At 66.1% G+C, this 56,023-nt stretch carries 48 protein-coding genes, 2 tRNA genes and 1 pseudogene (1 of these 51 cut by a window edge); 28 read left to right on the top strand and 23 right to left on the bottom strand.

Going from position 1 to position 56,023, the window contains the following annotated elements; genetic code table 11:
- Nucleotides 1-850: the final stretch of a FimV family protein gene (locus ACE3RQ_RS08315; protein WP_374521500.1), read on the top strand. The gene continues 1,193 nt to the left of window position 1, outside the view; 850 of the gene's 2,043 nt are visible here — the last part of the coding sequence; its start codon lies beyond the left edge, outside the window; its stop codon occupies nt 848-850.
- A gap of 87 nt (nt 851-937) precedes the next feature.
- Here the strand turns inward: ACE3RQ_RS08315 and ACE3RQ_RS08310 are convergent, their stop codons facing one another.
- From ACE3RQ_RS08310 to lexA, 3 genes are all read right to left on the bottom strand, one after another.
- A complete protein-coding gene (locus tag ACE3RQ_RS08310) occupies nt 938-1,945 on the bottom strand; it encodes a D-2-hydroxyacid dehydrogenase family protein (RefSeq protein ID WP_374521499.1) in 1,008 nt (335 codons plus the stop codon).
- A 52-nt stretch (nt 1,946-1,997) separates the two neighbouring features.
- The gene (locus ACE3RQ_RS08305) at nt 1,998-2,360 is read right to left on the bottom strand and encodes a hypothetical protein (protein WP_374521498.1); all 363 of its coding nucleotides are present in this window, start codon (nt 2,358-2,360) and stop codon (nt 1,998-2,000) included.
- Nucleotides 2,361-2,485: 125 nt separating this feature from the next.
- A complete protein-coding gene (lexA, locus tag ACE3RQ_RS08300) occupies nt 2,486-3,169 on the bottom strand; it encodes a transcriptional repressor LexA (RefSeq protein WP_374521497.1) in 684 nt (227 codons plus the stop codon).
- Here lexA and ACE3RQ_RS08295 point away from each other — a divergent pair.
- Nucleotides 3,156-4,235, top strand: a complete 1,080-nt coding sequence (locus tag ACE3RQ_RS08295; RefSeq protein WP_374521496.1) for an asparaginase — start codon at nt 3,156-3,158, stop codon at nt 4,233-4,235. The genes lexA and ACE3RQ_RS08295 overlap by 14 nt on opposite strands.
- Nucleotides 4,236-4,310: 75 nt before the next feature.
- Here ACE3RQ_RS08295 and adk read toward each other — a convergent pair whose 3' ends face one another.
- From adk to ACE3RQ_RS08265, 6 genes are all read right to left on the bottom strand, one after another.
- Nucleotides 4,311-4,967 carry an adenylate kinase gene (gene adk, locus ACE3RQ_RS08290; RefSeq protein WP_374521495.1) on the bottom strand — a complete coding sequence of 219 codons (657 nt, stop codon included), beginning with the start codon at nt 4,965-4,967 and terminating at the stop codon, nt 4,311-4,313.
- A gap of 131 nt (nt 4,968-5,098) precedes the next feature.
- On the bottom strand, nt 5,099-5,863 hold the full coding sequence (kdsB, locus tag ACE3RQ_RS08285; RefSeq protein ID WP_374521494.1) for a 3-deoxy-manno-octulosonate cytidylyltransferase: 765 nt from the start codon (nt 5,861-5,863) through the stop codon (nt 5,099-5,101).
- Nucleotides 5,860-6,066 (bottom strand): Trm112 family protein, encoded by a 207-nt coding sequence (locus tag ACE3RQ_RS08280; RefSeq protein ID WP_374521493.1) that lies wholly within the window; start codon nt 6,064-6,066, stop codon nt 5,860-5,862. The genes kdsB and ACE3RQ_RS08280 overlap by 4 nt, the downstream gene beginning before the upstream one ends.
- A 17-nt stretch (nt 6,067-6,083) precedes the next feature.
- Nucleotides 6,084-7,094: a tetraacyldisaccharide 4'-kinase gene (gene lpxK, locus ACE3RQ_RS08275; protein WP_374521656.1), complete on the bottom strand. Its 1,011-nt coding sequence runs from the start codon at nt 7,092-7,094 to the stop codon at nt 6,084-6,086.
- Nucleotides 7,095-7,157: 63 nt separating this feature from the next.
- Nucleotides 7,158-7,592 carry an ExbD/TolR family protein gene (locus tag ACE3RQ_RS08270; protein ID WP_374521492.1) on the bottom strand — a complete coding sequence of 145 codons (435 nt, stop codon included), beginning with the start codon at nt 7,590-7,592 and terminating at the stop codon, nt 7,158-7,160.
- Nucleotides 7,593-7,613: 21 nt separating this feature from the next.
- Nucleotides 7,614-8,249, bottom strand: a complete 636-nt coding sequence (locus ACE3RQ_RS08265) for a MotA/TolQ/ExbB proton channel family protein (protein ID WP_374521491.1) — start codon at nt 8,247-8,249, stop codon at nt 7,614-7,616.
- Nucleotides 8,250-8,606: 357 nt separating this feature from the next.
- On the opposite strand from ACE3RQ_RS08265, the gene xseA reads away from it, so the two are divergent.
- The 3 genes from xseA (at nt 8,607) to ACE3RQ_RS08250 (ending at nt 13,078) form a co-directional block, all read left to right on the top strand.
- Nucleotides 8,607-9,905, top strand: coding sequence for an exodeoxyribonuclease VII large subunit (xseA, locus tag ACE3RQ_RS08260; RefSeq protein ID WP_374521490.1), 1,299 nt, complete (start codon nt 8,607-8,609; stop codon nt 9,903-9,905).
- 63 nt (nt 9,906-9,968) lie between these two features.
- The gene (locus ACE3RQ_RS08255; protein WP_374521489.1) at nt 9,969-10,550 is read left to right on the top strand and encodes a superoxide dismutase; all 582 of its coding nucleotides are present in this window, start codon (nt 9,969-9,971) and stop codon (nt 10,548-10,550) included.
- A 293-nt stretch (nt 10,551-10,843) separates the two neighbouring features.
- Nucleotides 10,844-13,078 carry an NADP-dependent isocitrate dehydrogenase gene (locus ACE3RQ_RS08250; protein WP_374521488.1) on the top strand — a complete coding sequence of 745 codons (2,235 nt, stop codon included), beginning with the start codon at nt 10,844-10,846 and terminating at the stop codon, nt 13,076-13,078.
- Between the two features lie 82 nt (nt 13,079-13,160).
- Here the strand turns inward: ACE3RQ_RS08250 and ACE3RQ_RS08245 are convergent, their stop codons facing one another.
- Nucleotides 13,161-13,631 carry a DUF192 domain-containing protein gene (locus ACE3RQ_RS08245; RefSeq protein ID WP_374521487.1) on the bottom strand — a complete coding sequence of 157 codons (471 nt, stop codon included), beginning with the start codon at nt 13,629-13,631 and terminating at the stop codon, nt 13,161-13,163.
- A gap of 186 nt (nt 13,632-13,817) precedes the next feature.
- Here ACE3RQ_RS08245 and icd point away from each other — a divergent pair, with 186 nt between their 5' ends.
- The 3 genes from icd (at nt 13,818) to clpA (ending at nt 17,984) form a co-directional block, all read left to right on the top strand.
- Nucleotides 13,818-15,071, top strand: a complete 1,254-nt coding sequence (icd, locus tag ACE3RQ_RS08240) for an NADP-dependent isocitrate dehydrogenase (protein WP_374521486.1) — start codon at nt 13,818-13,820, stop codon at nt 15,069-15,071.
- A 120-nt stretch (nt 15,072-15,191) separates the two neighbouring features.
- A complete protein-coding gene (gene clpS / locus ACE3RQ_RS08235; protein ID WP_374521485.1) occupies nt 15,192-15,557 on the top strand; it encodes an ATP-dependent Clp protease adapter ClpS in 366 nt (121 codons plus the stop codon).
- 90 nt (nt 15,558-15,647) lie between these two features.
- Nucleotides 15,648-17,984: an ATP-dependent Clp protease ATP-binding subunit ClpA gene (clpA, locus tag ACE3RQ_RS08230; protein ID WP_374521484.1), complete on the top strand. Its 2,337-nt coding sequence runs from the start codon at nt 15,648-15,650 to the stop codon at nt 17,982-17,984.
- Nucleotides 17,985-18,065: 81 nt separating this feature from the next.
- Here clpA and ACE3RQ_RS08225 read toward each other — a convergent pair whose 3' ends face one another.
- Nucleotides 18,066-19,607, bottom strand: a complete 1,542-nt coding sequence (locus ACE3RQ_RS08225) for a helicase HerA-like domain-containing protein (protein WP_374521483.1) — start codon at nt 19,605-19,607, stop codon at nt 18,066-18,068.
- A gap of 81 nt (nt 19,608-19,688) precedes the next feature.
- On the opposite strand from ACE3RQ_RS08225, the gene ACE3RQ_RS08220 reads away from it, so the two are divergent.
- From ACE3RQ_RS08220 to rng, 8 genes are all read left to right on the top strand, one after another.
- On the top strand, nt 19,689-20,414 hold the full coding sequence (locus ACE3RQ_RS08220) for a YebC/PmpR family DNA-binding transcriptional regulator (protein WP_374521482.1): 726 nt from the start codon (nt 19,689-19,691) through the stop codon (nt 20,412-20,414).
- Complete coding sequence (purD, locus tag ACE3RQ_RS08215; protein ID WP_374521481.1) at nt 20,411-21,685, top strand: phosphoribosylamine--glycine ligase; 1,275 nt, start codon at nt 20,411-20,413, stop codon at nt 21,683-21,685. The genes ACE3RQ_RS08220 and purD overlap by 4 nt, the downstream gene beginning before the upstream one ends.
- A 118-nt stretch (nt 21,686-21,803) precedes the next feature.
- Nucleotides 21,804-22,721 carry an oxygen-dependent coproporphyrinogen oxidase gene (hemF, locus tag ACE3RQ_RS08210; RefSeq protein WP_374521480.1) on the top strand — a complete coding sequence of 306 codons (918 nt, stop codon included), beginning with the start codon at nt 21,804-21,806 and terminating at the stop codon, nt 22,719-22,721.
- The gene (gene nadD / locus ACE3RQ_RS08205) at nt 22,721-23,371 is read left to right on the top strand and encodes a nicotinate (nicotinamide) nucleotide adenylyltransferase (protein WP_374521479.1); all 651 of its coding nucleotides are present in this window, start codon (nt 22,721-22,723) and stop codon (nt 23,369-23,371) included. Before hemF ends, nadD begins: the two co-directional genes overlap by 1 nt.
- The gene (gene rsfS, locus ACE3RQ_RS08200; protein WP_374521478.1) at nt 23,368-24,126 is read left to right on the top strand and encodes a ribosome silencing factor; all 759 of its coding nucleotides are present in this window, start codon (nt 23,368-23,370) and stop codon (nt 24,124-24,126) included. The genes nadD and rsfS overlap by 4 nt, the downstream gene beginning before the upstream one ends.
- Entirely contained in the window at nt 24,123-24,590 is a 468-nt protein-coding gene (rlmH, locus tag ACE3RQ_RS08195) for a 23S rRNA (pseudouridine(1915)-N(3))-methyltransferase RlmH (protein ID WP_374521477.1), read from the top strand. The genes rsfS and rlmH overlap by 4 nt, the downstream gene beginning before the upstream one ends.
- Nucleotides 24,587-25,210 (top strand): nucleoside triphosphate pyrophosphatase, encoded by a 624-nt coding sequence (locus tag ACE3RQ_RS08190; RefSeq protein ID WP_374521476.1) that lies wholly within the window; start codon nt 24,587-24,589, stop codon nt 25,208-25,210. The genes rlmH and ACE3RQ_RS08190 overlap by 4 nt, the downstream gene beginning before the upstream one ends.
- A 12-nt stretch (nt 25,211-25,222) precedes the next feature.
- On the top strand, nt 25,223-26,737 hold the full coding sequence (gene rng / locus ACE3RQ_RS08185; RefSeq protein WP_374521475.1) for a ribonuclease G: 1,515 nt from the start codon (nt 25,223-25,225) through the stop codon (nt 26,735-26,737).
- A gap of 10 nt (nt 26,738-26,747) precedes the next feature.
- On the opposite strand, the gene msbA is transcribed toward rng, so the two are convergent.
- Nucleotides 26,748-28,547, bottom strand: a complete 1,800-nt coding sequence (gene msbA / locus ACE3RQ_RS08180) for a lipid A export permease/ATP-binding protein MsbA (RefSeq protein WP_374521474.1) — start codon at nt 28,545-28,547, stop codon at nt 26,748-26,750.
- A 223-nt stretch (nt 28,548-28,770) separates the two neighbouring features.
- Between msbA and tolB the strand changes: the two genes are divergently transcribed.
- The 7 genes from tolB (at nt 28,771) to ACE3RQ_RS08145 (ending at nt 33,671) form a co-directional block, all read left to right on the top strand.
- A complete protein-coding gene (tolB, locus tag ACE3RQ_RS08175; RefSeq protein WP_374521655.1) occupies nt 28,771-30,051 on the top strand; it encodes a Tol-Pal system beta propeller repeat protein TolB in 1,281 nt (426 codons plus the stop codon).
- 58 nt (nt 30,052-30,109) lie between these two features.
- The gene (pal, locus tag ACE3RQ_RS08170) at nt 30,110-30,682 is read left to right on the top strand and encodes a peptidoglycan-associated lipoprotein Pal (protein WP_374521473.1); all 573 of its coding nucleotides are present in this window, start codon (nt 30,110-30,112) and stop codon (nt 30,680-30,682) included.
- 5 nt (nt 30,683-30,687) lie between these two features.
- Nucleotides 30,688-31,470: a tol-pal system protein YbgF gene (gene ybgF / locus ACE3RQ_RS08165; protein ID WP_374521472.1), complete on the top strand. Its 783-nt coding sequence runs from the start codon at nt 30,688-30,690 to the stop codon at nt 31,468-31,470.
- Between the two features lie 54 nt (nt 31,471-31,524).
- Nucleotides 31,525-32,637: a YeeE/YedE family protein gene (locus tag ACE3RQ_RS08160; protein ID WP_374521471.1), complete on the top strand. Its 1,113-nt coding sequence runs from the start codon at nt 31,525-31,527 to the stop codon at nt 32,635-32,637.
- Nucleotides 32,634-33,440 carry a ThiF family adenylyltransferase gene (locus tag ACE3RQ_RS08155; protein WP_374521470.1) on the top strand — a complete coding sequence of 269 codons (807 nt, stop codon included), beginning with the start codon at nt 32,634-32,636 and terminating at the stop codon, nt 33,438-33,440. The genes ACE3RQ_RS08160 and ACE3RQ_RS08155 overlap by 4 nt, the downstream gene beginning before the upstream one ends.
- 47 nt (nt 33,441-33,487) lie before the next feature.
- Nucleotides 33,488-33,563 (top strand) — tRNA-Lys (locus ACE3RQ_RS08150).
- A gap of 32 nt (nt 33,564-33,595) precedes the next feature.
- Nucleotides 33,596-33,671, top strand: a tRNA-Lys gene (locus tag ACE3RQ_RS08145).
- Between the two features lie 150 nt (nt 33,672-33,821).
- On the opposite strand, the gene ACE3RQ_RS08140 is transcribed toward ACE3RQ_RS08145, so the two are convergent.
- The 7 genes from ACE3RQ_RS08140 to ACE3RQ_RS08110 all read right to left on the bottom strand — a co-directional run bounded on the left by ACE3RQ_RS08140 (nt 33,822) and on the right by ACE3RQ_RS08110 (nt 42,016).
- On the bottom strand, nt 33,822-35,798 hold the full coding sequence (locus ACE3RQ_RS08140; RefSeq protein ID WP_374521469.1) for an ATP-binding cassette domain-containing protein: 1,977 nt from the start codon (nt 35,796-35,798) through the stop codon (nt 33,822-33,824).
- A complete protein-coding gene (prmB, locus tag ACE3RQ_RS08135) occupies nt 35,795-36,664 on the bottom strand; it encodes a 50S ribosomal protein L3 N(5)-glutamine methyltransferase (protein WP_374521468.1) in 870 nt (289 codons plus the stop codon). Before prmB ends, ACE3RQ_RS08140 begins: the two co-directional genes overlap by 4 nt.
- Nucleotides 36,665-36,669: 5 nt before the next feature.
- Entirely contained in the window at nt 36,670-37,842 is a 1,173-nt protein-coding gene (dapE, locus tag ACE3RQ_RS08130) for a succinyl-diaminopimelate desuccinylase (protein WP_374521467.1), read from the bottom strand.
- Nucleotides 37,842-39,005: a PilT/PilU family type 4a pilus ATPase gene (locus tag ACE3RQ_RS08125; RefSeq protein WP_374521466.1), complete on the bottom strand. Its 1,164-nt coding sequence runs from the start codon at nt 39,003-39,005 to the stop codon at nt 37,842-37,844. The genes dapE and ACE3RQ_RS08125 overlap by 1 nt, the downstream gene beginning before the upstream one ends.
- Nucleotides 39,006-39,078: 73 nt before the next feature.
- The gene (gene dapD / locus ACE3RQ_RS08120; protein ID WP_374521465.1) at nt 39,079-39,903 is read right to left on the bottom strand and encodes a 2,3,4,5-tetrahydropyridine-2,6-dicarboxylate N-succinyltransferase; all 825 of its coding nucleotides are present in this window, start codon (nt 39,901-39,903) and stop codon (nt 39,079-39,081) included.
- A 55-nt stretch (nt 39,904-39,958) separates the two neighbouring features.
- Nucleotides 39,959-41,182 carry a succinyldiaminopimelate transaminase gene (gene dapC / locus ACE3RQ_RS08115; protein ID WP_374521464.1) on the bottom strand — a complete coding sequence of 408 codons (1,224 nt, stop codon included), beginning with the start codon at nt 41,180-41,182 and terminating at the stop codon, nt 39,959-39,961.
- 36 nt (nt 41,183-41,218) lie between these two features.
- Nucleotides 41,219-42,016 carry an MHYT domain-containing protein gene (locus ACE3RQ_RS08110; protein WP_374521463.1) on the bottom strand — a complete coding sequence of 266 codons (798 nt, stop codon included), beginning with the start codon at nt 42,014-42,016 and terminating at the stop codon, nt 41,219-41,221.
- Nucleotides 42,017-42,261: 245 nt separating this feature from the next.
- On the opposite strand from ACE3RQ_RS08110, the gene smc reads away from it, so the two are divergent.
- Genes smc through ligA form a run of 3 tightly spaced genes read left to right on the top strand, consistent with a single transcriptional unit; the run spans nt 42,262 to nt 48,985 of the window.
- Nucleotides 42,262-45,783 (top strand): chromosome segregation protein SMC, encoded by a 3,522-nt coding sequence (smc, locus tag ACE3RQ_RS08105; protein ID WP_374521462.1) that lies wholly within the window; start codon nt 42,262-42,264, stop codon nt 45,781-45,783.
- A gap of 14 nt (nt 45,784-45,797) precedes the next feature.
- Nucleotides 45,798-46,877 carry a cell division protein ZipA C-terminal FtsZ-binding domain-containing protein gene (locus tag ACE3RQ_RS08100; RefSeq protein WP_374521461.1) on the top strand — a complete coding sequence of 360 codons (1,080 nt, stop codon included), beginning with the start codon at nt 45,798-45,800 and terminating at the stop codon, nt 46,875-46,877.
- A complete protein-coding gene (gene ligA, locus ACE3RQ_RS08095) occupies nt 46,874-48,985 on the top strand; it encodes an NAD-dependent DNA ligase LigA (RefSeq protein WP_374521460.1) in 2,112 nt (703 codons plus the stop codon). Before ACE3RQ_RS08100 ends, ligA begins: the two co-directional genes overlap by 4 nt.
- Here the strand turns inward: ligA and ACE3RQ_RS08090 are convergent.
- Nucleotides 48,978-49,292, bottom strand: a complete 315-nt coding sequence (locus ACE3RQ_RS08090) for a cytochrome c (protein ID WP_374521459.1) — start codon at nt 49,290-49,292, stop codon at nt 48,978-48,980. The genes ligA and ACE3RQ_RS08090 overlap by 8 nt on opposite strands.
- 62 nt (nt 49,293-49,354) lie before the next feature.
- On the opposite strand from ACE3RQ_RS08090, the gene def reads away from it, so the two are divergent.
- On the top strand, nt 49,355-49,894 hold the full coding sequence (gene def / locus ACE3RQ_RS08085) for a peptide deformylase (protein ID WP_374521458.1): 540 nt from the start codon (nt 49,355-49,357) through the stop codon (nt 49,892-49,894).
- A gap of 21 nt (nt 49,895-49,915) precedes the next feature.
- Here the strand turns inward: def and ACE3RQ_RS08080 are convergent, their stop codons facing one another.
- From ACE3RQ_RS08080 to map, 3 genes are all read right to left on the bottom strand, one after another.
- Nucleotides 49,916-51,097, bottom strand: coding sequence for a multidrug effflux MFS transporter (locus ACE3RQ_RS08080; protein WP_374521457.1), 1,182 nt, complete (start codon nt 51,095-51,097; stop codon nt 49,916-49,918).
- 157 nt (nt 51,098-51,254) lie between these two features.
- A complete protein-coding gene (locus ACE3RQ_RS08075; RefSeq protein WP_374521456.1) occupies nt 51,255-53,888 on the bottom strand; it encodes a [protein-PII] uridylyltransferase in 2,634 nt (877 codons plus the stop codon).
- A 3-nt stretch (nt 53,889-53,891) separates the two neighbouring features.
- On the bottom strand, nt 53,892-54,719 hold the full coding sequence (gene map, locus ACE3RQ_RS08070) for a type I methionyl aminopeptidase (protein ID WP_374521455.1): 828 nt from the start codon (nt 54,717-54,719) through the stop codon (nt 53,892-53,894).
- Nucleotides 54,720-54,840: 121 nt separating this feature from the next.
- Between map and ACE3RQ_RS08065 the strand changes: the two are divergent.
- Nucleotides 54,841-56,023 (top strand): annotated as a pseudogene (locus tag ACE3RQ_RS08065) (phosphoribosylformylglycinamidine synthase); the annotation flags it as partial.

Genomic DNA, 56,023 nt, shown 5'->3' with positions numbered 1-56,023 from the left:
CGATTTCGCCCCCAGCGCCCTGGGCACGAGCCGTTCGGTGGCCACCGAAGAGTTGTTCGACATTCAGCAGCAGGCTGACTTCTTCGTCTCTCTCGGCGAGGACGAGCAGGCCATTCGGGTGCTTCGCAATCACCTGCAGGAAAGCTATGAGCCCAGCGCCATGGCCTACCTTGACCTGTTCAAGCTCTACCACAAGCTCAACCGGCGCGACGACTACGAATCGCTACGAGACGAATTCAATCGGGTGTTCAATGCGGGTGCGCCACCATTCGAGCGCTATGCCGATCAAGGCCGTGGTCTGGAGGCCTACGAAACGGCCTTCAGTCGCATCCAGGCGCTCTGGCCGCAACCCAGGGTGCTGGACCTGATTGAGCGCTCCATCTTCCGTGACGACCAGGACGAGCGAACCGAGGTGTTTGACCTGGAGGCCTACCGCGAACTGCTGTTACTGCACGCAATGGCCAAAGACATCATTCACCGTGGCACCGCGCCGGGTAAGCCTGAGATTCAAGAAGGCTTTCAGCACACGGCGATGCAGCCCTTGAAGTTGGGCTCCACTCCCCAGCTTGCCGGGGCCGGCGATCTCGACCCGAAGGTGCCCCCTGCGTCGACCAGCCTTGGACTGGACATTGACCTTGATGCGCTCGATCAAGTGCCGGATTTCCAGCCGTCGATGCCTGTGATTTCTCCCCCGGAGCAAGTGGTGAAGTCGGCCCCGGTGGCGGGCGTTCACGCGGTTGAGCCGCCTGCCAGCATGTCCAACTGGATCGATTTCGAGGTGGTCGACTTTGAGTTGCCGGACAGCAAGACGCCGGACGGCAAGCCAAACACGATCGACCCGAAAGGGTGAAGCCCAGGGTAAGGGCTGCCCTGCCGGCGCTCAAGCGGATAGAAACGACCAAGCACCGCCGCTATCGCGCATGATACGTCCCTCGAATCAGCGGCGCACTTGGAGTGCGCCTGGGTTCACCACGTTGCTGGGCGTGCCCTTGATGAAGTTGATGACGTTGTCAAATGCCGCGCTGAACAGCGTTTCGTAATTGTCCTGCTCCACAAAGCCGATGTGGGGGGTGCAGATGCAGTTCTCCAGCCGCAAGAGAGCGTGGCCCTGAAGAATGGGCTCGGACTCGAACACATCAACGGCGGCCATGCCGGGGCGCCCGCGGTTCAGGGCGCTGAGCAAGGCCTCTGGTGCAATCAGTTCGGCTCGTGAGGTGTTCACCAGCAAGGACGAAGGCTTCATGCGCGCCAGGTCGTCGTGTGTGACGCAACCGGCGTTCGTTTCGCCAAGCTTCAGGTGCAGTGAGAGCACGTCCACGTTTTCAAAGAAAGCGTCTTTGGAGGACGCCACCTCGTAGCCGTCCGCCGCGGCGCGGGCCTGAGCTTCAGCGCTGCCCCAGATGACCACTTGCATCCCGAAGGCTCGCCCGTAGCCTGCCACGATCTCACCAATGCGGCCGTAGCTCCAGATGCCCAGTGTCTTGCCACGCAGCACCATGCCCAGACCGAAATTGGCAGGCATGCCAGATGACTTCAGCCCAGACTGCTGCCACGCACCGTGTTTCAGGTTGGCCACGTACTGGGGGATGCGGCGCATTGAGGCCATTATCAGCGCCCAAGTGAGTTCGGCCGCCGCCACGGGTGAGCTGACGCCTTCCGCCACGGCGATGCCGCGCTCGGTGCAGGCATTCACGTCGATGTGCGCCCCCACACGGCCAGTCTGGGCAATGAGCTTTAGGCGTGGCAGCTTTTCAATCAGTTGGCGCGTGACCTGCGTTCGTTCCCGGATCAGCACCAGGATATCGGCGTCGCGCAGGCGAACAGACAATTGACCAACCCCTTTGACGGTATTGGTGAATACCTTCGCGGGGTAGGGTTCTAGCTTCTCGGCACAACGCAGCTTGCGCACGGCGTCCTGATAGTCATCAAGGATCACAATGTTCATGCCGCTATTGTGCCTTCGCACCGAGCGGGACCTTGGCCCCGCGACCGTATGTTCAGGCGGCCTTGGCTTGCCGGCGCTCTAACTCGGCCAATCGATCCAGTTCGGCGCACACGTCATTGATGCGTCCGGCCACCACCACGCGTGCGCTGGTGCGGGTGTGCTTGTCCCGCGTCCAGACAACTCGCACTCGGGGGGTGTTGGCGAGCTTGGGTGAGGTGGCCGATACATGGGCAGTTGGGGCGAGGCAAGGGGCGTTGGCTGCGTGGCTCTTGAGCCAGCCAGCGCGCGAGAACTTGTCCACCAACGTGCTCGTGAGCGTGGCTGGCTGGCTGGGCCGCAAGCCTGGCTCGGGCAGCCAGCATTCGATCAGCCGCAATGGCGCACGCCAGGTGTTGGTTTGGAAGAGCTTTCCCATGTGAAACTCCAGTTGAGGGGTTGAACACAGGCAGGATTGGTGAGGGGCAGCATTCGCAGGGTTGTGCCCGGTTTGTCGCCAGGCCTAACGCCCGCCACCTGCGAAGGCTGCGTGACCGATAGGGGTCAGAGTTGAAAGCTGTTGCGGATCAATCCGACGGCCAAGCCTTCGATTTCAAAAGGTTCACCGGGCTCGACGACGATGGTGGGGTAGTCTGGGTTCTCGGCCCGCAATTCGATGTGCCGCGACTGTCGCATGAAGCGCTTGACGGTGACGTCGTCACCGAGTCGGGCCACCACGATCTGTCCGTTCTTGGCATCGCGGGTGGCTTGCACCGCCAGCAGGTCGCCATCAAGGATGCCGACATCGCGCATGGACATGCCGCGCACCCGGAGAAGGTAGTCCGGGGTTCGCTGAAAGAGGCTGGGCTCCACGTGGTAGACCTGGTCCACGTGCTCCTGGGCAAGGATGGGGGAACCCGCTGCCACGCGACCCACCAGAGGCAAGGCCAGCTGCGCTAGGCTCGCCAGCGGAAGGGCCATCTGGCGGCCTCGCGACTGGTTGATACTGTGCAGATCGGCGCTGCGCAAGCGGATGCCGCGTGAGGTGCCGCTGACCAGCTCGATGACGCCTTTGCGTGCCAGGGCTTGCAAATGCTCCTCGGCGGCATTGGCCGACTTGAAGCCCAGCTCTTGAGCGATTTCGGCCCGGGTTGGCGGGGCGCCGGTGAGCGCAATGGTGCGCTGGATGAGCTCCAAAATCTGTTGCTGGCGCGCGGTCAGCTTCGGGGAGGGCGTGCTGTGGTCCATGTGCAGATCTGTTGTTTTGTACAGTGCATGTATTTTTAACCAGTATTCAAGGGAATGGCAAGTGGAAGTTCAAGGGCCGCTGTCGCGTGTGGTGTTGTTGGGCACTGGGGGGACGATTGCCGGTCAGGCCGAAGCCGAGTCTGACAACGTGGGCTACCGGGCTGGTGCGCTGACAGTTGCCCAACTGTTGGGCACTGTCCCAGCGCTTAAGGGCGTGGAAGCCGAGGTGCTGGAAGTGGCACAGGTCGATAGCAAGGACATGGGCTTGCCCGTCTGGCAGCGCCTCGTGCAGCAGGTGCAGCAATGCCTGGTGCGCGATGAAGTGCAGGGCGTGGTGATCACGCACGGCACGGACACCATCGAAGAAACGGCCTTTCTGTTGCAGTGGGTGCTGCGTCCGCGCAAGCCGGTGGTGCTGGTTTGCGCCATGCGCCCAGCCACTGCGGTGTCTCCCGATGGGCCGCAGAACCTGTTGGATGCCATGGCCGTGGTGAGCGCTCCGGGTATGGCGGGCGTGGTGGTGGTGTGTGGTGGGCGGGTGCATGGGGCAATGGACGTACGCAAGGTGCATCCCTACCGGCTTGACCCTTTCTCGTCTGGCGATGCGGGTGTGTTGGGACAGGTGGAGGAGGGGCGGCTGCGCTGGTTTCGCCAACCACCTGTCATCGACACCCCAGCAGACAGCAATCTGCTGACGCGCTTCCTCTCGGCGGATGCATTGCCTCGGGTGCATGTTGTGCCAAGCCACGCCGATGCGGACCCGCAATTGCTGGACCTGCTGTTGGCGCCCCAGGCTTGGCCGAAAGATCGGCCATTGAGGGGATTGGTGGTCGAGGCCACGGGCAATGGCACTGTGCACGAGCGCCTGTTGCCCGCCCTCCGCGATGCCGGCTCTCGGGGCATTGCGGTGGCGTTGGCGTCGCGTTGCGCGGACGGCGCCATCGCTTCGCACCCGGGTATTGAGTTCGAGGTCTTCGATGGCTTGTCGGTCTTGAAGACACGCCTGGCGCTGGCCCTGAGGTTGTTGGGCCAACGTGGCTCTGAGCCCAAGGTGCAGAGCAACTGATGGCACCAGCCGAGCGACAGTTGGCCAGAAAAAAGCCCGGCGCGCAGGCCGGGCTTATTGGGATGCGATTGCCGCTCAGGCGGTGAGGGCGGCGAGTGCGCGGGCCGTGATTTCGTCGACGCTGCCCAGGCCGCTGATGGCGCGGTATTTCGGGGCGGAAGCCGGGTCTTTCTCAGCCCAGGAGCGGTAGTAGTCCACCAGAGGGCGGGTCTGGGCGCTGTAGACGTCCAGGCGCTTTTTCACGGTGTCTTCCTTGTCGTCGTCGCGCTGGATCAGCGGTTCGCCGGTCACATCGTCTTTGCCTTCAACCTTGGGCGGGTTGAACTTCACGTGGTAGGTGCGGCCCGAAGCGGGGTGCGAGCGACGACCGCTCATGCGCTCGATGATGGCGTCGAAGGGGACGTCGATCTCCAGCACGTAATCCAGTTTCACCCCGGCGGCCTTCATGGCGTCAGCCTGGGGGATGGTCCGCGGGAAGCCATCGAACAAGAAACCGTTGGCGCAATCGGATTGTGCGATGCGTTCCTTGACGAGATTGATGATGAGGTCGTCGCTGACCAGACCGCCAGCGTCCATCACCGACTTGGCCTGCAGGCCCAGCGGCGTGCCAGCCTTCACTGCGGCGCGAAGCATGTCACCGGTGGAGATTTGGGGAATACCGTATTTTTGGCAGATGAAGGTGGCTTGCGTTCCTTTGCCGGCACCGGGCGCGCCCAACAGAATCAGTCTCATCACTTTCCTTTTGCAGAGTTTGAATGGCGTGGCCGCATGTCTCGGTGCGGCGGCGCCCGGGCGTGGGCGCCGGGGCAAGGCGGCGAGGATAGCATGGGCCTCCCCGACGCAGCCTTACAGAGGCGACCCGATCAGGCCTGGGTCAGCAACTGGCGAACCCGCTCCAGATCGGCCGGTGTGTCCACTCCAGGGCCCGGGGCGAAGTCGCTCAGGTGCACCGCGATTCGCTCGCCGTGCCACATCACGCGCAACTGCTCCAGGGACTCTTGGATCTCCAGGGGAGCGGGGCTGAGAGTGGGGAATCGCCTGAGAAAACCCGCGCGGTAGCCGTAAATGCCGATGTGCCGAAGTGGCGCGGGGGAGGGCAGCTGGCCGCTGTCCATGCCATCGCGCCACCAAGGCAGCGGCGCGCGGCTGAAATACAGGGCGGTGCGGCGTTGGTCCAACACCACCTTGACCACGTTGGGGTTGAGCCAGTCGTCGCGCTTGTCGATGGCGTGGGCTGCCGTGCTCATGACGCAATCGCTTCGCCGCGCCAGTTCGAGGGCCACCGCGTCAATAAGGCCCGGTGCAATGAGGGGCTCATCCCCTTGCACGTTCACCACGATCTCGTCGTCGCCGAGGCCCAACAGCTCGCAGGCTTGCGCGAGGCGATCGCTGCCGGAAGGGTGGTCGGCACGGGTCAGCAGCGCGGGTACGCCATGGGTTTCGCAGGCGGCAACGATGCGGGCGTCGTCAGCGGCGACCACGCAACGGCTGGCCCGGCTCAGTGATGCCTGACGCGCCACCCGAACCACCATGGGCAGGCCAGCGATGTCGGCCAGCGGCTTGTTGGGCAGGCGCGTAGACGCCAGGCGCGCCGGGATCAGCACGGTGAAGGTGGCCGGGTCGCTCATGGCTGGTGTGTTGCCGGTGCCAGGCGGGCGGCTTCTTCGTCTGACAGGGGGCGTGCCTCGTGTTCGAGCAGCACGGCGATGCCGTCGCGCACGGGATACGCCAGGCGCGCGCTGCGCGACAACAGTTCTTGCTTGTCGCGGTCGAAGACCAAAGGGCCTTTGGTCACGGGGCAGACGAGCAGTTCAAGCAGTTTGGTGTCCATGGCGGGGATGATAGGGGTCAAGCGTGCCGGCTCTGGGCCAGGCAATGGTCGAGCGCGGCGAAAAATGGGGGGTCGATGTCCAGTTCGAGGGGAACTGCCCAGATGCCCGCTTGGGGTTCTGCCCCGCGCAGTTTGACGGCGTCCTTTTCGGTGCACAGCAGGTCCAGGCCACTGGCCTGCAGCGATCTCAGTGCGCTTTGCGGATCGGCGTGGTCGGCCAGCGCGTGGGTGGCTTTTAAGGTCAGGCCCTGGGCCCTGAGCATCTCAAAAAACACCTCCGGACGCGCAATGCCGGCCAGCGCCACCACTGCCCGGCCCGCCCAATGGCTCAGGGGGCGCCGCTCGCCACTGAGGTGAATGGCGTGCGCGGCCAGGCGGCGCCGGGCACGCCAGACACGCCGTCCAGGCAAGGGCGGCACGGCCTCGCCAGCGGTGTGCGGTGCCACCTGTTGAAGCAACAGGTCAGGGTAAGGCTGAGCGCTGGTGGGGGGCCAGGGTTCGCGCAACAGCCCCGCTGGCAACAGCCAGCCGTTGCCGATGCCCCGGTCATCGAATACCACCAAGCGCACGTCGGCCACCAGCGCCCTGTGCTGCAGGCCGTCGTCGCAGACCACGATGTCCACCTCGGGGTGCTGGGCCAGCATCGCCTGGGCGGCCTGCGCACGCTGGCGCCCCACCCAGACGGGGACTCCGGTGGCGTGCCAGATCAACAGCGGCTCATCGCCGACCAGTCGGGCAGTGGCCTGCGCATCGACGCATTGAATGGTCTTGTCTTCCCGCCCGTAGCCGCGCGAGACCACGCCGGGGCGCCACCCTTTCGCCTGCAGGTGCTGCACCAAGGCAATGGTGGCGGGCGTTTTGCCCGCACCACCGACGACCACATTGCCCACCACCACCACCGGCACCGGCAAGCGGGTTGATGTCAGCCAGCCCCGGTTGTAGAGATCGTGTCGCCACTTCACCAGCAAGCCGTACAAGCCTGCAACGGGCCTGAGCAGGCGAGCAGGCATGCCACGGGCCAACGCCATCTGGCGCCAGGCCGACTGGCGCAGCGCCTGGCGATCTGGGTCTTGCACCGCTTCCTCCGCGGGTCAGGGGCGTTGGCGTGCCGACGCGCCACCCTGCTGCGTGGCAAAGGTGATCTGCACCAGGCCTGCGCGCCGTGCCGCGTCCATCACGTTGATCACCGACTGGTGTGCTGCTTGCGCATCGGCGCTGATGATGACCATGACATCGTCCCGGTCACCCTTGGCCTCTGCGAGCGCGGCGGCCAGGCCCTCCACTGCGCTGGCATCGATCACCCGGCGGTCCACGGCGTAACGCCCATCGCTGCCCACCGACACGATGACCTCGCGCGGGTTCTGCTTGGGCGCCTGGGCATCCGCCACCGGCAAGTTCACTTGTAGCTCCGTGTACTTGCTGTAGGTGGTGGTGAGCACAAGAAAGATGAGCACCACCAGCAGGATGTCGATGAACGGGATCAGGTTGATCTCGGGCTCTTCGCGGGAACCGGGGCGAAAGTTCATGGTGACGGCTGCGGTGTCGGGTCAGGCCTTGCGCAGGCTCACCAAGTGCCGGGCGAATCGCTCGGCGGCCAGTTCCATCGTCAACAGGAAGTCGTCCACCCGGGCGCGGAAATAGCGCCAGAAGATCAGGGCTGGAATGGCGACGATGAGTCCGAATGCGGTGTTGTAGAGCGCAATCGAGATGCCGTGGGCGAGCTGGGCGGGGTTGCCGCCGCCGGGCGTGAGTCCGGTGCCCGCCTGCGAGCCGAAGATCTCGATCATGCCGATCACGGTGCCCAGCAGACCGAGCAGGGGCGCTGCTGACGCGATCGTCGCCAGGGCACCCAGGTATCGCTGCAACTGGGCGGCGGCTTGGCGCCCGGCGCCCTCAAGACTGGCTCGCACGTCGTCTTCAGAGGCGCGGGGGTTGGCGCTGATGGCGCGAAAGCCGGCGGCCAGTACAGCGCCCAGAAGGGAGTTCTGCTCCAGCTGGTTGACCACGTCACCGTTGGGCACGCCGTTGCGCGAGACCATGATGGCTTCATCCAGCAGCTTGGGCGGTGCGATTTTGCTGGTTTTCAGGCTGGCGAACCGCTCGATGACGAGGGCCAAAGCGAGCACGGAACAGAGGATGAGGGGCCAGATTGGCCAACCCGCGGCTTGTATGATCGAAAGCAAATCAGGGCTCCAGGCTGGGGCCGCCGTCGTAGGCGGTGTCATGAGTCGACGGATTATGGCGCAGCCCTCGTGCCGACTGCGGTGCTCGCTCGCCAGAGGGTCTGACAGGGGATCTGCCCGGTGCGATGGATCGCTGTGGATCATTCACAGATTCTGTGGATAACTTTGTGAAGATCCTTGAGAACAAGCATCGGCAAGCCACGCCTGATGCGGCTCTGAGTGGTTTGCCCGCTTTTTGGGCACACCAAAATGCATTGAAATCAACGGACTTCTCGCTCGACCCGAGCGGAGCAAGCGCCACCAGAAGAAAGCAAGGCCTCTTGCGGCCTTGTGGACATATTCCCCTTGGAAACCGGCATGTTTGAACACTTTGAGACGAATTCGCCAGCGCAGCCGGGTCGCGTGTGGGCCGTTGGCCCCTTGGTGCGCGCCATCGCTGACACGCTGGCGGCCAGGTTCAACCCGGTGGCCGTGCAGGGCGAGATATCCGGCTTTTCGCGCGCCGCCAGCGGGCACTGCTACTTCTCCCTAAAGGATGAGGCCGGACAGATGCGGTGCGCCATGTTCCGACGCGCGGCCGATCAACTGGCGTTTGCGCCGCGCGATGGCATGCGGGTGCAGGTGCGGGGCAAGCTGGACGTGTATGGCCCCCGGGGCGACTTGCAACTCATCGTTGACTCGATGGCGGTGGCGGGGCAGGGCGCCTTGTTTGAGCAGTTTCTGAAGCTCAAGGCTCAGCTTGAAGCCGAGGGCCTGTTCGAGGCTGCCCGCAAGCGGCCGCTGCCTCTGCAGCCACACCGCATCGGTGTGGTCACCTCGCTCGGGGCCGCAGCCCTTCGCGACGTGGCCACGGCGCTCAGGCGCCGAGTGCCGCACCTGCCCGTGGTGGTGTATCCCGCCTCGGTTCAGGGAGCCCAGGCGCCAGCCGAGATCGTGGCGGCTTTGGAGAGCGCCTATCGACGGGCTGAGTGTGACGTGCTGTTGCTGGTGCGGGGCGGCGGTTCGCTGGAAGACCTGTGGTCGTTCAACGACCCCGAGGTGGTGCGTGCCATCACTCGGGCGCCCATGCCGGTGGTGGTGGGGGTGGGGCACGAAACCGACTTCACCCTGGCCGACTTCGCGGCTGACCTCCGGGCGCCCACTCCCACCGCGGCAGCCGAGATGTGCGCCCCGGATCGGCAGCGGCGCTTGCAAGAACTGGCCTATTGGGCCGAGCGGCTGGGCAGCGCCTCTTGGGCCATGCTTGATGTTCGCGCCCAGCGACTCGATCGACTGGCTCAGCGTTTGGGTCGCCCGTCAGGCCGACTGCACTTGGCCCAACGAGAACTCGCGTCCCTTGAGCATCGCCTTCAAGCGGCCGTTCGCCAGCGGGCCCAGAAAGGGCAGGCCCGACTGGATGTGATGGCCCGCGCCCTGCCGGCCTCGATCAGGTCGGCCATGCTGGGCCAACAACACCGCCTGCAACGCGCCGAGACCGCCTTGAAGATGCTTGACCCTCAGTTGGTGCTGGAGCGTGGCTTCGCCTTGGTGACCGATGAGACTGGCCACACGGTGGTGCGTGTCGAGCAGGTGAAGCCCGGCGACCGCTTGCGGGTGCGCGTGGCCAATGGCGAGTTTGCGAGTGAGGTCAGGGCGGACGAGCAATCGCCTCACTGAGTGCGGTGTTGCTTGTCGTGCCTACAATGCGCCTTCCTTACCACAAGAACCTCAGAGGAACACATGGAACACACCCTGCCCCCGCTGCCCTATGGCCTGGACGACCTGGCTCCGCACTACAGCCGCGAAACCCTCGAGTACCACCACGGCAAGCACCACAACGCCTATGTGGTGAACCTCAACAACCTGCAAAAGGGCACCGAGTTCGAGAGCCTGTCGCTCGAAGAGATCGTGAAGAAGTCCTCTGGCGGTATCTACAACAACGCCGCCCAGATCTGGAACCACACTTTCTTCTGGAACTGCATGAAGCCCAACGGCGGCGGTGAGCCCACCGGTGCGCTGGCCGCGGCCATCAACGCCAAGTGGGGCAGCTATGCCGCCTTCAAGGAAGCCTTCGTGAAGAGCGCCGTGGGCAACTTCGGCTCGGGCTGGACCTGGCTGGTGAAGAAGGCCGACGGCTCGGTGGACATCGTGAACACCGGCGCGGCCGGCACCCCGCTGACCACCGCCGACAAGGCACTGCTCACCGTGGACGTGTGGGAGCACGCCTACTACATCGACTACCGCAACCTGCGCCCGAAGTTCGTCGAGACCTTCCTGGACAAGCTGGTCAACTGGTCCTTCGCCGAACAAAACTTCGCCTGATCGACCTGGTCGGTTCGACCTCAAACAAGGCCCAAGGGACATGCCCCTTGGGCCTTTTTTCTTGGTTCGTTGTGTTCAACAGGCGGACATGGAGGGTCTTTCGGGTTGGAGGCCGGAAAAAAATTTGTCCCGATGGCGGTGAATTTTTTGCATTGTGGGAATCGAGTTCAAAAAATGGGGGGGATGCTGCGCGCGTCGTCGCAAAATCAGGCGTTTGCCGAGCAGATCGCGCGCACAACGGGCATCGGTTCAGAAACCCGGTGAATGACCGGACACACTTTCGGAGATAAACCATGAGTTCCCAGCATCCCACCATCATCTACACCTTGACCGATGAGGCACCGCGCCTGGCGACGGCGTCGTTCCTGCCCATCGTGCGTGCCTTCACCGCCCCGGCGGGCATCGAGGTGGCCGACGCCGACATTTCCCTGGCTGGCCGCATCCTGGGTGAGTTCCCCGAGTTCCTGACCGAAGCGCAGCGTGTGCCCAACGTCCTGGCCGATCTGGGCAAGAAGACCTTGCAGCCCGATGCCAACATCATCAAGCTGCCCAACATCAGTGCGTCGGTGAACCAGCTGACCACCGCCATCAAAGAGTTGCAGGCCAAGGGCTTCAACATCCCCAACTTCCCCGAAGACCCCAAGTCTGACGAAGACAAGGCCATCCGCGCCCGCTACGCCAAGGTGCTGGGTTCGGCCGTGAACCCGGTGCTGCGTGAGGGCAACTCCGACCGCCGCGCGCCCAAGGCCGTGAAGGAGTACGCACGCAAGAATCCGCACAGCATGGCCGAGTGGAGCCAGGCGTCGCGCACGCACGTCTCCCACATGCACCACGGCGACTTCTATCACGGTGAAAAGTCCATGACCCTGGACCGCGCCCGTGACGTGAAGATGGAGTTGATCACCAAGAGTGGCAAGACCATCGTGCTCAAGCCCAAGGTCTCCCTGCTCGACCGCGAGGTGATCGACAGCATGTTCATGAGCAAGAAGGCCCTGCTGGCCTTCTACGAAAAAGAGATCGAAGACGCCCGCAAGACCGGCGTGATGTTCTCGCTGCACGTGAAGGCCACCATGATGAAGGTGTCGCACCCCATCGTGTTCGGCCACTGCGTGAAGATCTTCTACAAGGAAGCCTTCGAGAAGCACGGCGCCCTGTTCAAGGAACTGGGTGTGAACGTCAACAACGGCATGGCCGATCTCTACGGCAAGATCGCCACCCTGCCCCAGTCCAAGCAGGAAGAGATCAAGCGCGACCTGCACGCCTGCCACGAGCACCGCCCCGAGCTGGCCATGGTGGATTCCGCCAAAGGCATCACCAACTTCCACTCGCCCAACGACATCATCGTTGACGCCTCCATGCCGGCCATGATCCGCAATGGCGGCAAGATGTGGGGCGCCGACGGCCGCCTGAAGGACGTGAAGGCCGTGATGCCCGAGTCGACCTTCGCCCGCATCTACCAGGAGATGATCAACTTCTGCAAGTGGCACGGCGCCTTCGACCCCAAGACCATGGGCACCGTGCCCAACGTCGGCCTGATGGCCCAGCAGGCCGAAGAGTACGGCTCGCACGACAAGACCTTCGAGATCCCCGAAGACGGCGTGGCCAACATCACCGACCTCGACACCGGTGAGGTGCTGATGAGCCAGAACGTGGAAGCCGGCGACATCTGGCGCATGTGCCAAGTGAAGGACGCCGCCATCCGCGATTGGGTGAAGCTGGCCGTGACCCGCGCTCGCAACTCCGGCATGCCGGTGGTGTTCTGGCTCGATGCTTACCGTCCGCACGAAGCCCAGCTCATCACCAAGGTCAAGATGTACCTGCACGAGCACGACACCACGGGTCTGGACATCCAGATCATGAGCCAGGTGCGCGCCATGCGTTACACCCTGGAGCGCGTGATCCGCGGCCTGGACACCATCAGCGCCACCGGCAACATCCTGCGCGACTACCTCACCGACCTGTTCCCCATCATGGAACTGGGCACTTCGGCCAAGATGCTGTCCATCGTGCCGCTGATGGCCGGCGGTGGCATGTACGAGACCGGCGCTGGTGGCTCGGCTCCCAAGCACGTGCAGCAGTTGGTGGAAGAAAACCACCTGCGCTGGGACTCGCTGGGCGAATTCCTGGCGTTGGCCGTGTCGCTGGAAGACCTGGGCATCAAGAACGGCAATGCCCGCGCCAAGCTGTTGGCCAAGACGCTGGATGCCGCCACCGGCAAGCTGCTGGACAACAACAAGAACCCGTCGCCCAAGACCGGTCAGCTCGACAACCGCGGCAGCCAGTTCTACCTCTCGCTGTACTGGGCCCAGGAACTGGCCACCCAGACCGAAGACGCCGAGCTGGCCGCCAAGTTCGGCGCGATTGCCCAGGAACTGGCTGCCAATGAGGCCAAGATCCTGGAAGAACTGAACTCGGTGCAGGGCAAGGCCGTGGACATCGGCGGCTACTACCTGCCCGACACCGCCAAGCTGGAGGCCGTGATGCGCCCCAGCCAGACCTTCAACGCCGCGCTGGCAAAGCTGGCCTGATCGTCAGGTTGTGACAGCAAAACGCCCCGCCGGGTTGACGCTCGGCGGGGCGTTTTTTCTTGTTGATCGCTGTTGAGTCGGCTTAGCGGTTGCCGTCAAAGAAGGGCGCGCGCAAACGCTGCCCGGCCTGGATGCCGCGCTTGGCAAACCATCCCTGGTGCATTTCCAGCACATAGCGCACCGGCTTGGCCGAACAGTGCGAGTCCAGGCTTTGGGGCTTCATGTCGGCCAGGTTGACGACCGTGCCGTCATCCGCCACGAAGGCGGCAGTGAGCGGCAGCAGGGTGTTCTTCATCCAGAAACACTGGGTGCCAGGCTGTTCGAACACGAACAGCATGCCTTCGTTGGTGGGCATCTCGCGGCGGTGCATCAGTCCAATGGCGCGCTGCTGCGGGGTGCTGGCCACCTGGGCCTGGATGCGGTGCATGCCGGCTGTCATTTCCACGCGTGGCAGACCGGTCTGCGGGCCTTCCTGCGCCCACGCGCCAGGGGCGAGCAGGGCAGTTGCCGAGGTGAGAAAGAGGGCGAGCAAGCGGGGCAGATGGCGGGTCATGGTGCAAAGGGTAGGGTTGCGCACGGCCGCATTGTCGGGGATCGCGCAGGAGTGGCGCGTCGGGCAGGGACGCCCAGGTGGCAGCAAGGCCCTGGCCCCAGGTCCTAGAATGCGCCAGCCTCGCGACGGGCCGGCACGTGCCCGCGCCGAACCTCCATAGCTTTTCACTTTCGACACAAATCCTCCATGTACAAGCACATCCAGGTACCTGCAGAAGGCCAGAAGATCACGGTCAATGCCGACATGACACTGAACGTGCCCAACGAGCCCATCATTCCGTTCATTGAGGGTGATGGCACCGGGGTGGACATCACGCCGGTGATGCTCAAAGTGGTCGATGCCGCGGTGCAGCGGGCCTACGGCGAGACGCGCCGCATTCGCTGGATGGAGGTCTTTGCTGGCGAGAAGGCCACTCGCATCTACGGCCCCGATGTCTGGTTGCCCGACGAGACGTTGCACGCCATCAGGGACTACGTCGTGTCGATCAAGGGGCCGTTGACCACGCCAGTGGGTGGTGGCATTCGGTCGCTCAATGTGGCCTTGCGCCAAGAGCTGGATCTGTATGTGTGTTTGCGGCCCGTGCAGTACTTCAAGGGCGTACCGTCGCCTCTGAAGGAGCCCGAGAAAACCAATATGGTCATCTTCCGAGAAAACTCGGAGGACATTTATGCCGGCATCGAGTACGAGGCCCAGTCGGACAAGGCGAAAAAGCTCATCCGTTTCCTGCAAGAGGAAATGGGCGTGACCAAGATCCGCTTCCCCGACACCTCGGGCGTTGGCGTCAAGCCGGTGTCCATCGAGGGAACCGAGCGTCTGGTGCGCAAGGCCATCCAGTACGCGATCGACCACGACAAACCCAGCGTGACCCTGGTGCACAAGGGCAACATCATGAAGTTCACCGAGGGCGCCTTCCGCGACTGGGGCTATGCCCTGGCCCAGCGGGAGTTCGGTGCTGAGCCGATCGATGGCGGGCCATGGTGCCGCCTGAAGAACCCGCGCACCGGCCGCGACATCATCGTCAAGGACGTGATCGCCGACGCCTTCCTGCAGCAAATCCTGTTGCGCCCGGCCGAGTACTCGGTGATCGCCACGCTCAACCTGAATGGCGACTACATCTCCGACGCCCTCGCCGCCCAGGTGGGCGGTATCGGCATCGCCCCGGGCGCCAACATGAGCGACTCGGTGGCCTGCTTCGAGGCCACCCACGGCACGGCGCCAAAGTACGCCGGCAAGGACTATGTCAACCCGGGCTCGGAAATCCTCTCGGCCGAGATGATGTTGCGGCACATGGGCTGGAAAGAGGCCGCAGACCTGATCATTCGGTCCATGGAGCGGTCGATCCAGTCCAAGCGAGTCACCTACGATTTCGCCCGCCTGATGGAAGGCGCCGAGCAGGTGAGTTGCTCAGGTTTTGGTCAGGTGATGATCGACAACATGTAACAAGCAGTCGCGCGATTGCAGGCCCCCGCAGGCTTTTCCTCGGGGGCTTTTTTACATCCCGCGTCACGCCTGTGTCTTTTCAATCCCGCACGGCGTGCGGGCCCGATGCCGGCCGCTAGAATGGTTTTCATGGTTGCCCAGACCCCCAAAAAACCCGAGATTCCCGCGGCTCCGCCCAGTGTGGGGCGCGACGACGCGGTGGTGTTGGAGCGCCGCGCACAGCGCATCCAGCCGCCGCAGATGTACCAGGTGGTGCTGCTCAACGACGATTTCACACCCATGGAGTTCGTGGTGCATGTCATCCAGGAATTCTTTGGCAAAGACCGGGAGACTGCCACCCAGATCATGTTGAAGATTCACCTTGAGGGCAAAGGCATATGTGGCGTGTATTCACGCGACGTGGCCAGCACCAAGGTAGACCAGGTCTTGCAAGCCGCCCGGGCCGCCGGGCACCCCCTTCAATGCCTGAGCGAACCTGTTGAATAAGCCGCAAATCCCCCCATCTTGGACCGTATCCAGACTTTCGCATCCCGGTAAAGTCGATCTCGTTCACTCTCTTAGCCAAAGGACGTGCCCATGATTGCCCAAGAACTTGAAGTCAGCCTGCACATGGCTTTTGTGGAAGCCCGGCAGCAACGGCACGAATTCATCACCGTCGAGCACTTGTTGCTCGCCCTGCTCGACAACCCCAGCGCCGCCGAGGTGCTGCGTGCCTGCTCGGCCAACATCGACGACCTGCGCAAGTCGCTGACCACCTTCATCAAGGACAACACCCCCCAGGTGGCCGGTACCGACGAGGTGGACACCCAGCCCACCCTGGGTTTCCAGCGCGTCATTCAGCGCGCCATCATGCATGTGCAGTCCACAGGTAACGGCAAGAAAGAGGTGACCGGTGCCAACGTGCTGGTGGCCATTTTTGGCGAGAAGGACTCGCATGCCGTGTACTACCTGCACCAGCAGGGCGTGACCCGCCTCGATGTGGTCAATTTCATTGCGCACGGCATTCGCAAGAGCGATCCGCCAGAGGCTTCCAAGCCCGGCGAAAGCGCGGCCGACAACGAGGAGGCCGCCGAGGCCAAGAGCAACGAGAAAGCCTCTCCGCTGGAGCAGTTCACCCAGAACCTGAACCAGGCCGCCAAAGAGGGCAAGATCGACCCGCTCATTGGCCGCGACTACGAGGTCGAGCGCGTCATTCAGATTCTGTGCCGTCGTCGCAAGAACAACCCCCTCCTCGTGGGCGAGGCCGGCGTAGGCAAGACCGCCATTGCCGAAGGCTTGGCTTGGCGCATCACCCAGGGAGACGTTCCCGAGATCTTGGCCGAGTCCGTGGTGTACTCGCTGGACATGGGTGCGCTGCTGGCGGGCACCAAGTACCGCGGCGATTTCGAGCAGCGCCTCAAGGGCGTGCTCAAGTCCCTCAAGGACAAGCCCAATGCGGTGCTGTTCATCGACGAGATCCACACCTTGATTGGTGCGGGCGCCGCATCGGGCGGCACCCTGGACGCGTCCAACCTGCTCAAGCCTGCGCTGTCCAGCGGCCAGCTCAAGTGCATTGGCGCGACCACCTTCACTGAGTACCGTGGCATCTTTGAGAAAGACGCCGCCCTGAGCCGTCGCTTCCAGAAGGTGGACGTGGTGGAGCCGACCGTCGAGCAGACGGTTGACATCCTCAAGGGCCTGAAGAGCCGCTTTGAAGAGCACCACAACGTGAAGTACGCCGTGGCTGCTCTGCAGGCCGCCGCCGAGTTGTCGGCCAAGTACATCAACGACCGCCACCTGCCCGACAAGGCCATTGACGTGATCGACGAGGCCGGCGCTGCCCAGCGCATCCTCGCGCCGAGCAAGCGCAAGAAGACCATCGGCAAGAACGAGGTGGAAGAGATCGTGGCAAAGATCGCCCGCATTCCGCCCGCCAACGTGTCCAACGATGACCGCGGCAAGCTGCAGACGCTGGAGCGCGACCTCAAGAGCGTGGTGTTTGGCCAGGACAAGGCACTTGAGGTGCTGGCCGCCAGCGTCAAGATGGCGCGCTCGGGCCTGGGCAAGGCCGACAAGCCGATTGGTGCCTTCCTGTTCAGCGGCCCCACTGGTGTGGGCAAGACCGAGGCCGCCAAGCAGCTGGCCTACATCATGGGCATTGACCTGATTCGCTTCGACATGTCGGAGTACATGGAGCGCCATGCCGTGAGCCGCCTGATCGGCGCGCCTCCGGGTTATGTGGGCTTTGACCAGGGCGGCTTGCTGACCGAGGCCATCACGAAGAAGCCGCACTGCGTGCTGCTGCTCGACGAGATCGAGAAGGCGCACCCGGACATCTTCAACGTGCTGCTGCAGGTGATGGACCATGGCACGCTCACCGACAACAACGGGCGCAAGGCCGACTTCCGCAACGTGATCATCATCATGACGACGAACGCGGGCGCCGAGACGATGAACAAGGCCACCATCGGCTTCACGAACCCGCGCGAGGCGGGCGACGAGATGGCCGACATCAAGCGCCTGTTCACGCCCGAGTTCCGCAACCGCCTGGACGCCATCGTGAGCTTCAAGGCGCTGGATGAGAACATCATCCTGCGCGTGGTGGACAAGTTCCTGTTGCAGCTCGAAACCCAGTTGGCCGAGAAGAAGGTGGAGGTCACCTTCACCGACACGCTGCGCAAGCACCTGGCCAAGAAGGGCTTCGATCCGCTGATGGGCGCGCGGCCGATGCAGCGCCTCATTCAGGACACGATTCGCCGCGCCCTCGCGGACGAACTGCTCTTCGGTCGGTTGACCGACGGCGGTCGCCTGACGGTGGACTTGGTGACCAAGTTGGGCGAGGACGGCAAGGAGACCCAGGAGGTCAACCTGGACATTCAGCCTTTGTCCAAGAAGGAAGGCAAGGCCAAGCCGGAAGAGGCCACCGAGGTCTGATCAAGGCAGCGCTTACCCCAGCAAAAAGCCCGGCACTGCCGGGCTTTTTGCTGTTGGGCGCAAGGCCCTTCTTGCAGGCGTTCAGCGGCGCTTGCTGCCGCCGAGCAGACCGCCCAACACGCCGCGCACCAACTGGCGCCCCAGGTTGCTGGCCACGGTGCGGGCCGCCGTTTTGGCCATGGTTTGCACCAGTCCATCGTATTGGCCGCCGCGCGGGCCGGTACGGCCAAACAGGGCCTCGTTGATCATGCTGCCGATGCCGCCTTCTTCGGTCTGCGGCGCCGTGGCGCCGGGCACGCGTGGGGTCTTGGGCTGGCCCTCAGCCTCCGGTTCGCTGGTCTGGCGCTTGCCGGCGTGGGCCTGCAGCACCTCGTACGCGCTTTCACGGTCCAGCACCTTTTCGTAGGTGCCGGCCACCAGCGAATCGCGCAGCAGTTGTTGGCGTTGCTCGGGCGTGATGGGGCCAATCTGGCTGCCCGGCGGGATCACATAGGCGCGTTCGGTTTCGGTGGGCCGGCCCTTGGCGTCCAGCAGGCTCACCAGGGCCTCGCCCACCGCCAGTTCGGTGATGGCGGCTTCGATGTTGAGGCCAGCCTTGGGGCGCATGGTCTCGGCGGTGGCTTTGACGGCTTTCTGGTCGCGCGGCGTGAAGGCGCGCAGCGCGTGCTGCACGCGATTGCCCAGCTGGCCGAGCACGCTGTCGGGGATGTCCAGCGGGTTCTGGGTGACGAAGTACACGCCCACGCCCTTGGAGCGCACCAGGCGCACCACCAGCTCTATGCGCTCCACCAGCACCTTGGGCGCCTCGTCGAACAGCAAGTGGGCCTCATCGAAGAAGAACACCAGCTTGGGCTTGTCGGGGTCGCCAATTTCCGGGAGGGTTTCGAACAGCTCGGACAGCATCCACAACAAGAAGGTGGCGTACAGCCGGGGGGAGTTCAGCAGCTTGTCGGCGGCCAGGATGTTGATCACCCCCATGCCGTCGACGGTTTGCATGAAGTCCTGGATGTCGAGCATGGGCTCGCCGAAGAAGCGGTCGCCGCCTTGCTGCTCGATTTGCAGCAGCCCGCGCTGGATGGCGCCAACGGAGGCGGCGCTGATGTTGCCGTACTCGGTGGTGAACTGCTTGGCGTTGTCGCCCACGTGCTGCAGCAACGCCCGCAGGTCCTTCATGTCGAGCAGCAGCAGACCGTTGTCGTCGGCGATCTTGAAGACCAGGTTGAGCACGCCTGCCTGCGTGTCGTTGAGGTTGAGCATGCGCGCCAGCAGCAGCGGGCCCATGTCGCTCACGGTGGCGCGCACCGGGTGGCCTTGTTCGCCGAACACGTCCCACAGGGTGGTGGGGCAGGCCACCGGGTCGGGCAGGGGCACGCCACGTTCATTGAGCACCGCCGCCAGCTTGGCGCCGATCTGGCCGGTCTGGCTGATGCCGGTGAGGTCGCCTTTGATGTCGGCCAGGAAGACCGGCACGCCTTGACGAGAGAACTGCTCGGCCAGGCGCTGGAGGGTAACGGTCTTGCCGGTGCCAGTGGCCCCGGTGATGAGGCCGTGGCGGTTGGCCAAGGCGGGCAGAAGTTCGCAGGTGGTGCTTGCGTTCAGGGCGATTGGCATCGCTTGTGCCATGGCGGAATCCTCGCTGTCGGTGGAATCGTAAAATCGCGGGTTACGTTCAGATCAAAGCCTAACAGGCAAAAGGACAAATTCGTGGCCGGACACAGCAAATGGGCGAACATTCAACACCGCAAGGGCCGTCAGGACGAGAAGCGCGGAAAGATCTGGACCCGGGTCATTCGTGAAATCACCGTGGCGGCTCGCCAGGGTGGCGGCGATCCGGCGATGAACCCGCGCCTGCGCCTGGCCATCGAAAAGGCCAAGGCCGCCAACATGCCGGCCGATCGCATCAAGTACAACGTGGACAAGGCCTCCGGCACGCTGGAGGGGCTCACGCTGGAAGAGATTCGCTACGAGGGTTACGGCATCGGCGGGGCCGCGGTGATCATTGACACCATGACGGACAACCGCGTGCGCACCGTGGCCGAGGTGCGGCATGCACTCAGCAAGCACGGTGGCAACCTGGGCACCGAAGGCTCGGTGTCGTTTCAGTTCAAGCACTGCGGTCAGTTGGTTTTTGCCCCGGGCACCAGCGAAGACAAAGTGATGGAAGTGGCGCTGGAAGCGGGCGCCGAAGACGTGATCACCGACGAGGAAGGCGCCATTGAGGTGCTGACCGCGCCCGGCGACTTTGAGGCCGTGAAGAACGCGCTGGAGGCCGCTGGCCTCAAGCCCGAGCTGGCCGAGGTGACCATGCGCGCCGAAAACACCATCGCCCTGTCGGGCGACGACGCGGCCCGCATGCAAAAGCTGCTGGACGTGCTGGAAGACCTGGACGACGTGCAAAACGTGTTCCACAACGCCGAGATCAACGAATGAAGGTTCTAGTCATTGGCGGCGGTGGCCGCGAGCACGCTTTGGCCTGGCGCCTGAAGCAATCGGAAGGCGTCAGCCAGGTGTTCGTTGCGCCCGGCAACGCCGGCACCGCACGCGATGCGCAACTGGTGAACCTGCCCATCACCGACAAGGTGGCGCTGCGCGAGTGGGCACAGCGCGAAGGCGTTGCGCTGACCGTGGTGGGGCCAGAGGCGCCGCTGGCCGCAGGTGTGGTGGACGAGTTCCGCGCCCATGGGCTGGCCATCTTCGGGCCGACCCAGGCCGCCGCGCAGCTGGAAAGCTCCAAGGCCTTCTCCAAGGCCTTCATGAAACGCCACGGCATCCCCACGGCCGAGTACGAGACCTTCACCGACCCGCAGCAGGCCCATGCCTACGTGGACGCCAAGGGTGCCCCCATCGTGGTGAAGGCCGACGGCCTGGCCGCTGGTAAGGGCGTGGTCGTGGCCATGACGCTGGCCGAAGCCCACGAAGCCATTGACTTCATGCTGCTCGACAACAAGCTGGGCGTGGCCCACAACGAGGGCGGCGCCCGCGTGGTGATCGAGGAATTCCTGGAAGGCGAAGAAGCCAGCTTCATCGTGCTGTGCGACGGCGAGCACGCCCTGGCCCTGGCCACCAGCCAGGACCACAAGCGCCTGCTCGACGCCGATCAAGGCCCCAACACGGGCGGCATGGGCGCGTATTCGCCCGCGCCAGTGGTGACGCCGGCCGTGCACCAGCGCGCCATGGAAGAGGTGATCCTGCCCACCATGCGAGGCATGAAGGCCGATGGCATCCCCTACACCGGCTTCCTGTACGCTGGTCTCATGATCACCCGCGACGGCGCGGTTAAGACGCTGGAATTCAACTGCCGCATGGGCGACCCGGAAACCCAGCCGATCATGATGCGCCTGCGCAGCAACTTTGCTCAGGTGCTGCTGGCCGCCACCCGTGGCGAACTCGATCGCGTGCAACTCGATTGGGACCCGCGCGTGGCGCTGGGCGTGGTGATGGCGGCGCACGGTTATCCCCTGACTCCCCGCAAGGGCGACGCCATCACCGGCTTGCCCGCCGACGAGGCCGACCGCGTGGTGTTCCATGCGGGCACGGCAGACCAGGACGGCTCGGTGGTGGTGTCGGGCGGGCGTGTGTTGTGCGTGACCGCGCTGGCCGACAACGTGGCCGCGGCGCAGCGCCGGGCCTACGAAGTGGTGGACGCCATTCGCTTCGATGGCATGCAGTGCCGCCGCGACATCGGTTACCGCGCGCTTTGAACGCCTGCGCCGCCGGGCCACTTCACCGCCAACCATTGGGACGGGCTTGCCTTGGCAGGGCCCGGTTCAGGGCCGCCACGCTTGTCGGCGGCCCCACATGCCGATAGGGTGAGACTTCATGGACATCGACAACACCGACCTGGTCAGGGAATACCTCACCGACTTGCAGGATCGCATCACCAGCGCCGTGTCCCAGGTGGACGGCGGCCAGTTCGTGGTCGACGCATGGACCAAGCCGGCAGGCGAGCGCCTGCAAGGCTCGGGCATTACGCAGATTCTGGAGGGGGGCGCCATTTTCGAGCGCGCCGGTTGCGGCTTCTCCCATGTGAAGGGGCCGCAACTGCCGCCCTCGGCCACGCAGCACCGCCCGGAGTTGGCCGGTGCGCCTTTCGAGGCCATGGGTGTCTCGCTGGTGTTCCACCCGCAGAACCCGTATGTGCCCACGGTGCACATGAACGTGCGCATGATCGCCGCTAAACCGGCCGGGCAAGAGCCGGTTTACTGGTTCGGTGGTGGCATGGACCTCACCCCCTACTACCCCTTTGAAGAAGACGCGGTGCATTTCCACCAGACCTGCAAGACCGCGCTCGATCCGTTCGGGGTGGACAAGTACCCGCGCTTCAAAACCTGGTGCGACGAGTACTTTTACTTGAAGCACCGCGACGAGCAGCGCGGCATCGGCGGCGTGTTTTACGACGACTTCAGCGAGTTGGGCTTTGACGGCAGTTTTGCCATGACCAGTGCGGTAGGCGATGCTTTTCTTGACGCCTACCTGCCCATCGTCGATCGCCGCAAGCACACGCCATTCGGCGAGCGTGAGCGCAGCTTCCAGCTTTACCGCCGTGGCCGCTACGTCGAGTTCAACCTGGTTTGGGACCGGGGCACGCACTTCGGCCTTCAGTCGGGCGGGCGCTCGGAATCCATTCTGTTGTCGATGCCGCCGCTGGTGAGCTGGGCCTACAACCGCCAGACGAAGCCCGGCACGCCCGAAGACCGCTTATACCGCGAGTTCCTGGTGCGCCGGGATTGGGTCTGATGGGCGACGACGCGCAAGCGCCGCGGCGCATTGGCATGTTTGGCGGCGCTTTTGATCCGCCCCACGGCGCCCACCGGGCGTTGGCCGAGGCGGCGCTGCAGCAACTCGCGTTGGACCGGCTGCACGTCTTGCCCACTGGCATGGCGTGGCACAAATCCCGCACCTTGTCGCCGGCCGAGCACCGCGTGGCCATGTGCCGCCTGGCGTTCGGCGACTTGCCCGGCGCAGTGATCGACGAGCGGGAAATTCACCGCGCCGGCCCCAGTTACACCGCGGATACCCTGGCTGAGTTGCGGGGCGAATACCCACAGGCCGAACTGTTCCTGGTGCTCGGTGCCGACCAGTTGCTGGCCTTTAAAACCTGGGTGCGGTGGCAAGAGGTGGTGGATCTCGCCACCTTGGCCGTGGCCAACCGTCCCGCCCACATCGGCGCCGATGCGCTGATGGCGCCGCCCGAGGAAACCGACCTGTCTCAGGTTGATCTGCCGTTCCGGCGCCTGGTGATGCCACTTCAAGCCGTCAGCGCCACAGCGGTTCGTGCGCGCCTCGCCCAGTCTGCCGGTGCGCCGGCCGACGGGCTGGATGTGCTGGTGCCGCCATCGGTCGCAAGCTATATTTCGCAACACCACCTTTACCAAACCCCTACATGACCAGCGAAACCACCGTCAAAAAAGACATCCAGAAACTGCAGCGCGCCATCATCGACGGGCTGGAGGACGTGAAGGGGCAAGACATCGTGGTGTTCAACACCGAAGAGATGTCGCCTTTGTTCGAGCGCGTGATCATCGCCAGCGGCACCTCCAACCGGCAGACCAAAGCCCTGGCGGCCAGCGTGCGCGACGCTGTGAAGGATGCGGGTTTCGACAAGCCTCGCATTGAGGGCGAAGAGAACGGCGAGTGGATCATCGTGGACTGCGGTCAGGCCGTGGCCCACGTGATGCAACCCGTGATTCGCCAGTACTACCGCCTCGAAGAGATCTGGGGTGCCAAGCCCGTTCGCCTGAAGCTGGGCGCAGAGAAGGCGGCCGCCGCCAAGAAGGCCACGGCCAAGAAATCGACCAAGAAGGACGAGGGTGGCGCAGAGGCCGCCGCTGTGCCGGCCAAGGCCGTGATCCGCAAGACCGCCAAGGCCGCCGCGGCCAAGTCGGCTCCCGCGAAGAAGGCGCCTGCCACCAAGACGGCCGCTGGCAAGGCCTCGGCCAAGTCGGGCACCGCCGCCAAGAAGGCGCCTGCGCGCAAGACCTCGGCCAGCAAGCCCAAGGCTGACCTGCCCAAGCTGGTGGTGAACAAACCCACCGCCAAGAAACCCGCGGCCAAGAAGACCAGCGCCAAACCGGTCGCCAAGGCCGCCGCCAAACCGGCAGCCAAGAAGCCCGCCGCCAAGGCCAGCAAAGCCAAGGCATGAAGCTCGTGATCGTCGCGGTCGGGCAGAAGGTGCCCGACTGGGCCCAGACCGCCTACGACGATTACGCCAAGCGCTTTCCCCCTGACCTGCGGGTCGAGCTCAAAACCGTCAAGACCGAACCGCGCGGCAGCAAGACCCGCGAGACGCTCATGGCGGCCGAGCGCGAGCGCATCGAGGCGGCCCTGCCCAAGGGTTGCCGTGTGGTGGTGCTGGACGAGCGCGGCACCGCGCTGACCACGCAGGCCCTGGCGCAGCAGCTCACCCAGTGGCAACACGGTGGCGACGACGTGGCCCTCATCATCGGCGGCCCCGACGGGCTTGACCCGGCCCTGCGCGCCGCGGCCCAACAGCGCATCCGCCTGTCCGACCTCACCCTGCCGCACGCCATGGTGCGCGTGCTGCTGATCGAGCAGTTGTACCGGGCGTGGTCCATCAACGCCCACCACCCCTATCACCGCGAATGAGCGATTCCGATTTCATCTACCTGGCCTCCCAAAGCCCGCGCCGACGCCAGTTGCTGGAGCAATGGGGCCTGCGCTGCGAGCCCTTGTTGCCTGCGCCCGAGGAGGACGCCGAGGCGCTGGAGGTGGTGCTGCCCGGCGAAGCCCCGGCCGCCTACGTGCGCCGCGTCACCGACTTGAAACTGCAGGCGGCCTTGGCCAGGCTCAAGCAGCGTGGCCTGCCGCCCGCGCCGGTGCTTTGCGCCGACACCACGGTGGCGATTGGCCGACGCATCCTGGGCAAACCGGCCGATGCGGCAGAGGCCCGCGCCATGCTCACCGAGCTGTCTGGCCGCACGCACCGCGTGCTCACCGCCGTGGCGGTGGGCAAGCCGATGGCGCGTGGCCAACGCTGCTGGACCGCCTTGTCGGCGTCCACCGTGACGTTTGCCCCGCTCACCGCCGCGCAAATCCGCCGCTATGTGGACAGCGGTGAACCCATGGGCAAAGCGGGTGCCTATGCCATCCAGGGACAGGCGGCCCTTTGGGTGAGCCGCATCACCGGCAGCTACCCTGGCATCGTGGGCCTTCCAGCCTTCGAGACCGCCCAACTGCTGCGGCAGGCGGGCATCGAACTAATTTGACGGGCACACCCCATGAGCCAGGACATCTTGATCAATTGGTCGCCGCAGGAGACACGGGTGGCGGTGGTGGAGCAGGGTGCCGTGCAAGAGGTGCACCTGGAGCGCACGCTGGAGCGAGGCCTGGTGGGCAACATCTACCTGGGCAAGGTCTCGCGTGTGCTGCCGGGCATGCAGTCGGCCTTTATTGACATCGGCCTGGACCGCGCCGCCTTTCTGCACGTGGCCGACCTGATGCCCAACATCCAGGCCAAGCACGCCGCGCCCCGAACCTCAGCCGCCGATGGTGCGGCGCCGGTGCTGGCGCCCAACCCGGTGCTGCCCATCGAGAAACAGATCTTCGAGGGCCAGGCCCTGATGGTGCAGGTGCTCAAAGACCCGATCGGGACCAAGGGCGCGCGCCTGACGGCGCAGATCAGCATCGCCGGGCGCTTGCTGGTGTTTTTGCCGCAGGACAACCACATCGGCGTGTCGCAGAAGATTCCGCCTGCCCAGCGCGAGGCGCTGCGCCAACGCGTGTTGCGCATCGCGGCCACCACCGATGGCTCGGCCACCGGCGGCTTCATCCTGCGCACCAATGCCGAAGACGCCAGCGACGAAGAGCTGACCGAAGACGTGGCCTACCTGCGCAAGACCTGGCTGCGCATCAAAGAGGCCGCCTCGCGCCAGCCGCCGGCCACGCTGCTGCACGAAGACCTGAACCTGATGCAGCGCGTGCTGCGCGACCTGGTGGGCGCGCAGACCCAGTCCATCCGCATCGACTCGCGCGAGCAGCACGCGCTTCTCACCGCCTTTGCGGCCGAGTACATGCCCGACACGGTGGCCAAGCTGCAGCACTACAGTGGCGAGCGCCCCATCTTTGACCTGTACAACATCGACGAAGAGATCGCCCGTGCCCTCAGCCGGCGGGTGGACCTGAAATCGGGCGGTTACCTGGTGATCGACCAGACCGAAGCCCTGACCACGGTGGACGTGAACACGGGCGGCTTTGTGGGGGCGCGCAATTTCGACGACACGGTGTTCCGCACCAACCTGGAGGCCGCGCAGGCCATCGCGCGGCAGCTTCGGTTGCGCAACCTCGGCGGCATCATCATCGTGGACTTCATCGACATGGTCCGTGATGACCACCGCGAGGCGGTGCTCACCGAGTTCCGCAAGCAACTCGCTCGGGACCGCGTGAAGACCATGATCGGCGGCTTCTCGCAGCTCGGCCTGGTGGAGATGACGCGCAAGCGCACCCGCGAGTCACTGGCGCATGTGCTGAGCGAGCCCTGCGACGCCTGTGCCGGCAAGGGCACGGTGAAGACCGCGCGCAGCGTGTGCTACGACATCCTGCGTGAGATCTTGCGCGAGGCCCGCGCCTTCAGCCCGCGCGAATTCCGCGTAGTGGCGTCGCCCAAGGTGGTGGAGTTGTTTCTGGACGAAGAGCGCCAACACCTGGCCGGCCTCTCAGACTTCATCGGCAAGCCCATCTCGCTGCAGAGCGAGAACACCATGACGCAAGAGCAGTACGACATCGTGCTGCTCTGAGCCTGAGTCGTCAGGCGGGGCTGCCGCCCACGCCCTGCGCGTGCAGGCGGGCATAGAGCCCATCGGCCCGCACCAGGTGGGCGTGTGTGCCTTGCTCCACGATGCGGCCCTCTGCCAGCACCACCACCCGGTCGGCGTGCTCGATGGTGGAAAGCCGGTGGGCGATGACCAGCGTGGTTCTGCCTTGCATCAGCCGGCTCAGGGCTTCTTGAACCAGGCGTTCGGATTCGTTGTCCAGCGCCGAGGTGGCCTCGTCCAGGATGAGGATGGGCGCGTTCTTGTAGATGGCCCGTGCAATCGCCAGGCGCTGGCGCTGGCCCCCGGACAGCTCGGCCGCGTTGTGGCCCACGGTGCTGTGAATGCCGGCGGGCAGCCGCTCCAGCAGGTCGCCCAGGTTGGCCGAGCGCAGGGCGGCCGTTACCCGGGCCTCGTCAATCTGGCCATCGGCTTCGCCCAGGGCCACGTTGGCGGCCAGGCTGTCATTGAGCATCACCACGTCTTGGCTCACCATGGCGAATTGGCGACGCAAGCAGCTCAGCTCCCATTCGGCCAAGGGAACACCGTCCAGCAAGACCTGGCCGCGCTCCAAGGCGACAAAACGCGGCAGCAGGTTGACCAGGGTGGTTTTGCCAGACCCTGAGGGCCCCACGAAAGCCACCACTTCGCCAGGGCGGATGTCCAGGCTCACGCCACGCAAGGCCAGGCTGTGATGCCCCTGCTCGTTGCCGCCGCCCTTGCTGGGGTAGCGCACCCACACGTCTTGGAGCGCAATCGCGCCCGCCACACGCTCGGCGCGGTGCGCGCCGCTGCTTTCAACAGGCGTGGTCTCGATGAGTTCCAGGCCGCGCTCCAGGGCCGCCAGACCCCGGGTGATGGGACCACTGATCTCGGCCAGGTGTCGTATGGGCGTGATGAGCATGAGCATCGCCGTCACGAAGCCGACGAAGTTGCCCACGGTCACGCCGCTGCTGCTGCTCTGCCACAGCGCCACCGCGATCACCGCCGACAGGGCGGCGGCGGCCAGCATCTGCGTGAGTGGCGTCATGGCCGCCATGGCGATGGTGGATTTCAGGGCCAGCCGGCGCAGTGCCACGCTGAGGTGGTCAAAGCGCTGCGCCTGGCGCTCTTGTGCGCCGTGCAGGCGAATCATGCGGTGGGCCAGGGCGTTTTCTTCCACCACGTAGGCCAGCTCGTCCGTGGCCTGCTGGCTGGCGCGGGTGAGCTTGTAGAGCCGGCGCGAGAGCACCCGCATGATGAGCACCAGCCCCGGAAACACGGCCAGCACGATCAGCGTGAGTTTCCAGTTGAGGTAGAGCAGGTAGCCGAGGAGGGCGACCACGGTCAGGCTGTCCTTGGCCAGGGTGAGGAAGGCCGACACCAGCATCTGCGAGCCGTTCTGCACCTCGTACACCAGGGTGTTGGAGAGCTTGCTGGCGCTTTGGTCGGCAAACAGCGTCATGCGCGCTTCATTGAGCTTGGCGAACATGGCCCGGCGCAGGTTGAGCATGCCCAGGCTGGCGGTGTAGGAAAGGGCGTACTGCGCCACGAAAGTGGCGATGCCGCGAATGCCAAACAAGCCCATCAGCGCCACCGGCACCATCCACAGTGGCACTTGGCCAGCAGAGAAACCTTTGTCCAGCAGGCCTTGCAGCAGCGCGGGAATGGCCGGCTCGGTGAGGGCCCCCACCAGCGTGGCCAGGGCGGCCAGCACGATGCCGGTTTTGGCGCCGCGGAAATACGGCCACACGCGCCGCAGGCGCTGAGAGAGCGTGCCACCCAGGGGCGGTTGGGGCGTTGGGGCGTTGGTCAAAAGCGTGGTGTCCTGATGCCTGGCGGTCGCGGGAACCCTTTGGGTGCACGGCGATCCATGAAAAAGCTGGGGTGAGCCGGGCCTTGCGATCACATCTTGTCACGAGCCTGCCCGGCGCGTCCGGTATTATCGGCCGGTCGTGCCGGACCGCCCTGGTCCCTATTTCTGGCACAACGACACTCTCAGGATGCCCGACTTGACCTTCTCCGATCCGTCTGTCCGGATGCCGCGCCGTCGCGCGCTTGGCTTGGTGTCTTCCCTCCCCCTGCTGTCCATGCCCTTCGGCACTGCCCACGCGCAGTTCCGCGTGGAAGTGGCGGGCGTGGGCCTGACGCAGTTCCCGTTTTCTGCCGTCAGCTTCCGGGGCAACGACGTGGCAAGCGAGAACATCGCCGCCATCGTTCGTGCCGACCTGGAGCGCAGTGGTCAGTTCCGCTTTGTCGAGCCCATCACCGGCGGTCTGGACGAAACCTCCCGGCCTGACCTGGGCCCTTGGCGCGACCGTGGTGCCGACTCGCTGCTCACCGGCAGCGTGATGCGCCTGGCCGACGGCCGTTTCGATGTGCGCTTTCGCCTGTGGGACGTGGTTCGTGCCCAAGACCTGGGTGGCCTGAGCTACCCGGTGCCCGGCACCGACCTGCGCCTGGCCGCTCACCGCATCGCCGACTACATCTACGAGAAGCTCACCGGCGAGAAGGGCGTGTTCTCCACCCGCATCGCTTACGTGACCAAGGGCGGTGCCCGCTACAACCTGTGGGTGGCCGATGCCGACGGCTTCAACGCCCGCGCCGCGCTCACCAGCCCCGAGCCCATCATTTCCCCCAGTTGGGCGCCCGGTGGTGCACAACTGGCCTACGTGTCTTTCGAGGCACGCAAGCCGGTGATCTACGCCCACGACGTGGCCACGGGCCGACGCCGCCTGCTGGCCAACTTCAAGGGCTCCAACAGCGCGCCCACCTGGTCGCCTGACGGCCGCACCCTGGTGGCCACGCTGTCGCTCTCGGGCAATGCCCAGATCTACGCCATGGACGCCAACGGCGGTGATCCCCGGCGCCTCACCCAGAGCGGCAGCATTGACACCGAGCCGGTGTTCAGCGCCGACGGCAAGAGCATCTTCTTCGTGAGCGACCGTGGCGGCTCACCGCAGATTTACCGCATGCCCGCCAGCGGCGGCAGCCCCCAGCGCCTCACGTTCAACGGCAACTACAACATCTCGCCGGCGCCCAGCCCCGATGGCCGTTGGTTGGCTTTCATCTCTCGCATCAACGGGGCCTTCCGCCTGCACGTGATGGACCTGGCCAGTGGCACCGTGAGCGCGCTCACGGATTCCAGCGCCGACGAAAGCCCCAGCTTCTCGCCCAACAGCCGCATGATCATCTACGCCACCCGCGACAAGGGCAGCGAGGCGCTCATGACCACCACGGTGGACGGCCGCATCAAGACCCGCCTGGCGGGTTCGCAGGGCGACATCCGGGAGCCCGAATGGGGGCCCTTCCTGCGCTGACGCTGCGCCCGTTTTCTGTTGTTGTTCTCCTCTCGTTCACCTCACTCCCTCAACCATCATGAGCCTCAACTCTGTTTCGACCCTCTTCACCACTCGCCGCGTCGGCGTGGTGGCTGCCGTTCTTTCCGCTGCCTTGCTGGCCGCTTGCGGCTCCAACGTCAAGCTCGACGATGTGCCCGTGGTCGACCGCACCGGTACCGCCGCCAATGGTGCTGGCGGCCCCGGTGGCCAGGGCAGTGGGGTGGACCAGCGTGGCGTGGCCGGCGTGCAGGTGCCCGGTACCAACGGCAACCAGCCGCAAGCCATGCAGCGCATCGTGTACTTCGACTACGACAGCTTCGAGGTCAAGCAAGAATTCGCCGGCACCCTGGAAGCCAACGCCCGTTACCTGAAGGCCAACCCCAGCGCCCGCGTGAACCTGGAAGGCCACACCGACGAGCGCGGTGGCCGTGAATACAACCTGGCCCTGGGCCAGAAGCGCGCCGAGGCCGTGCGCCGTTCGCTCTCGCTGCTGGGCGTGGGCGAAGCCCAGATGGAAGCCGTGAGCTTTGGTGAAGAGAAGCCCGCGCAAGTGGGGGGCGACGAAGCCGCCTGGTCCAAGAACCGCCGCGTTGAACTGACCTACCGCTGATGAACATGCCCACGCCGTCCCGCTCGCTCGCTTCGTTGGCCGTCTCTGGCGCACTGGCCTTGTCCGCCCTGTGGCCCTTGCAGGCCCATGCCCTGTTTGGTGACGATGAGGCACGCAAGGCCATCGTCGAGCTGCGCCAGAAGGTAGACGCCAACCGCCAGGCCGCTGAGGCAGCGGCCAATGACTCGCGCGAGAACGACGCGGCCACGCGGCGCAGCCTGCTGGACCTGGCGAACCAGATCGAGCAACTGCGCGGCGAAATCGCGCGACTGCGTGGGCAAAACGAACAACTGGCGCGCGAAGTCTCCGAACTGCAGCGCGCCCAGAAAGACGTGCAGACCGGCATTGACGAACGCCTGCGCCAGGTCGAACCGATCAAGGTCGAACTCGATGGCCAGGCATTCACCGCACAGCCGGCCGAAAAGCGCGACTTCGACGCCGCCATGGACGCGCTGCGCAAGTCGCAGTTCGACGCCTCCACGACCGCCTTCACCGCCTTCCTGCGCCGCTACCCCAGCAGCGGGTACACCGCGTCCGCGCTGTACTGGCAGGGCAATGCCCAGTACGCCAGCCGCGCCTACAAAGACGCCGTGGCCACGCACCAGCGCATGGTCACCGAGTTTCCGCAGCACCCGCGCACGCCCGAGGCCATGCTGGCCCTGGCGAACAGCCAGGTCGAGCTTAAGGACACCAAGTCTGCCCGGCGCACGCTGGAAGACGTGGTGAAGAAATACCCGCAATCGGAAGCGGCCGTGGCCGCACGCGAGCGCCTCACCCGACTGCGTTGACGCAGAGGCCCCAGCCTGGGGCCTGGGGTGACGGGCCTTCTACAATCGCGGCCCATGGAACTCGCCCAATTCAACGCTCTGCACAGCCAAGTGCTCTGGGCGGCCTTCGCAGTGGCCGCCGTCTTCGGCTTCATCGCCCAACGCACCCATTTCTGCACCATGGGCGCCATCAGCGACATCGTCAACATGGGCGACTGGACCCGCATGCGCATGTGGGCCATGGCCGTGGGCGTGGCGGCCATTGGCTTCTATGGCATGGCCGCACTGGGCTGGATCGACCCCAAACAATCTTTCTATACCGCCGCACGCATCGTGTGGCTCTCGGCCCTGGTGGGCGGTGCGCTCTTTGGCTTCGGCATGGTGCTGGGCTCGGGCTGCGGCAGCAAGACCCTGGTGCGCATCGGCGGCGGCAGCCTCAAGGGCTTGGTGGTGTTCTTGGCCATGGGTGTGGCGGCTTTCATGACCTTGCGCGGCGTGTTCGCCGTGGTGCGCGTGAACACCGTGGACCGTGTGGCGTTTGAGCTGCCCGCCGGTGGCGCCTTGCCCAACTGGCTGTCCAGTGGCCTGGGTTGGAGTGCGGGCCAGGCCGGCTTGGTGGGCGCTCTGGTGGTGGGCGGTGCGCTGGTGATCTGGGCCTTGGCCTCGCGCGATTTCCGCCAGGCCAACAACCTGCTGGCCGGCCTGGGCATCGGCCTGACCGTGGCCGCCATGTGGTGGGTGAGCGGCCGCCTGGGCTTCGTTGCCGAACACCCCGAAACGCTGGACGCCGTTTTCCTGGGCAGCAACTCGGGCCGCATGGAGTCGCTCACCTTCACCGCCCCCATGGCCTACACCATTGACTGGCTCATCTTCTTCAGCGACAGCTCAAAGGTGCTGACCTTTGGCGTGGTCACGGTGGTGGGCGTGGTGGTGGGCTCGTTCGTGTCGTCGCTGCTGGACCGCAGCTTCCGCTGGGAAGGCTTCCGCAGCACGCAAGACACGGCCCTGCACCTGGTGGGTGGCCTGCTGATGGGCATTGGCGGTGTCACCGCCTTGGGCTGCACCATTGGCCAAGGCTTGTCTGGCCTGTCCACCCTCAGCCTCACCAGCCTCTTGGCCGTGGTCGGCATCGTGCTCGGCGCATTGCTGGGTTTCCGCTTCCAGATGTGGCTGCTGGAGCGCGAGTGACCCAGGCGCTTGAGCCCGCCGTGTTCGAGCGCCGCTTCGGCGGCTTGCGGCGACTGTATGGCGTGACTGGTGCCCAGCGCATCTTTGATGCGCACGTGGTGGTGGTGGGCATCGGTGGTGTGGGGTCGTGGAGTGTCGAGGCCCTGGCCCGCAGCGGGGTAGGGCGACTCACCCTGATCGATCTCGACCACGTGGGCGAATCCAACATCAACCGCCAGATCCATGCCCTGGACGCCACGCTCGGCCAAGCCAAGGCCGAGGCCATGCGCGAACGCATCGCGGGATTCAATCCCGGGTGCGAGGTGCAGGTGATCGACGAATTCGTCACCCCCGACAACTGGCCCGCCTTGTTGCAAGGGCAACTGCCCTCGGCCTTGATCGACGCCTGCGACCAGGTGCGCGCTAAGACCGCGATGGCGGCCTGGGCCATGGCCAACGGCGTGCCCTTCATCAGCGTGGGCGCAGCCGGTGGCAAGCGACGGCCCGAGGCGGTTGAAGTGGCAGACCTGGCCGACACCACCCATGACCCGCTGCTGGCCCAGCTTCGCTACCGCCTGCGCAAACACCACGGCGCTTCTCGCTCCGGCCGCATCGGCGTGAGTTGTGTGTTCAGCAAAGAAAGCGTGGCGCCGCCCGATGCCTCGTGCCAGATCGATGCGGTGGACGGCAGCCTGAATTGCCACGGCTATGGGTCGGCGGTCAGTGTCACGGCCACCTTCGGTTTGTGTGCCGCGGGCTGGGTGATGAATCGATTGGCTGCCGACACAAAAAATGCATCGGGTCTCGGAAGACACAAAAAATGACGCTATAATTTGAGGCTTCGCGGACAACGCGATGCAAGAACCCTTCGGGGGCGTTAGCTCAGTTGGTAGAGCAGCGGACTCTTAATCCGTAGGTCGAGTGTTCGAGTCACTCACGCCCCACCAAAACCTTCGGGTCTGGTGGTTCAAAAAGTGTTGGGACGTTAGCTCAGTTGGTAGAGCAGCGGACTTTTAATCCGTTGGTCGGCAGTTCGAGCCTGCCACGTCCTACCAAAGATTGAAGGGGTCTGACCGCAAGGTCAGGCCCCTTTTGTCTTTCTGGCTTGGCTGCCCTTGTGTTCCAGGGGCTCCCCAGCGCCTGAATTTCTCGGCCAACAAAAAAGGCCTGATCTTTGATCAGGCCTTTTTGATTGCGTGCCGGTGTCACCCGGCTTGCGCACCCTCGATGGCCTCGCTCAGTTCGAGCCAGCGCATTTCCAGTTCGTCCAGCTCGTCGCTCACGGCCTTGAGGCGCTTGCCCGATTCGGCGATCTCGGCCGGGGCCAGGGCTTGCGTCAGGCGATTTTCCAGAGCGGCTTTTTCGGCGTTGAGCGCGGCCATGCGCTTGTCCACTTGCTCCAGTTCTTTGCGCAGAGGCTTGAGCTGGTTGGCGAGTTGCTGGCGACGTTGGGCGTCCTGGCGTTTTTGTTCAGCGGGGGGCACTGCAGGGGCAGCGGCTGGCACCGGCGCTTCCCGCGCTTCTTTTTGCTCGGCGCGCTGGGCCTCTCGCGCCTGTTTGGCCACATCGAGCAGGTAGCGCTGGTAGTCGTCGAGGTCGCCGTCGAAGGGGGCGATGCCGCCTTTGGAGACGAGCCAGAACTCGTCGCACACGGCGCGCAGCAGGGCGCGGTCGTGGCTGACCAGCATCACCGTGCCCTCGAACTCGTTGAGGGCAACGGACAGTGCCTCGCGGGTGGCGAGGTCGAGGTGGTTGGTGGGTTCGTCGAGCAGCAGCAGGTTGGGGCGCTGCCACACGATCATGCAAAGCACGAGCCGGGCCTTTTCGCCGCCGCTCATGCTGCCCACGGCTTGCTTTACTTGGTCACCAGTGAAGTTGAAGGTGCCCAGGAAGTTGCGCAGGTCTTGCTCGCGCGTGGCCTGGCCGCTGAGGCGGCCTTGCGCGGTGCAGTCTTTCACCAGCCGGTTCATGTGTTCCAGCGGTGTTTCGTCGGGGCGCAGCACGTCCAGTTCTTGCTGGGCGAAGTAGCCGATGTTCAGGCCCTTGCCTTCGGTGATCTGGCCGGCCAGGGGCATCAGGTCGCGTGCAATCGTCTTGACCACGGTCGACTTGCCCTGGCCGTTGGCGCCCAGGATGCCGATGCGCTGCCCGGCCAGCACCGACTTGCTCACGCCGCGCACGATGGTGGTGGGCACGCCACCGGGCTCGCGTGGCGGGTAACCGAAGTCCACCGCCTCTAGCGCCAGCATGGGGTTGGGCAGGTTCTGGGGTTCGCTGAATTCGAAAGTGAACTCGGCCTCGGCCAGCACCGGCCCGATTCGTTCCATTCGCTCCAGGGCCTTGACGCGGCTTTGCGCTTGCTTGGCCTTGCTGGCCTTGGCTTTGAAGCGGTCAATGAACTTTTGCAGGTGCGCCACTTTCTCTTGTTGGCGCGCATACGCGGTTTGCTGCAGCGCCATTTGCTCGGCGCGCATGTCTTCAAAGCGGCTGTAGTTGCCGCCGTAGCGGTTGAGCTTGGCGCGCTCGATGTGCACGGTGACGTCGGTCACCGAGTCGAGGAACTCGCGGTCGTGGCTGATGACGAGCAGCGTGCCGTCGTAGCGCTTGAGCCAGGCCTCGAGCCAGACCAGGGCATCCAGGTCCAGGTGGTTGGTGGGTTCGTCGAGCAGCAGCAATTCGCTGGGGCACATCAGGGCGCGCGCCAGCTGCAGGCGCATGCGCCAACCGCCCGAGAAGCTGTTGACGGGTTTGTCGAGTTCGTCGAGCCGGAAGCCCAGGCCCAGGATGAGGGACTGCGCGCGGGCCGGGGCGTCGTGCGCGCCGGCGTCGTGCAGGGCCATGTAGGCGTGGGCCATGCGTTCACCATCGTCGGTGGCCTCGGCGGCGGTCACTTCTTGCTGGGCGGCCAGCAGGGTGACGTCGCCCTCGATCACGAACTGGGTGGCGGGCGTGTCGGTTTCGGGCATGTCCTGCGCCACTTGGGCCATACGCCAATGGGCTGGCACATGAAACTCGCCCTTGTCTTCGTGCAGGTTGCCGTCGAGCAGGCGGAAGAGGCTGGACTTGCCCGCGCCGTTGCGGCCGACCAGGCCGACTTTTTCACCAGGGTTGATGACGACGCTGGCGCCGTCGAGCAATACCTTGGTGCCGCGTCGCAGCACCACGTCTTTGAGCGTGATCATGGTTGAAGCAGGTCCTCTCGGGTGACGAGCAGTACCTGGTCGTCTCCGGCGCTGGTGCTCAGCCACACCACCGGCAGTTGGGGGAAAGCGGTCTCGAAGTGCTCGCGCTCGTTGCCGATTTCCAGCACCAGCACGCCACCGGGGCGCAGGCAGGCGGGCGCGTCGTGCAGCAATTGGCGCACGAAGTCCATGCCGTCGTTGCCGCCGGCCAGGGCCAGTTCGGGTTCGGCGCGGTACTCGGGCGGCAGGGCCTGCATGCTCTGTGCGTTCACGTAGGGCGGGTTGCAGAGGATCAGGTCCCAGGGGCCGGGGCATTGGCGCAGGCCGTCGGACTGCACCAGCTGGATGCGGTCTTGCAGGTGGTGGCGGTCCACGTTGATGCGGGCCACGGCCAGCGCGTCGGGGCTCAGGTCAGCCCCGGTGACTTGCACGTCGGGGTAGGCCATGGCGGCCAGCACGGCCAGGCTGCCGTTGCCGGTGCACAGGTCCAGCACGTCGTGGGTGTGTTCGCTCAGCCAGGGGTCGATGCTGCCGTCGGCCAGCAGCTCGGCAATGAAGCTGCGCGGCACGATGGCGCGGCGGTCCACGTAGAAGGGCACGCCTTGCAGCCAGGCCTCGTTCGTGAGGTAGGCGGCCGGTTCGCGGCTGCTGATGCGCTGCTCGATGAGGGCCAGCACTTGCGCCGATTTCTCGGGCGTGATGGGGCGTTGGGCCAGGGCGTCAAGGTCGCTGTCCAGCGGCAGGCCCAGGCGCCACAGCACGAGCCAGGCGGCTTCGTCGTGGGCGTTGGTGGTGCCGTGGCCATAGGCGAGTTGGGCCGCGTCCAGGCGCGCGGTGGCCTGGGCGATGAGGTCTTGCAGGTTCACGGGTGTCAGGCGCCGGTGGAGGCCGTCGCGGCAAGCCGCTCCAGGGTGCGGCGGTAGATGTTTTTCAGGGGTTCGATGTCGGCTACGGCCACGTGCTCGTCGACCTTGTGGATGGTGGCGTTGGGTGGGCCCAGTTCGATGACTTGCGGGCAGACGCCGGCGATGAAGCGCCCGTCACTGGTGCCGCCCGTGGTGGAGAGCTCGGTGTCGATGCCGGTTTCCGCGCGGATGGCCTCGCGCACGGCGTCCACCAGGGTGCCGGGCGTGGTGAGGAATGGGCGCCCACCCAGGGTCCAGGCGAGGTCGTAGTCGGCGCCGGGCTGCAGGCCGTGGCGCTGCAGCGTGGCTTCCAGGCGCTGTTGCAGGGCTTCGGGCGTGCTTTCGGTGCAGAAACGGAAGTTGAAGTCGATGACCACGGTGCCCGGGATCACGTTGCTGGCGCCGGTGCCGCCGTGGATGTTGCTGATCTGCCAGCTGGTGGGTGGGAAGAAGGCGTTGCCTTCGTCCCAGGTGGTGGCGACCAACTCGGCCAGCGCGGGGGCGGCCATGTGGATGGGGTTGCGCGCGAGGTGCGGGTAGGCGATGTGGCCTTGCACGCCCTTGACGGTGAGCTTGCCGCTGAGGGTGCCGCGGCGGCCGTTTTTGATCATGTCGCCGGTGCGTTGAACCGACGTGGGCTCGCCCACGATGCACCAGTCCAGCCGTTCGCCACGCGCCTTGAGCGTTTCGCACACCACCACCGTGCCGTCCACGGCGGGGCCTTCTTCGTCGCTGGTGAGCAAGAAGGCGATGTCGATGGCGGGCTGGGGGTGTGCGGCCACGAACTCTTCGCAGGCCACCACCATGGCGGCCAGGGAGGCCTTCATGTCACTGGCGCCACGGCCAAAGAGTTTTCCGTCGCGGTGGGTGGGCACGAAGGGGTCACTGGCCCAGGCGCTGGCCGGGCCGGTGGGCACCACGTCGGTGTGACCGGCGAACACCAGGGTGGGTTGCTGGCCTTGGCCCAGGCGGGCCCAGAGGTTGCTGACGCGGAAATCGTCGGGGCCGCTGTCCACGCGCTCGCAGCGAAAGCCGATGCGGCTCAGGCGGTCGGCGATCAGGTCCAGGCAACCCTCGTCGCGCGGGGTGATGGAGGGGCGTGCAATCAGGGCCTCGGTCAGGCGCAGGGTGTCGGTCATCAGAATTTGACGTCGAGGGTGAACTCGGTGAAAGAGGCGCCGTCGGGGTCACTGGCGTCGTCTGCCAGGGCCTCCAGCGGGCTGGCGCGGCTGGCCTGGAAGTCGTTTTGCAGGCGCCAGAGCAGGTTGTTGGGCGAGTCGGCGTGGGCGAGGGCTTCGTTGCGGCTGACCAGCCCGTCGTGCACCAGCCGGGCCAGGTCTTGCTCGAAGGTTTGTGAGCCCTCGGCCAGTGATTTCTCCATGGCCTCGCGCACGCCAGAGAAATCGGCCTTCTGAATCAGGTCGGACACCAGGGCGGTGTTGAGCATGATTTCCATGGCCGGCACACGCGAGCCGGTCTCGGTGCGCAGCAGCCGCTGCGAGACGATGGCGCGCAGCGCTGCGGCCAGGTCGCCCAGCATGGTGGGGCGTACCTCCACCGGGTAGAAGCTCAGGATGCGGTTGAGCGCCTGGTAGCTGTTGTTGGCGTGCAGGGTGGCCAGGCACAGATGGCCCGATTGGGCGTAGGCGATGGCCGCCGACATGGTTTCGCGGTCGCGGATTTCACCAATCAAGATCACGTCGGGTGCCTGGCGCAGCGCGTTCTTCAGCGCGATCTGCAGCGACGCCGTGTCCGGCCCGATCTCGCGCTGGTTCACCACCGACTTCTTGTTGCGGTAGGTGTACTCGATCGGGTCTTCAATGGTGAGGATGTGGCCGCTGGCGTGGGCATTGCGGTGGTCCAGCATGGCCGCCAGCGTGGTGCTCTTGCCGGCGCCGGTGGAGCCCACCATCAGGATGAGGCCACGCTTCTCCATGACCAGCTCGGCCAGGATGGGGGCCACGTTCAGCGTTTCCAGCGCCGGGATTTCGCCCGGCACGAAACGGATGACGACCGCGTAGCTGGAGCGCTGGCGAAACGCGCTGACCCGGAAATTGCCCACGCCTTCGATGAGCACCGCCGTGTTCAACTCGCCCGTTTCCAGCAGCTCTTCCATGCGGGTGGCGGGCACGATCTCGGCGAGCAGGTGGCGCGGCGCTTCGCTGGGCAGCACCTGGCTGTTGATGGGGATGGTGTGGCCGTTGATCTTGATCATGGCCGGCGCATTGGCCGTCAGGTAGACGTCCGAGGCCTTTTTGTCGGCCATCAGGCGAAGGATGCGCTCCATCGTTCCACTGCTCATGCCGGGTTCCTACGCTGTTGGGTGTCGATGGGGGCGCTGGCCACCGAGGTGGGGTGGCCAGCGGTGGCGCCGATCAGGGGCGCAGCAGGTCGTTCAGGCTGGTCTTGGCACGGGTCTGGGCGTCCACGCGTTTGACGATGACGGCCGCGTACAGGCTGTACTTGCCGCCGTCCTTGGGCAGGCTGCCGCTGATCACCACCGAACCGGATGGCACGCGGCCATAGCTCACTTCGCCAGTGGCGCGGTCGTAGATGGGGGTGCTCTGGCCGATGTACACGCCCATGGAGATCACCGAGTTTTCTTCAACGATCACGCCTTCCACGATTTCAGAACGCGCGCCGATGAAGCAGTTGTCTTCAATGATGGTGGGGTTGGCTTGCAGGGGTTCCAGCACGCCACCCAGGCCCACGCCACCAGAGAGGTGCACGTTCTTGCCCACTTGGGCGCAGCTGCCCACGGTGGCCCAGGTGTCGACCATGGTGCCTTCGTCCACGTAGGCGCCGATGTTCACGTAGCTGGGCATCAGGATGGCGCCCTTGGCAATGTAGCTGCCGCGGCGGGCCACGGCCGGCGGCACCACGCGCACGCCGGTGGCTTTCATTTCCTCGGGGCTGAGGTGGGCGAACTTGGTCTGCACCTTGTCGTAGAAGCCCAGGTCACCGGCGCGCACGATCTCGTTGTCTTTCAGGCGGAAGGACAGCAGCACGGCCTTCTTGATCCACTGGTGCACCGTCCATTGGCCCACGCCCTCACGGGTGGCCACGCGCAGCTTGCCGTTGTTGAGTTCGGCGATCACGTGCTCCACGGCGTCCACCACTTCCTTGGGAGCGGCGGCGGGGGAGAGCTGGGCGCGGTTTTCCCAGGCGTTGTCGATCAGGGTCTGGAGTTGTTGGCTCATGGGTGCTTGAAGGTTAGGGGAAACGAGAGATTCGGGAGATTGGGAGACGGGCGACTCAGGCGGTGGCTTCGGTGAAGGCCACGATGCGTTGCGCGGCTTCCAGGCATTCGTCCACCTCGGCCACCAGTGCCAGCCGCACGCGGCCGGCGCCGGGGTTGTGGCCATTCACGGTGCGCGCGAGGTAGCTGCCCGGCAGAACCGTGACATTGTATTGAGCGAGCAGTTCGCGGGCGAAGGCCTCGTCGGCGCTGAGGCCCGGCACTGCCTGGGCAAAGCGCTCGGGCACGCCGGCCCACAAATAGAAAGACGCATCGGGCAGGGCCACGTCAAGGGCCCGGGCAAGCAGGGGCGTGACCTGGGCGAACTTTTCGCGATATTGGCGGCGGTTGTCGATCACGTGGTGTTCGTCGCCCCAGGCGGCCACGCTGGCGGCCTGCACCACCGGGCTCATGGCCCCGCCGTGGTAGGTGCGGTAGAGCAAGAAGGGCTTGATCAGCGCCGCGTCACCCGCCACGAAGCCGCTGCGCAGGCCCGGCACGTTGCTGCGCTTGGACAGGCTGGTGAAGCTGATGAGGTTCTTGAAATCGGTGCGGCCCAGGCGCTGGGCGGCTTCCAGGCCGCCCAGGGGCGGCTCGTCGCGGAAGTAGATCTCGCTGTAGCACTCGTCAGACGCGATCACGAAGCCGTGGCGGTCGCTCAGCTCGAACAGGCGCCGCCATTCGTCCAGCGGCATCACCGCGCCGGCCGGGTTGCCAGGCGAGCACACGTAAATGAGCTGGGTGCGCGCCCACACCTCGTCGGGCACGCTGTCCCAGTCGGCGGCGAAATTGCGCGCCGGGTTGCTGGGCACGAAGTGCGGCGTGGCGCCGGCCAGCAGGGCCGCGCCTTCGTAGATTTGGTAGAAGGGGTTGGGCATGACCACCGTGGCACCGGGCTTGGTGGAGTCGATCACGGTCTGGGCGAAGGCAAACAGCGCTTCGCGCGAGCCATTCACCGGCAGCACCTGGGTGACCGGGTTCAGGGCGATGCCGTAGCGCCGCTGCACCCAGGCCGCGCAGGCCTCGCGCAAAGCCGGCTCGCCGGCGGTGGCGGGGTAGTTGGACAGGCCGCTGCCCAGTGCGTCGGCCAGCGCGCGCTTGAGGAAATCGGGGGCTGCGTGCTTGGGCTCGCCGATGCCCAGGCTGATGGGGCGCAGGGCCGGGTTGGGGGTGACGTCAGCAAAGAGACGACGCAGCCGCTCGAAGGGGTAGGGCTGCAGCAGGTTCAACTTGGGGTTCATGGCCCGCGATTATCGGGCTTGAACCCCATTGGGCGCTCAGCCCCGGCGTGAGACCGCGCCTCGCGCGACGAGGGGGCTTGCCTGGGCCTTCGGCCGGCGTGCCATGAGGTATTGCATGCCCTGGTCGAGGGCCAGCATCAGCACCATCAACACCGTGGCCACGATGACGAGCATGGGCAACTCGAAGGCGCTGATGAAGTCGGCGCCCTGAGGAATGGCCGCCCGGGCATCGGTGGTGCACACGAACTCGGCGCCCGCCATGCCGGTGTAGTGCATGGCGCACACCGCCACGCCCATGGCCACCGACGCCTGCACTCGGCGCGCCAGGTTGGGGGTGTTGAAGGCCAGCCACAAGGCCACGGTGGAGGCCACCACCGCGATCAGCACCGAGGCAGCCACCAGCAGCGTGTTCCAGGTGATGTAGCCATAAATCTTCAAGCCGAACATGCCCAGGTAGTGCATCACCACCACGCCCGCGCCCAGGCCGGTGCCGGCCAGGGACAGGCGGGGCAGGCTGTTGGGGTTGGCGGCGGCGTAGCGAACCGCCAGCATGGCGGCGATCACCACAACCCCCAGGGACACGAAGGTTTCGGTCATGGCGTAGCTGCTGCCCACGTCCATGCGCAGTGCCAGCATGCCGATGAAGTGCATGGACCAGACGCCCACGCCCCCCAGGCCCAAACCCACGGCCAGCAGATTGGCGCGGCTGATGCGACCGTTGGCGTCTTTCACGCGGTTCGCCGCGGTGAGGGCCACGAATGAGCCCACCACGGAGAACAGGAAGGAGAGGGCGACCAGTGCCAGGTCGAATTGGGTGTTGACGGGGGTGTTCATGTTGAAAGAGTTGTTTTGTGAACTAAGTGGTATCAAAAGATAACGTGCAGTTCAATTGTGTCCTATCTAGATTGAAATGGGGCCATGAGGTCCCTCGGGCAGGGGCGAAACCGCAATGCATTGGCCGTTCCGATGAAATTTGTCACGCTGCTTGGCATTCCCTGGGGGGTTTGACCCGCCAGTTATGATTTCCGGCCGCGTGCGCCCAGGCGCAGCGCCCTACGACCGTCGCCACCGGACCTGCCGTGCGTCTCAACTCGATCAAGCTCTCAGGCTTCAAGTCCTTCGCCGAACCGACCAACTTCATGCTCCCCGGCCAGCTGGTGGGCGTGGTGGGCCCCAACGGCTGCGGCAAGTCCAACATCATGGACGCCGTGCGCTGGGTGCTGGGCGAGTCCAAGGCCTCAGAGCTGCGTGGCGAGTCCATGCAGGACGTGATCTTCAACGGCACCAACACCCGCAAGCCGGCCAGCCGCGCCAGCGTGGAGCTGGTGTTTGACAACAGCGACCACCGCGCTGGTGGCCAGTGGGGCCAGTTCACCGAGATCGCCGTCAAGCGCGTGCTCACGCGCGACGGCAACAGCAGCTACTACATCAACAACCAGCCGGTGCGCCGCCGCGACGTGCAGGACGTGTTCCTGGGCACCGGCCTGGGCCCGCGCGCCTACGCCATCATCGGCCAGGGCACGATCAGCCGCATCATCGAGAGCAAGCCCGAAGAGCTGCGCCTGTTCCTCGAAGAGGCCGCGGGTGTCTCCAAGTACAAAGAGCGCCGCCGCGAGACAGCCAACCGGCTGAACGACACGCGCGAGAACCTGACCCGGGTGGAAGACATCCTGCGCGAGCTCAACGCCAACCTGGAAAAGCTGGAGAAACAGGCCGAGGTGGCGGCGCAGTACCACGCGCTCAACGCCAGCGCCACGCTCAAGCAGCAGCAGCTCTGGTTCCTCAAGCGCAGCGAAGCCGAGAACGACCAGGCCCGCGTCCAGAAAGACGCCGCCCAGGCCGTGAACGACCTGGAATCGCGCACCGCCGACCTGCGCCGTGTCGAGGCCGAGCTGGAAACCATCCGCCAGGCCCACTACGCCGCTGGTGACCAGGTGAACCAGGCCCAAGGCCGGCTGTACGAGGCCAGCGCCGAAGTGGGCAAGCTCGAAGCCGAGATCCGCTTTGTGGTGGAAGGCCGCCAGCGCGTCGAACTGCGCCTGAAGCAGTTGCAGGAACAAATCGCCTCCTGGGCCACGCGCAGCCAGGACGCCGAAGCCGAGCTGGAGCAGTTGGCCGAGCAACTGGTGGGCGCCGAAGAGCAGTCTGAAGTGCTGGCCGCCCAGGGCGAAGAGCAGGCCGGTGCCTTGCCCGCCCTGGAAGATGCCCTGCGCGCGGCCCAGGCCCGCGCCAACGAACAGCGCGCCAGCGTGGGTCAGGTGCAGCAGCAGATTCAGGTGCTGGCCGCCGAGCAGCGCAGCCTGGACGAGCAGAGCCGCGCGCTCAACCAGCGCCGCGAGCGCCTGGTGAACGACCGCAACGCGCTGGCCGCGCCCGACGAGGCCCGTGTGCAGCAGGCCCAAGACCAGCTCGCCCAGGCGCAAGAGCAGGCCGAGATGCTGGCCGCGCGCTTGCAAGAGCTGCAAGACACCGTGCCCCAGCTCGACGACGATCGTCGCGCCGCGCAGCAGGCGGTGAACGCCGAGTCGGCCCGTCAGGCCGACCTGAGCGCCCGCCTGGAGGCCCTCAAGGCCCTGCAAGACAAAGTGCGCACCGACGGCAAGCTCAAGCCCTGGCTCACCAAGCACGGCTTGGACGGCCTGCAAGGCCTCTGGAGCCGCCTGCACGTGGAGCCCGGCTGGGAAAACGCCCTGGAGGCCGCGCTGCGCGAGCGCCTGAGCGCGCTGTCGGTGTCTCGCCTGGAGATGGTCAAGGCCTTCGCCAACGACGCGCCGCCGGCCAAGCTGGCCTTCTACACCCCCACGGCAGCGGGTGCTGGCGTGCCCTCGGCCCCGGCAGGCCTCAAGCCGCTGGCGGCCTGGCTGTGCCTGAACGACGCCGGCCTGCAGGCCCTGCTCAATGACTGGCTGCACGGCGCCTTCACCGCCGCCACGCTGGAAGAAGCCCTGGCCCAGCGCGAACACCTGCAGCCCGGCCAGACCGTGTACGTGCCCTCGGGCCATGCGGTGTCGGCCCACAGCGTGAGCTTCTACGCACCCGACAGCGAACAGTCGGGCCTGCTGGCGCGGGCCCAGGAAATCGAAAACCTCGACAAGGCCTTGAAGGCTCAGGTGCTGCTGGCCGAGCAGGCCCGGGCCGCGCTGGTGCGGGCCGAGGCCGCCTATGCCGACGCCTCGCAGCGCCTGGTGGCCGCGCGGCGCGAATCGGCCGAGGCCCAGGGCCGCGCCCACGAACTGCAGGTGGAGGCCCTGCGCCTGCTGCAACAGGCCGAGCAAACCCGCGCCCGCAGCCAGCAGATCGAAGGCGACCTGGCCGAGGTGGACGCCCAGCTCGATGAGCTGCAGGAGCGCCGCGTGACCGCCGAGGCCCGCTTTGAAGAGCTCGACATGCAACTGGCCGACAGCCAGGAGCGGCACGCCCAACTCGACGACAAGGTGATCGAGGGCGAGCGCCGCCTGGCCCAGGCCCGTGAGCAGCAACGCACCCTGGAGCGCAACGCGCAAGAGGCCGCCTTTGCCCTGCGCAGCCTGCAAGCCCGGCGCGGCGAACTGCAGCGCGCGCTGGAGACCGCCGGCAGCCAGGAAAAAGCCCTGATCGAAGAACAGCAGCGCGCCCGCGACGAGATGGCCCGCCTGAGCGACGCCGCCGCCCAAGGCGGCTTGCAGCAAGCGCTGGACACCAAGGCCGAGCGCGAGCGCGAACTGGGTGCCCTGCGCAGCCAGTACGACGACCTCACCCAGAAGCTGCGCGCCAGCGACGAGCACCGCCTCAAGCTGGAGCGCGAACTTGACCCGCTGCGCAGCCGCATCACCGAGTTCCAGCTGAAAGAACAGGCCGCTCGCCTGGGAGTGGAGCAATACAGCCAGATGCTGGCCGAGGCCCAGGCCGACCTGGCCGCCGTGTCGCAAAGCATCGTGGAAGGCAATGTGCGCCTGACCGGCCTGCAAGGTGAGATCGACCGCCTGCACCGCGACATCCAGGCCCTGGGCGCGGTGAACCTGGCCGCGCTGGACGAGCTCACCGCCGCGCGCGAGCGCAAGACCTTCCTCGATTCGCAGTCGGCCGACCTGGTCGAGGCCATGACCACGCTCGAAGACGCGATCAAGAAGATCGACAACGAAACCCGCGAACTGCTGGGCAGCACCTTCGAGACCGTCAATGGCCACTTTGGCCGCATGTTCCCCGAGCTGTTTGGCGGCGGCAACGCGCGCCTGGTGATGACGGGCGAGGAAATCCTGGACGCCGGGGTGCAAGTCATGGCCCAGCCGCCGGGCAAGAAGAACCAGACCATTCACCTGCTGTCGGGCGGCGAGAAGGCGCTGACCGCCATCGCGCTGGTGTTCGCCATCTTCCAGCTCAACCCGGCGCCTTTCTGCCTGCTGGACGAGGTGGACGCGCCGCTGGACGACGCCAACACCGAACGCTACGCCAAGCTGGTCAGCGCCATGTCGGGCGAGACGCAGTTCCTGTTCATCAGCCACAACAAGATCGCCATGGAAATGGCGCAGCAGCTCATCGGCGTGACCATGCAAGAGCAGGGCGTGTCGCGCATCGTGGCGGTGGACATGGAATCGGCCGCCGGCATGCTCGAACCCACCTGAACCCCCTCTTTCCCATGAGCAACCTTCAACTCGGACTTGCGATTCTTGGTGGCCTCGTGCTCGCGGCCGTGGTGGCCTACAACGCCTGGGTCACCCGCCAGAGCGCACCGCGCACCGCCCGTGAGCGGCAGGTGGAAGCCGCTGAACCCGAAGCGCCCGTTGCCGCGACAGACGCAGACGATCGCATCGAACCCGTGCTGGGTGACATGCCCGCCGCCACCAAGCCAGAGGCCGAGCCCACGCTGGGTGCCATGGTCAGTGCGCCGGAAAAGCGCCCCGGGCTGGACGCGCTGATCGACGTCATCGCCCCGCTGGCGCTGGAGGCCGAGGTGTCGGGCGACGCCGTGCTGGCGGCCCTGCCGGCCACGCGTCGCGTGGGCAGCAAGCCCTTCGCGGTGGAAGGACAGAACGAAACCACTGGCGACTGGGAGGCCCCCCGCGCTGGCCAGCGTTACCGCGCCCTGCAGGCTGGGGTGCAATTGGCCAACCGCTCGGGCGCGCTCAACGACATCGAGTTCTCGGAATACGTGGTCAAGACCCAGGCCTTCGCCGATGCCATCGGCGCCGCGCCCGATTTCCCCGACATGCGCGCCGAGGTGTCGCGGGCACGCGAGCTGGACGCCTTCGCCAGCGGCCACGACGCCCAGCTCGGCTTCACCCTGCGAGCCCGCCGCGCGGCCTGGAGCCCCGGCTACGTGGCCCAGCACGCGGCCAAGCTCGGCTTCGTGGCTGGCGCCTTGCCGGGGCGCATGGTGCTGCCGGGCAGCGAGGCGGGACAGGCGCCCATCCTGAGCCTGGCCTTTGACCCGCAGGCCGCCATGGCCGACGACCCCGAACAAAGCGCCTTGCGCGAGCTGGCGCTGTCGCTTGAGGTGACCCACGTGCCGCGCAGCGAGCAGCCCTTCGTGCAAATGCGCCAGGTGGCCCAGGCCCTGGCCGAGGCCATGGACGGCGTGATCACCGATGACGCCGGCCAGCCCCTGTCGCGCGACGTGATGGACCAGATCGGCGCCGACCTCGAAAGCCTTTACGACGCGCTGGACGCACGCGACCTCTCGGCCGGCTCGGCCCAGGCCCGACGACTGTTTTCATGACCCACCCGGACTTGTTCGCCGACGAGCCTTCGCCGGCCCAGCGCGCGGCCGAGCTGCGCGCGCAGCTTCACCACCACGCGCACCTGTACTACACGCTGGACGCGCCCGAGATTCCCGATGCCGAGTACGACCGGCTGTTTCGCGAGTTGCAGGCCATCGAGGCCGCTCACCCCGAGCTGTTGACGCCCGACTCGCCCACCCAGCGCGTGGGCGGGGCGGTGCTCAAGTCTTTGCCCTCGGTGCGCCATGCGGTGCCCATGCTCAGCATCCGCACCGAAACCGATACCGAGGCCACGGGCGCTGCCGCGTTCGACGGCCGCATCCGCCGCGAACTGGGCCTGGCCGAGGGCGATGGCCCGGTGGAGTACGTGGCCGAGCTGAAGTTTGACGGCCTGGCCATGAGCCTGCGCTACGAGCGCGGCGTGCTGGTGCAAGCCGCCACGCGCGGCGACGGCGAGAGCGGCGAGGACGTGACGCACAACGTCCGCACCATCGGCCAGATTCCGCTGCGCATCGACGGCGCGGCCGCCACGGCGGGCGACCCGGTGCCCGCGGTGCTGGAGGTGCGCGGCGAGGTTTACATGCGCCGCGACGACTTTGAGGCCCTGAACGAGCGCCAGCGCCAGAAGATCGCCGCCGGTGCCAAGGGCGAAAAGACCTTCGTCAACCCGCGCAACGCCGCGGCTGGCGCGGTGCGCCAGCTCGACTCGGGCATCGCCGCCCAGCGGCCCTTGAGCTTTTTTGCCTATGGCCTGGGCGAGGTGGTGGGCGACCAGCGTGCGCCCGACACCCAGTTTGGCTGGCTCATGCGCCTGAAGGCCTGGGGCTTCCCGGTGGCCGAGCAGACGGCCGTGTGCCGAGGGGCCGACGAGCTGGTGGCCTTCCACCAGCGCATTGGCGCGCAGCGCGACCAGCTGCCGTACGACATCGACGGCGTGGTCTACAAAGTGAACTCGCTGGCGTTGCAGCAGCAACTGGGTTTTGTCACCCGCGAGCCGCGCTGGGCGGTGGCGCACAAGTACCCGGCGCAAGAGCAGCTCACCACCGTGCTGGCCATTGACGTGCAGGTGGGCCGCACCGGCAAGCTCACGCCCGTGGCCAAGCTCGCGCCCGTGTTCGTGGGCGGGGTGACGGTGACCAACGCCACGCTGCACAACGAAGATGAAGCCAGGCGCAAGGACGTGCGCGTGGGCGACACGGTGATCGTGCGCCGCGCGGGCGACGTGATTCCCGAGGTCGTGTCGGTGCTGCTGGACAAGCGCGAAGGCGAACCGCCCGTGTTCACCATGCCCCACGAGTGCCCGGTGTGCGGCAGCGCCGCCGTGCGCGAAGAGGGCGAGGTCGATTACCGCTGCACCGGGGGCTTGTTCTGCGCCGCGCAGCGCAAGCAGGCCATCCTGCACTACGCGCAGCGCCGCGCGGTGGACATCGAAGGCCTGGGCGACAAGCTGGTGGAGCAACTGGTGGACGCGGGCGTGGTGAATACCTTGCCCGACCTCTACAAGCTCGGCTTCACGGCCCTGGCCAGCCTGGAGCGCATGGCCGACAAGTCCGCCCAGAACGTGCTGGACGCGCTGGCCAAGAGCAAGACCACCACCTTGCCGCGCTTTCTGTTCGGCCTGGGTATTCGCCACGTGGGCGAGGCCACGGCCAAAGACCTGGCCCGCCACTTCGGCAGCCTGGACCGCCTGCTGGACGCCAGCGTGGACGAGCTGCTGCAGGTGAACGACGTGGGCCCGGTGGTGGCGCAGAGCATCCGCACCTTCTTTGACCAGCCGCACAACCGCGAGGTGGTGGAGCAGCTTCGCGCCGCTGGCGTGAGCTGGCCCGAGGGCGAGCCGGCCGAGCGCGCGCCGCAGCCCCTGCTGGGCAAAACCTTCGTGCTCACCGGCACTTTTCCCACGCTCAAGCGCGATGAGGCCAAGGCCATGCTGGAAGCCGCTGGCGCCAAGGTGGCCGGCTCGGTGAGCAAGAAGACCGACTACGTGGTGGCCGGCGAAGAGGCGGGCAGCAAGCTGGACAAGGCCCAGGAACTGGGCGTGGCCGTGATCGACGAGGCGCAGATGTTGGCCTTGCTGGGCACGGGCGGCGAAAGCGACGTCACTTGAATCGGTAGTGGTCGCGGTTGAGCACCGCGGCCACGGCCTCGATCTCTTCGGGGAAGAGTTGCAGGTTCAGTTGCGTGCTGCACATTTCCACCATGGTGCGCAACTGCTCGGGGTTGGTGACCTTGCCGCGCCGGTAGATGGCATCGCCATTGCCGCCCACCTTCTGCGCATGGCACTCGGCGCAGCGGTGCTGGGTGATCAGGCGCTGGCCCAGGGCCAGGTCGGCGCCAGCAAAGGGTTGGGCATGGGCGGGCAGGGCGCTGGACAGGGCGGCAAGGCCGGCAATCCAAAAGGCATGGGCGTTCATGGTGTCTCCTGCTTGGTGTCCAATGGTGGCTTCGACTGTAGCCCCCACCCACCGATTTGCCCATGGCTGTTCTCCCGATACTCAAAATGGGCGACGCGCGCCTGCTGCGCCACGCCCAGCCCGTCACCCGCTTTGACACACCCGAGCTGCATGCCCTGGTGCGAGACCTGCTCGATACCATGGCCGCGGCCAACGGCGCGGGCCTGGCGGCGCCGCAGATCGGCGTGGACCTGCAGGTGGTGATCTTCGGCAGCGACCAGCCCAACCCACGCTACCCCGAGGCGCCCGTGGTGCCGCGCACGGTGCTCATCAACCCCGTCATCACGCCGCTGGGCGACGAGGAAGAAGAGGGCTGGGAAGGGTGTCTTTCCGTGCCGGGTTTGCGCGGCGTGGTGCCCCGCTGGCGGCGCATTCGTTACCAGGGGTTTGACGTGCGCGGCCAGCCCATCGACCGTGAGGCCGAGGGCTTTCATGCCCGCGTGGTGCAGCACGAGTGCGACCACCTCTGGGGCAAGCTCTACCCCATGCGGGTGCGCGACTTCACCCGCTTCGGCTTCACCGAGGTCTTGTTCCCGGGCCTCGACGCCAGCGCCGACGACTGAGGCCGGGCGCGGCTGGCGCGCTCAATGCCGTTGCGGCGGGGCGGCCCTGGCAGGCCCGCGCGACAGCCGCACGAAGGCCCACACCGCCACGCTGGCGCCCGCCAGCATCACCAGCGCCATGGGGCGCGCATCCAGAGGGCCGGCGATGCCCACCAGGGGTGACACCGCCGCGCCCACACCAAACTGCAGCGAGCCCATGAAGGCCGACGCGGTGCCACGGGCATGTGGCACCTCAGCCAGGGCCAGGGCCAGGTTGTTGCCGAACACCAGGCCCAGGGCGCCGATGGCCAGCCCCATGAGCGCCAGGGTGGCGGCGGCCGATTGCAGCAGCACCAGGTTGGCTATTTGCAGGGCACAGGCTGTCCATAGCGTGCCCAGGCCAATGGCCAGCACACGGCGCAGCGACACCCGCCCGGCCAGCTTCACCGCCAGCGCCCCACTGGCCACCAGGGCCATCGCGTTCGCGCCAAACGCCAGGCCATAGGCCTGCGCCGACAGGCCCAGCACCCCCTGCACCACGAAGGGCGAGGCCGAGATGTAGGCGAAGAGGGCCGCGAAGCCGCCGCAGCCGGTGACCAGGTAGCCCACGAAGCGCCGGTTGCCCAACACTTGCCGACTGCTGCGCAGCAACTCGCCGATGCCGCCGCCGTGGCGCCCCTCGGGCGGCAGGGTTTCGGGCACACGGCGCCACGCCCCCAGGAACATCAGGCCCACCAGGGCGGCCAGCACGCCGAAGGTCAGGCGCCAGCCGCCCAGGGGCAGCAGCAAGCTGCCCAGCAAGGGGGCGGTGATGGGCGCAATGCCACCGATCAGCATCATGGCGCCCATCATCTTGGCCATGGACGGGCCTTGCACCGTGTCGGCCACGATGGCGCGCGCCAGCACCACGCCGGCCCCACCGCTGATGCCCTGCAACAGTCGGGCCACGATCAAGGCGTCCACCGTTGGCGCCAGCAGGCAGGCCACGGTGGAGGCGAAGCACAGCGCGGTGCCGCCCAGCAGCAGGCGGCGTCGGCCCCAACCGTCTGAGAGTGGGCCGACCAGCAATTGGCCCAGGGCCATGCCCAACAGGAAGGCGGTGAGCGTGAGCTGAATGCGGCTGGCGGGTGCACCGAAGTCGGTGGCCATGTCGGGGAAGGCCGGCAAATACAGGTCGGTGGCCAGGGGCGCCACGGCAGACAGCAAGGCCAGCACGGGCAACATGCGGACGGCCTGGGCAGGCAAACGGGTTTGAGGCGAGGTCAGGGAATCAGCGCTGGGCATGCATCGTGGGGAGGGAAGCGGCCTGGCGTCGGGCTGAGCCGCCGCGCACCAAGGGGTGGTGCGCGGGTGTGGGAAAAATCGAAGGCGAGGCTTGGCCTCAGCCCTCCAGGGTGTCGAGCAGGTCGGTTTCCAGGTCGATCTGGCGCTTGTTCACCTGCAACTGCGGGCCGCTGATGAGGAAGGTGTCTTCCACCCGTTCGCCCAGCGTGGTGATCTTGGCCAACTGCACGCTGATCTCGTAGCGCGCCAGCACGCGGGTGATGCAGTACAGCAGGCCGGCGCGGTCGCTGGCCGAGACCGACAGCAGCCAGCGCTGCGCCTTTTCGTCGGGGCGCAGGTCCACGCGCGGCTTGATGGGAAAACTCTTCACCCGGCGCGAGAGGCGGCCCATGGTGGGCGCCGGCAAGGGGCCGCGCTCGTCCACGGTCTGGGCAAGCTGGCGCTCGACCATGCCAATGAGTTCGCGGTAGTGCTCGGTCATGGTGGGCGCGATCACCTCGAAGGTGTCGAGGGCGTGCCCCTCCAGCGTGGTGTGCACGCGGGCGTCCAGGATGCTGAAGTTGGACGTGTCGAAGTAGCCGCAGATGCGCGCGAACAGGTCGGGCTGGTCGGGCGCGTACACCAGCACCTGCAGGCCCTCGCCCTCGGGCGAGAGGCGGGCGCGCACGATGCTGCGGTCCAGCACCTGGCCGGGCGCCAGGCGGGCCAGTTCCTTGGACAACACGCGGGTGTGCCAGGCGATTTCATCGGCCTCGTGGCGCATGAAGTAGCTCACGTCCAGCGTGTCCCACAGCGCCTTGTGGGCCAAGTGGGGCAGGGCGTGCAGGGCGAGTTGCTGCAGCGCTTCGCGCTTGCGGCCTTCCACTTCGGCGCCAGGGTCTGGCGCGCGGCCACCCAGGGCGCGCAGGGTGTAGCGGTACAGGTCTTCCAGCAGCTTGCCCTTCCAGGCGTTCCACACCTTGGGGCTGGTGCCGCGGATGTCGGCCACGGTGAGCAGGTACAGCGCGGTGAGGTAGCGCTCGTTGCCCACTCGCTTGGCGAAGGCGGAGATCACATCGGGGTCGCTCAGGTCTTCCTTCTGGGCCATGCGGCTCATGGTGAGGTGCTCGCTCACCAGGAACTCGATGAGGCGCGCGTCTTCGCGATCAATGCCGTGCTGGCGGCAGAAGGTGCGCACGTCCTTGGCGCCGAGCTCGGAGTGGTCGCCGCCACGGCCCTTGGCGATGTCGTGGAACAGGGCGGCCACGTACAGAATCCAGGGCTTGTCCCAGCCCGCGGCCAGTTGTGAGCAGAAGGGGTACTCGTGCGAGTGCTCGGCGATGAAGAAGCGGCGCACGTTGCGCAGCACCATCAGGATGTGCTGGTCCACCGTGTACACGTGGAACAGGTCGTGCTGCATCTGGCCCACGATGTGGCGGAACACCCAGAGGTAGCGCCCCAGCACCGAGGTCTGGTTCATCAGGCGCATGGCGTGGGTGATGCCTTCGGGCTCCATCACGATGCGGCGGAAGGTCTCGCGGTTGGCCGGGTCGGCGCGGAACTTGGCGTTCATCACCGGGCGGGCGTTGTAGAGGGCGCGCAGCGTGCGCGCCGACAGGCCCTTGATGCCCAGCGTGGTCTGGTAGATGTGGAAGGTCTCCAGAATGGCCTGGGGCTGGCGCAGGTACAGGTCATCGCTGGCCACCTCCAGCATGCCGCCCTTGTCGAAGAAGCGCTCGTTGATGGGGCGCAGGCGCTGCACGCCCGGTTCGGCGCTGGCCAGTCGTTCTTCGATGTTGAGCAGCAGGATCTGGTTGAGCTGGCTCACCGCCTTGGCGGCCCAGTAGTAGCGCTTCATCAGCGCCTCGCTGGCGCGGCGGGTGTTGCGGGCCGTCTGGTCGCCGGGGCCTGGCACCTGGGCCTTGAAGCCGAACGACTCGGCCACCGCGGTCTGCAGGTCAAACACCAGCCGGTCTTCGCGGCGGTGGGCCAGCAGGTGCAAGCGGGCGCGGATCAGGCTGAGCAGGGCCTCGTTGGCCTTGATCTGGCGGGCCTCCAGCGGCGTGGCCAGGCCCTTGCGGGCGAGCTCGTCCCAGCTTTTGCCCAGGCCGGCCGCCTTGGCCACCCACAGGATGATCTGCAGGTCGCGCAGGCCACCGGGCGACTCTTTGCAGTTGGGCTCAAGCGCGTAGGGCGTGTTTTCGTACTTGTGGTGGCGCTGGCGCATCTCCAGCGTCTTGGCCACGAAAAAGGCCTTGGGGTCCATCGCCGCACCCAGGCGCTGAACCAGGGTGCGAAAGCGCCGGGCCTGGCCTGCCAGCAGGCGGCACTCCAGCAGCGAGGTCTGGACGGTGATGTCCTTTCCGGCCTCGGCCACGCAATCGTCGATGGTGCGCACGCTGGAGCCGATCTCCAGCCCCAGGTCCCAGCAGTCGCCAATAAAGCGCTCCAGGCGCATCTTCAGCGCCTGGTCGGTATCGGGCTGGCTGCCGTCAGGCAGCAGCACCAGCACGTCCACATCGGAGTGCGGGAACAGCTCGCCTCGGCCATAGCCGCCCACGGCCACCAGGGCGAAGTCGGCGCCGAAGCCGGCGCGCTGCCACAGCTCGCGCAGCGTGTTGTCGGTGAGCCGGGCCAGGCGCTGCAGGGCGCGGCGAACGCCCCGGGTGGAGGCGCCGCTGACGCTGAGCTCGGCGAAGAGGGCGTTTTTGTCGTCGCGGTAACGCTGCCGCAGGTTCGCCAGCTCGGTCATGGGTCAGCCAGCGGAAACGGGGCTGCCCTTGACGAAGGCCGGTGGCGGCAGGTTGCCGGCCGACAGGGTCAGCACTTCGTACCCGGTGGGGGTGACCAGCACCGTGTGCTCCCACTGCGCCGAGAGCGAGCGGTCGCGGGTGACGATGGTCCAGCCGTCGCCCATTTCCTTGATGTCGCGCTTGCCGGCGTTGATCATGGGCTCGATGGTGAAGGTCATGCCGACCTTGAGCTCTTCCAGCGTGCCCGGGCGACCGTAGTGCAGCACCTGCGGGTCTTCGTGGAACTTCTGGCCAATGCCGTGGCCGCAGAACTCGCGCACCACCGAGAAGCCGTTGCCCTCGGCGTAGGTTTGAATGGCGTGGCCGATGTCGCCCAGGCGCACGCCCGGGCGCACCATGTCAATGCCCTTCCACATGGCCTCAAACGTGACCTGGCACAACCGGCGGGCCTGCACCGAGCAGGCCGCTTCGCCACCGATCAGGAACATGCGGCTGTTGTCGCCAAACCAGCCGTCTTTGATGACGGTGACGTCCACGTTGAGGATGTCGCCCTTCTTCAGCGGCTTCTCGTTGGGGATGCCGTGGCACACCACGTGGTTGATCGAGGTGCACAGGTGGCCGGGGTAAGGGGGGTAACCATTGGGCTGGTAACCGATGGTGGCCGACACCGTGCCCTGCTGCTTCATGTACGCGGCCGCGAGGCGGTCGATCTCCAGGGTGGTGACGCCTGGCTGAATGAAGGGGGTGAGGTAATCCAGCACCTCCGAGGCCAGTCGGCAGGCGGTGCGCATGCCGGCGATGCCGGCCTCGTCCTTGTACGTGATGCTCATGGCGCGCGATTATCCCACCGCACCCCACGCCCCACCGCCAGCAGGGCCGATGGGTGGGCCCCCCGGGTAAAATGCCGGTTTTTCCGCCCGTCCCCGGGTCAACGCACCTCAGGCTCCCAACGTGTCCCTGCACCTGCGCTTTTTCGACGGCGGCAACGCTGTCAGCGACTTCAAAGTCCAGCAACTTCTGCCCCGGCTGGCGGGCATCTCCGACAAGATCACCGGCCTGAGCGCCCGCTTCGTGCACTTGGCCTCGTTCGACGCCGAGCCCGATGCGGCCACCGTGCAGCGCCTGGGCGAGCTGCTCACGTATGGCGAACCCGCCACCGACACGCACCTGAAGCTGCAGGCCGACGGCGCCCCCGCGCTGCTGGTGATGCCGCGCCTGGGCACCGTGTCGCCCTGGGCCTCCAAGGCCACCGACATTGCCCACAACTGCGGCCTCACCCTGCACCGCGTGGAGCGCCTGGTGGAGTACCGGCTGGACCTGAAGACCGGGCTGCTGGGCAAGAAGCCCAGCCTGAGCACCGAGCAATTGCAGGCCGTGGCCGCGCTGCTGCACGACCGCATGACCGAATCGGTCACCACCGAACGCGATCAGGCCCGTGCCCTGTTCACCGAATTGCAGGCCGCGCCCATGGAGCACGTGGACGTGCTGGGGGGCGGCCGCGCCGCGCTGGAGCAGGCCAACACCGCCTGGGGCCTGGCCCTGGCCGACGACGAAATCGACTACCTGGTGAAGGCCTTCCAGGGCCTGGGTCGAAACCCCACCGATGTCGAACTGATGATGTTCGCGCAGGCCAACAGCGAGCACTGCCGCCACAAGATCTTCAACGCCCAGTTCACCATTGACGGCGCGCTGCAAGACAAGAGCCTGTTCGGCATGATCCGCCACACCCACCAGACCAGCCCGCAGCACACGGTGGTGGCCTATTCCGATAACGCCTCCATCATGGAAGGCCACGCGGTGCAGCGCTTCGTGGCCCGCTTTGACGGCCAGGGCCTGCCGGTTTACCAGGCCGAGCCGGCCACCCACCACGTGCTGATGAAGGTGGAGACCCACAACCACCCCACCGCCATCTCGCCCTTCCCGGGTGCCTCCACCGGCGCCGGCGGCGAGATTCGCGACGAAGGTGCCACTGGCCGCGGCTCCAAGCCCAAGGCCGGCCTCACCGGCTTCACCGTGGGCAAGCTCTGGGGCGGCCTGAGCGACCAGCCGGGCGGCAAGCCCGAGCACATCGCCAGCCCGCTGCAGATCATGACCGAGGGCCCGCTGGGCGGCGCCGCGTTCAACAACGAGTTCG

The organism is Hydrogenophaga sp., assembly GCF_041913525.1.
GTDB lineage: Bacteria > Pseudomonadota > Gammaproteobacteria > Burkholderiales > Burkholderiaceae_C > Hydrogenophaga.
This window is presented reverse-complemented; position numbering and strand designations above follow the sequence as displayed.

What these genes read in the sequence shown, in the direction of transcription:
- ACE3RQ_RS08310 (WP_374521499.1), bottom strand. Translation starts at nt 1,945, where the DNA reads ATGAACATTGTGATCCTTGATGACTATCAGGACGCCGTGCGCAAGCTG.
- ACE3RQ_RS08305 (WP_374521498.1), bottom strand. Translation starts at nt 2,360, where the DNA reads ATGGGAAAGCTCTTCCAAACCAACACCTGGCGTGCGCCATTGCGGCTG.
- lexA (WP_374521497.1), bottom strand. Translation starts at nt 3,169, where the DNA reads ATGGACCACAGCACGCCCTCCCCGAAGCTGACCGCGCGCCAGCAACAG.
- adk (WP_374521495.1), bottom strand. Translation starts at nt 4,967, where the DNA reads ATGAGACTGATTCTGTTGGGCGCGCCCGGTGCCGGCAAAGGAACGCAA.
- kdsB (WP_374521494.1), bottom strand. Translation starts at nt 5,863, where the DNA reads ATGAGCGACCCGGCCACCTTCACCGTGCTGATCCCGGCGCGCCTGGCG.
- ACE3RQ_RS08280 (WP_374521493.1), bottom strand. Translation starts at nt 6,066, where the DNA reads ATGGACACCAAACTGCTTGAACTGCTCGTCTGCCCCGTGACCAAAGGC.
- lpxK (WP_374521656.1), bottom strand. Translation starts at nt 7,094, where the DNA reads ATGGCGTTGGCCCGTGGCATGCCTGCTCGCCTGCTCAGGCCCGTTGCA.
- ACE3RQ_RS08270 (WP_374521492.1), bottom strand. Translation starts at nt 7,592, where the DNA reads ATGAACTTTCGCCCCGGTTCCCGCGAAGAGCCCGAGATCAACCTGATC.
- xseA (WP_374521490.1), top strand. Translation starts at nt 8,607, where the DNA reads ATGTTTGAACACTTTGAGACGAATTCGCCAGCGCAGCCGGGTCGCGTG.
- ACE3RQ_RS08255 (WP_374521489.1), top strand. Translation starts at nt 9,969, where the DNA reads ATGGAACACACCCTGCCCCCGCTGCCCTATGGCCTGGACGACCTGGCT.
- ACE3RQ_RS08250 (WP_374521488.1), top strand. Translation starts at nt 10,844, where the DNA reads ATGAGTTCCCAGCATCCCACCATCATCTACACCTTGACCGATGAGGCA.
- ACE3RQ_RS08245 (WP_374521487.1), bottom strand. Translation starts at nt 13,631, where the DNA reads ATGACCCGCCATCTGCCCCGCTTGCTCGCCCTCTTTCTCACCTCGGCA.
- icd (WP_374521486.1), top strand. Translation starts at nt 13,818, where the DNA reads ATGTACAAGCACATCCAGGTACCTGCAGAAGGCCAGAAGATCACGGTC.
- clpS (WP_374521485.1), top strand. Translation starts at nt 15,192, where the DNA reads ATGGTTTTCATGGTTGCCCAGACCCCCAAAAAACCCGAGATTCCCGCG.
- clpA (WP_374521484.1), top strand. Translation starts at nt 15,648, where the DNA reads ATGATTGCCCAAGAACTTGAAGTCAGCCTGCACATGGCTTTTGTGGAA.
- ACE3RQ_RS08225 (WP_374521483.1), bottom strand. Translation starts at nt 19,607, where the DNA reads ATGGCACAAGCGATGCCAATCGCCCTGAACGCAAGCACCACCTGCGAA.
- purD (WP_374521481.1), top strand. Translation starts at nt 20,411, where the DNA reads ATGAAGGTTCTAGTCATTGGCGGCGGTGGCCGCGAGCACGCTTTGGCC.
- hemF (WP_374521480.1), top strand. Translation starts at nt 21,804, where the DNA reads ATGGACATCGACAACACCGACCTGGTCAGGGAATACCTCACCGACTTG.
- nadD (WP_374521479.1), top strand. Translation starts at nt 22,721, where the DNA reads ATGGGCGACGACGCGCAAGCGCCGCGGCGCATTGGCATGTTTGGCGGC.
- rsfS (WP_374521478.1), top strand. Translation starts at nt 23,368, where the DNA reads ATGACCAGCGAAACCACCGTCAAAAAAGACATCCAGAAACTGCAGCGC.
- rlmH (WP_374521477.1), top strand. Translation starts at nt 24,123, where the DNA reads ATGAAGCTCGTGATCGTCGCGGTCGGGCAGAAGGTGCCCGACTGGGCC.
- ACE3RQ_RS08190 (WP_374521476.1), top strand. Translation starts at nt 24,587, where the DNA reads ATGAGCGATTCCGATTTCATCTACCTGGCCTCCCAAAGCCCGCGCCGA.
- rng (WP_374521475.1), top strand. Translation starts at nt 25,223, where the DNA reads ATGAGCCAGGACATCTTGATCAATTGGTCGCCGCAGGAGACACGGGTG.
- tolB (WP_374521655.1), top strand. Translation starts at nt 28,771, where the DNA reads ATGCCGCGCCGTCGCGCGCTTGGCTTGGTGTCTTCCCTCCCCCTGCTG.
- pal (WP_374521473.1), top strand. Translation starts at nt 30,110, where the DNA reads ATGAGCCTCAACTCTGTTTCGACCCTCTTCACCACTCGCCGCGTCGGC.
- ybgF (WP_374521472.1), top strand. Translation starts at nt 30,688, where the DNA reads ATGCCCACGCCGTCCCGCTCGCTCGCTTCGTTGGCCGTCTCTGGCGCA.
- ACE3RQ_RS08160 (WP_374521471.1), top strand. Translation starts at nt 31,525, where the DNA reads ATGGAACTCGCCCAATTCAACGCTCTGCACAGCCAAGTGCTCTGGGCG.
- ACE3RQ_RS08140 (WP_374521469.1), bottom strand. Translation starts at nt 35,798, where the DNA reads ATGATCACGCTCAAAGACGTGGTGCTGCGACGCGGCACCAAGGTATTG.
- dapE (WP_374521467.1), bottom strand. Translation starts at nt 37,842, where the DNA reads ATGACCGACACCCTGCGCCTGACCGAGGCCCTGATTGCACGCCCCTCC.
- ACE3RQ_RS08125 (WP_374521466.1), bottom strand. Translation starts at nt 39,005, where the DNA reads ATGAGCAGTGGAACGATGGAGCGCATCCTTCGCCTGATGGCCGACAAA.
- dapD (WP_374521465.1), bottom strand. Translation starts at nt 39,903, where the DNA reads ATGAGCCAACAACTCCAGACCCTGATCGACAACGCCTGGGAAAACCGC.
- dapC (WP_374521464.1), bottom strand. Translation starts at nt 41,182, where the DNA reads ATGAACCCCAAGTTGAACCTGCTGCAGCCCTACCCCTTCGAGCGGCTG.
- ACE3RQ_RS08110 (WP_374521463.1), bottom strand. Translation starts at nt 42,016, where the DNA reads ATGAACACCCCCGTCAACACCCAATTCGACCTGGCACTGGTCGCCCTC.
- ACE3RQ_RS08100 (WP_374521461.1), top strand. Translation starts at nt 45,798, where the DNA reads ATGAGCAACCTTCAACTCGGACTTGCGATTCTTGGTGGCCTCGTGCTC.
- ligA (WP_374521460.1), top strand. Translation starts at nt 46,874, where the DNA reads ATGACCCACCCGGACTTGTTCGCCGACGAGCCTTCGCCGGCCCAGCGC.
- ACE3RQ_RS08090 (WP_374521459.1), bottom strand. Translation starts at nt 49,292, where the DNA reads ATGAACGCCCATGCCTTTTGGATTGCCGGCCTTGCCGCCCTGTCCAGC.
- def (WP_374521458.1), top strand. Translation starts at nt 49,355, where the DNA reads ATGGCTGTTCTCCCGATACTCAAAATGGGCGACGCGCGCCTGCTGCGC.
- ACE3RQ_RS08080 (WP_374521457.1), bottom strand. Translation starts at nt 51,097, where the DNA reads ATGTTGCCCGTGCTGGCCTTGCTGTCTGCCGTGGCGCCCCTGGCCACC.
- ACE3RQ_RS08075 (WP_374521456.1), bottom strand. Translation starts at nt 53,888, where the DNA reads ATGACCGAGCTGGCGAACCTGCGGCAGCGTTACCGCGACGACAAAAAC.
- map (WP_374521455.1), bottom strand. Translation starts at nt 54,719, where the DNA reads ATGAGCATCACGTACAAGGACGAGGCCGGCATCGCCGGCATGCGCACC.